This is a genomic window from Streptomyces sp. NPDC018964 (assembly GCF_044390325.1).
GTDB lineage: Bacteria > Actinomycetota > Actinomycetes > Streptomycetales > Streptomycetaceae > Streptomyces.
Genome location: NZ_JBIRYZ010000034.1, coordinates 1 through 57,104 on the forward strand (window position 1 = coordinate 1; position 57,104 = coordinate 57,104).

General features: G+C 69.6%; 47 protein-coding genes and 10 pseudogenes. 25 read left to right on the top strand and 32 right to left on the bottom strand.

The window, feature by feature from the left end; genetic code table 11:
- Nucleotides 1-379: 379 nt before the first annotated feature.
- Nucleotides 380-808, top strand: a complete 429-nt coding sequence (locus ACH5AO_RS34575; RefSeq protein ID WP_398931716.1) for a hypothetical protein — start codon at nt 380-382, stop codon at nt 806-808.
- Nucleotides 809-964: 156 nt separating this feature from the next.
- Nucleotides 965-2,161, top strand: coding sequence for a cytochrome P450 (locus ACH5AO_RS34580; RefSeq protein ID WP_398931718.1), 1,197 nt, complete (start codon nt 965-967; stop codon nt 2,159-2,161).
- Between the two features lie 99 nt (nt 2,162-2,260).
- Here the strand turns inward: ACH5AO_RS34580 and ACH5AO_RS34585 are convergent, their stop codons facing one another.
- The 3 genes from ACH5AO_RS34585 to ACH5AO_RS34595 are packed head-to-tail and all read right to left on the bottom strand — an operon-like array spanning nt 2,261 to nt 5,290.
- Nucleotides 2,261-3,136 (bottom strand): class I SAM-dependent methyltransferase, encoded by an 876-nt coding sequence (locus ACH5AO_RS34585; RefSeq protein WP_398931721.1) that lies wholly within the window; start codon nt 3,134-3,136, stop codon nt 2,261-2,263.
- A 53-nt stretch (nt 3,137-3,189) separates the two neighbouring features.
- Nucleotides 3,190-4,449: a hypothetical protein gene (locus tag ACH5AO_RS34590; RefSeq protein WP_398931723.1), complete on the bottom strand. Its 1,260-nt coding sequence runs from the start codon at nt 4,447-4,449 to the stop codon at nt 3,190-3,192.
- 1 nt (nt 4,450) lies between these two features.
- A complete protein-coding gene (locus ACH5AO_RS34595; RefSeq protein WP_398931725.1) occupies nt 4,451-5,290 on the bottom strand; it encodes an alpha/beta fold hydrolase in 840 nt (279 codons plus the stop codon).
- 303 nt (nt 5,291-5,593) lie between these two features.
- Between ACH5AO_RS34595 and ACH5AO_RS34600 the strand changes: the two genes are divergently transcribed.
- Together ACH5AO_RS34600 and ACH5AO_RS34605 are read left to right on the top strand one after the other, a co-directional pair.
- A complete protein-coding gene (locus ACH5AO_RS34600; RefSeq protein WP_398931727.1) occupies nt 5,594-6,118 on the top strand; it encodes a hypothetical protein in 525 nt (174 codons plus the stop codon).
- A 178-nt stretch (nt 6,119-6,296) separates the two neighbouring features.
- Nucleotides 6,297-8,192, top strand: a complete 1,896-nt coding sequence (locus tag ACH5AO_RS34605; protein WP_398931729.1) for an AMP-binding protein — start codon at nt 6,297-6,299, stop codon at nt 8,190-8,192.
- A 244-nt stretch (nt 8,193-8,436) separates the two neighbouring features.
- Here ACH5AO_RS34605 and ACH5AO_RS34610 read toward each other — a convergent pair whose 3' ends face one another.
- Together ACH5AO_RS34610 and ACH5AO_RS34615 are read right to left on the bottom strand one after the other, a co-directional pair.
- Nucleotides 8,437-8,628, bottom strand: a complete 192-nt coding sequence (locus tag ACH5AO_RS34610) for a DDE-type integrase/transposase/recombinase (RefSeq protein WP_398931731.1) — start codon at nt 8,626-8,628, stop codon at nt 8,437-8,439.
- Nucleotides 8,629-8,970: 342 nt separating this feature from the next.
- Nucleotides 8,971-9,576, bottom strand: coding sequence for a lytic polysaccharide monooxygenase (locus tag ACH5AO_RS34615; protein WP_398931821.1), 606 nt, complete (start codon nt 9,574-9,576; stop codon nt 8,971-8,973).
- 900 nt (nt 9,577-10,476) lie between these two features.
- Here ACH5AO_RS34615 and ACH5AO_RS34620 point away from each other — a divergent pair.
- A complete protein-coding gene (locus ACH5AO_RS34620; RefSeq protein ID WP_398931733.1) occupies nt 10,477-11,247 on the top strand; it encodes a calcium-binding protein in 771 nt (256 codons plus the stop codon).
- A 333-nt stretch (nt 11,248-11,580) separates the two neighbouring features.
- On the opposite strand, the pseudogene ACH5AO_RS34625 reads toward ACH5AO_RS34620, so the two are convergent.
- Nucleotides 11,581-11,933, bottom strand: a pseudogene (locus ACH5AO_RS34625) (transposase); the annotation flags it as partial.
- A gap of 23 nt (nt 11,934-11,956) precedes the next feature.
- Here ACH5AO_RS34625 and ACH5AO_RS34630 point away from each other — a divergent pair.
- Nucleotides 11,957-12,208: pseudogene (locus tag ACH5AO_RS34630) on the top strand (relaxase domain-containing protein); the annotation flags it as partial.
- Nucleotides 12,209-12,314: 106 nt separating this feature from the next.
- On the opposite strand, the gene ACH5AO_RS34635 reads toward ACH5AO_RS34630, so the two are convergent.
- From ACH5AO_RS34635 to ACH5AO_RS34650, 4 genes are all read right to left on the bottom strand, one after another.
- Nucleotides 12,315-13,376: an ABC transporter permease gene (locus tag ACH5AO_RS34635; RefSeq protein ID WP_398931734.1), complete on the bottom strand. Its 1,062-nt coding sequence runs from the start codon at nt 13,374-13,376 to the stop codon at nt 12,315-12,317.
- Nucleotides 13,377-13,920: 544 nt separating this feature from the next.
- Nucleotides 13,921-14,532: a dihydrofolate reductase family protein gene (locus ACH5AO_RS34640; protein ID WP_398931736.1), complete on the bottom strand. Its 612-nt coding sequence runs from the start codon at nt 14,530-14,532 to the stop codon at nt 13,921-13,923.
- 345 nt (nt 14,533-14,877) lie between these two features.
- Complete coding sequence (locus ACH5AO_RS34645; RefSeq protein WP_398931738.1) at nt 14,878-15,741, bottom strand: hypothetical protein; 864 nt, start codon at nt 15,739-15,741, stop codon at nt 14,878-14,880.
- A 456-nt stretch (nt 15,742-16,197) separates the two neighbouring features.
- Complete coding sequence (locus ACH5AO_RS34650) at nt 16,198-17,001, bottom strand: SAM-dependent methyltransferase (protein ID WP_398931739.1); 804 nt, start codon at nt 16,999-17,001, stop codon at nt 16,198-16,200.
- A gap of 408 nt (nt 17,002-17,409) precedes the next feature.
- On the opposite strand from ACH5AO_RS34650, the gene ACH5AO_RS34655 reads away from it, so the two are divergent.
- The 3 genes from ACH5AO_RS34655 to ACH5AO_RS34665 are packed head-to-tail and all read left to right on the top strand — an operon-like array spanning nt 17,410 to nt 20,823.
- A complete protein-coding gene (locus ACH5AO_RS34655) occupies nt 17,410-18,528 on the top strand; it encodes a hypothetical protein (RefSeq protein WP_398931741.1) in 1,119 nt (372 codons plus the stop codon).
- On the top strand, nt 18,525-20,087 hold the full coding sequence (locus ACH5AO_RS34660; protein WP_398931743.1) for a VWA domain-containing protein: 1,563 nt from the start codon (nt 18,525-18,527) through the stop codon (nt 20,085-20,087). Before ACH5AO_RS34655 ends, ACH5AO_RS34660 begins: the two co-directional genes overlap by 4 nt.
- A complete protein-coding gene (locus ACH5AO_RS34665) occupies nt 20,074-20,823 on the top strand; it encodes a hypothetical protein (protein ID WP_398931745.1) in 750 nt (249 codons plus the stop codon). Before ACH5AO_RS34660 ends, ACH5AO_RS34665 begins: the two co-directional genes overlap by 14 nt.
- 7 nt (nt 20,824-20,830) lie before the next feature.
- Here the strand turns inward: ACH5AO_RS34665 and ACH5AO_RS34670 are convergent.
- Nucleotides 20,831-21,000, bottom strand: a pseudogene (locus tag ACH5AO_RS34670) (LLM class F420-dependent oxidoreductase); the annotation flags it as partial.
- A gap of 813 nt (nt 21,001-21,813) precedes the next feature.
- Nucleotides 21,814-22,596, bottom strand: a pseudogene (locus ACH5AO_RS34675) (alpha/beta hydrolase family protein); the annotation flags it as partial.
- Between the two features lie 53 nt (nt 22,597-22,649).
- Between ACH5AO_RS34675 and ACH5AO_RS34680 the strand changes: the two are divergent.
- Nucleotides 22,650-23,902, top strand: a protein-coding gene (locus tag ACH5AO_RS34680; RefSeq protein ID WP_398931747.1) for an IS3 family transposase whose coding sequence is annotated in 2 segments (ribosomal slippage) — nt 22,650-22,932 and nt 22,932-23,902 — 1,254 coding nt in all. Because the reading frame shifts where the segments join, the coding sequence is not laid out codon by codon here.
- A gap of 524 nt (nt 23,903-24,426) precedes the next feature.
- On the opposite strand, the gene ACH5AO_RS34685 is transcribed toward ACH5AO_RS34680, so the two are convergent.
- Together ACH5AO_RS34685 and ACH5AO_RS34690 are read right to left on the bottom strand one after the other, a co-directional pair.
- Nucleotides 24,427-25,026 (bottom strand): NAD(P)H-dependent oxidoreductase, encoded by a 600-nt coding sequence (locus ACH5AO_RS34685; protein WP_398931749.1) that lies wholly within the window; start codon nt 25,024-25,026, stop codon nt 24,427-24,429.
- A gap of 113 nt (nt 25,027-25,139) precedes the next feature.
- On the bottom strand, nt 25,140-25,976 hold the full coding sequence (locus ACH5AO_RS34690; protein ID WP_398931751.1) for an NAD(P)H-binding protein: 837 nt from the start codon (nt 25,974-25,976) through the stop codon (nt 25,140-25,142).
- Between the two features lie 90 nt (nt 25,977-26,066).
- On the opposite strand from ACH5AO_RS34690, the gene ACH5AO_RS34695 reads away from it, so the two are divergent.
- The 6 genes and pseudogenes from ACH5AO_RS34695 to ACH5AO_RS34720 all read left to right on the top strand — a co-directional run bounded on the left by ACH5AO_RS34695 (nt 26,067) and on the right by ACH5AO_RS34720 (nt 30,216).
- On the top strand, nt 26,067-27,029 hold the full coding sequence (locus ACH5AO_RS34695; protein ID WP_398931753.1) for an AraC family transcriptional regulator: 963 nt from the start codon (nt 26,067-26,069) through the stop codon (nt 27,027-27,029).
- Nucleotides 27,030-27,600: 571 nt separating this feature from the next.
- Complete coding sequence (locus tag ACH5AO_RS34700; RefSeq protein WP_398931755.1) at nt 27,601-27,969, top strand: hypothetical protein; 369 nt, start codon at nt 27,601-27,603, stop codon at nt 27,967-27,969.
- Nucleotides 27,966-28,673 carry a restriction endonuclease gene (locus tag ACH5AO_RS34705; protein WP_398931757.1) on the top strand — a complete coding sequence of 236 codons (708 nt, stop codon included), beginning with the start codon at nt 27,966-27,968 and terminating at the stop codon, nt 28,671-28,673. The genes ACH5AO_RS34700 and ACH5AO_RS34705 overlap by 4 nt, the downstream gene beginning before the upstream one ends.
- A gap of 227 nt (nt 28,674-28,900) precedes the next feature.
- Complete coding sequence (locus tag ACH5AO_RS34710; RefSeq protein WP_398931759.1) at nt 28,901-29,116, top strand: hypothetical protein; 216 nt, start codon at nt 28,901-28,903, stop codon at nt 29,114-29,116.
- 350 nt (nt 29,117-29,466) lie between these two features.
- A complete protein-coding gene (locus ACH5AO_RS34715; RefSeq protein WP_398931761.1) occupies nt 29,467-29,742 on the top strand; it encodes a transposase in 276 nt (91 codons plus the stop codon).
- Between the two features lie 84 nt (nt 29,743-29,826).
- A pseudogene (locus ACH5AO_RS34720) lies at nt 29,827-30,216 on the top strand (transposase).
- Between the two features lie 234 nt (nt 30,217-30,450).
- Here ACH5AO_RS34720 and ACH5AO_RS34725 read toward each other — a convergent pair.
- Both ACH5AO_RS34725 and ACH5AO_RS34730 read right to left on the bottom strand, forming a co-directional pair.
- Nucleotides 30,451-31,569, bottom strand: a complete 1,119-nt coding sequence (locus tag ACH5AO_RS34725) for a fatty acid desaturase family protein (RefSeq protein WP_398931763.1) — start codon at nt 31,567-31,569, stop codon at nt 30,451-30,453.
- 7 nt (nt 31,570-31,576) lie between these two features.
- Nucleotides 31,577-32,632 (bottom strand): ferredoxin reductase, encoded by a 1,056-nt coding sequence (locus ACH5AO_RS34730; RefSeq protein WP_398931764.1) that lies wholly within the window; start codon nt 32,630-32,632, stop codon nt 31,577-31,579.
- An 87-nt stretch (nt 32,633-32,719) separates the two neighbouring features.
- Between ACH5AO_RS34730 and ACH5AO_RS34735 the strand changes: the two genes are divergently transcribed.
- On the top strand, nt 32,720-33,859 hold the full coding sequence (locus ACH5AO_RS34735; protein ID WP_398931766.1) for a PucR family transcriptional regulator: 1,140 nt from the start codon (nt 32,720-32,722) through the stop codon (nt 33,857-33,859).
- Between the two features lie 521 nt (nt 33,860-34,380).
- The gene (locus ACH5AO_RS34740) at nt 34,381-34,719 is read left to right on the top strand and encodes a thioredoxin family protein (protein WP_398931768.1); all 339 of its coding nucleotides are present in this window, start codon (nt 34,381-34,383) and stop codon (nt 34,717-34,719) included.
- Between the two features lie 95 nt (nt 34,720-34,814).
- On the opposite strand, the gene ACH5AO_RS34745 is transcribed toward ACH5AO_RS34740, so the two are convergent.
- The gene (locus ACH5AO_RS34745) at nt 34,815-34,943 is read right to left on the bottom strand and encodes a hypothetical protein (protein WP_398931770.1); all 129 of its coding nucleotides are present in this window, start codon (nt 34,941-34,943) and stop codon (nt 34,815-34,817) included.
- A 1,203-nt stretch (nt 34,944-36,146) separates the two neighbouring features.
- Here ACH5AO_RS34745 and ACH5AO_RS34750 point away from each other — a divergent pair.
- The 4 genes from ACH5AO_RS34750 to ACH5AO_RS34765 all read left to right on the top strand — a co-directional run bounded on the left by ACH5AO_RS34750 (nt 36,147) and on the right by ACH5AO_RS34765 (nt 37,697).
- Nucleotides 36,147-36,704: a hypothetical protein gene (locus ACH5AO_RS34750; protein ID WP_398931772.1), complete on the top strand. Its 558-nt coding sequence runs from the start codon at nt 36,147-36,149 to the stop codon at nt 36,702-36,704.
- 66 nt (nt 36,705-36,770) lie between these two features.
- Nucleotides 36,771-36,962: a hypothetical protein gene (locus ACH5AO_RS34755; protein WP_398931774.1), complete on the top strand. Its 192-nt coding sequence runs from the start codon at nt 36,771-36,773 to the stop codon at nt 36,960-36,962.
- 3 nt (nt 36,963-36,965) lie between these two features.
- Nucleotides 36,966-37,139 (top strand): hypothetical protein, encoded by a 174-nt coding sequence (locus ACH5AO_RS34760; protein ID WP_398931776.1) that lies wholly within the window; start codon nt 36,966-36,968, stop codon nt 37,137-37,139.
- Nucleotides 37,140-37,193: 54 nt separating this feature from the next.
- Nucleotides 37,194-37,697: a hypothetical protein gene (locus ACH5AO_RS34765; RefSeq protein ID WP_398931823.1), complete on the top strand. Its 504-nt coding sequence runs from the start codon at nt 37,194-37,196 to the stop codon at nt 37,695-37,697.
- A 105-nt stretch (nt 37,698-37,802) separates the two neighbouring features.
- Here ACH5AO_RS34765 and ACH5AO_RS34770 read toward each other — a convergent pair.
- The 5 genes and pseudogenes from ACH5AO_RS34770 to ACH5AO_RS34790 all read right to left on the bottom strand — a co-directional run.
- Nucleotides 37,803-38,720 (bottom strand): annotated as a pseudogene (locus ACH5AO_RS34770) (IS5 family transposase); the annotation flags it as partial.
- Nucleotides 38,717-39,530, bottom strand: a pseudogene (locus ACH5AO_RS34775) (methyltransferase domain-containing protein). The pseudogenes ACH5AO_RS34775 and ACH5AO_RS34770, both read right to left, overlap by 4 nt.
- Nucleotides 39,531-39,934: 404 nt before the next feature.
- The gene (locus tag ACH5AO_RS34780; RefSeq protein WP_398931778.1) at nt 39,935-41,194 is read right to left on the bottom strand and encodes an MFS transporter; all 1,260 of its coding nucleotides are present in this window, start codon (nt 41,192-41,194) and stop codon (nt 39,935-39,937) included.
- Between the two features lie 331 nt (nt 41,195-41,525).
- Nucleotides 41,526-42,215 carry an ArsR/SmtB family transcription factor gene (locus tag ACH5AO_RS34785; RefSeq protein ID WP_398931780.1) on the bottom strand — a complete coding sequence of 230 codons (690 nt, stop codon included), beginning with the start codon at nt 42,213-42,215 and terminating at the stop codon, nt 41,526-41,528.
- A 131-nt stretch (nt 42,216-42,346) separates the two neighbouring features.
- Complete coding sequence (locus ACH5AO_RS34790; RefSeq protein ID WP_398931782.1) at nt 42,347-42,865, bottom strand: MarR family winged helix-turn-helix transcriptional regulator; 519 nt, start codon at nt 42,863-42,865, stop codon at nt 42,347-42,349.
- Between the two features lie 52 nt (nt 42,866-42,917).
- On the opposite strand from ACH5AO_RS34790, the gene ACH5AO_RS34795 reads away from it, so the two are divergent.
- Nucleotides 42,918-43,832 carry an EamA family transporter gene (locus ACH5AO_RS34795; RefSeq protein WP_398931825.1) on the top strand — a complete coding sequence of 305 codons (915 nt, stop codon included), beginning with the start codon at nt 42,918-42,920 and terminating at the stop codon, nt 43,830-43,832.
- 439 nt (nt 43,833-44,271) lie between these two features.
- On the opposite strand, the pseudogene ACH5AO_RS34800 reads toward ACH5AO_RS34795, so the two are convergent.
- The 8 genes and pseudogenes from ACH5AO_RS34800 to ACH5AO_RS34835 all read right to left on the bottom strand — a co-directional run.
- Nucleotides 44,272-44,508: pseudogene (locus tag ACH5AO_RS34800) on the bottom strand (AraC family transcriptional regulator); the annotation flags it as partial.
- A 956-nt stretch (nt 44,509-45,464) separates the two neighbouring features.
- Nucleotides 45,465-46,250, bottom strand: coding sequence for a DeoR/GlpR family DNA-binding transcription regulator (locus tag ACH5AO_RS34805; protein ID WP_398931784.1), 786 nt, complete (start codon nt 46,248-46,250; stop codon nt 45,465-45,467).
- 292 nt (nt 46,251-46,542) lie between these two features.
- A complete protein-coding gene (locus ACH5AO_RS34810) occupies nt 46,543-47,211 on the bottom strand; it encodes a hypothetical protein (RefSeq protein WP_398931786.1) in 669 nt (222 codons plus the stop codon).
- A gap of 294 nt (nt 47,212-47,505) precedes the next feature.
- Nucleotides 47,506-47,910 (bottom strand): hypothetical protein, encoded by a 405-nt coding sequence (locus tag ACH5AO_RS34815; protein WP_398931788.1) that lies wholly within the window; start codon nt 47,908-47,910, stop codon nt 47,506-47,508.
- 253 nt (nt 47,911-48,163) lie between these two features.
- Nucleotides 48,164-48,853 (bottom strand): NUDIX domain-containing protein, encoded by a 690-nt coding sequence (locus ACH5AO_RS34820; RefSeq protein WP_398931790.1) that lies wholly within the window; start codon nt 48,851-48,853, stop codon nt 48,164-48,166.
- The gene (locus ACH5AO_RS34825) at nt 48,850-49,227 is read right to left on the bottom strand and encodes a DUF4406 domain-containing protein (RefSeq protein WP_398931792.1); all 378 of its coding nucleotides are present in this window, start codon (nt 49,225-49,227) and stop codon (nt 48,850-48,852) included. Before ACH5AO_RS34825 ends, ACH5AO_RS34820 begins: the two co-directional genes overlap by 4 nt.
- 407 nt (nt 49,228-49,634) lie before the next feature.
- Nucleotides 49,635-50,879, bottom strand: coding sequence for a pyridoxal phosphate-dependent decarboxylase family protein (locus ACH5AO_RS34830; RefSeq protein WP_398931794.1), 1,245 nt, complete (start codon nt 50,877-50,879; stop codon nt 49,635-49,637).
- Nucleotides 50,880-51,001: 122 nt separating this feature from the next.
- A complete protein-coding gene (locus ACH5AO_RS34835) occupies nt 51,002-51,850 on the bottom strand; it encodes a hydrolase (RefSeq protein ID WP_398931796.1) in 849 nt (282 codons plus the stop codon).
- 1,505 nt (nt 51,851-53,355) lie between these two features.
- Between ACH5AO_RS34835 and ACH5AO_RS34840 the strand changes: the two genes are divergently transcribed.
- On the top strand, nt 53,356-53,829 hold the full coding sequence (locus ACH5AO_RS34840) for a hypothetical protein (protein WP_398931797.1): 474 nt from the start codon (nt 53,356-53,358) through the stop codon (nt 53,827-53,829).
- A gap of 74 nt (nt 53,830-53,903) precedes the next feature.
- Here ACH5AO_RS34840 and ACH5AO_RS34845 read toward each other — a convergent pair.
- A pseudogene (locus ACH5AO_RS34845) lies at nt 53,904-54,112 on the bottom strand (hypothetical protein); the annotation flags it as partial.
- Between the two features lie 41 nt (nt 54,113-54,153).
- Here ACH5AO_RS34845 and ACH5AO_RS34850 point away from each other — a divergent pair.
- A pseudogene (locus ACH5AO_RS34850) lies at nt 54,154-54,975 on the top strand (transposase).
- 470 nt (nt 54,976-55,445) lie between these two features.
- Here ACH5AO_RS34850 and ACH5AO_RS34855 read toward each other — a convergent pair.
- Nucleotides 55,446-56,951 carry a protein kinase gene (locus ACH5AO_RS34855; protein ID WP_398931799.1) on the bottom strand — a complete coding sequence of 502 codons (1,506 nt, stop codon included), beginning with the start codon at nt 56,949-56,951 and terminating at the stop codon, nt 55,446-55,448.
- Between the last annotated feature and the right edge of the window lie 153 nt (nt 56,952-57,104).

The window sequence follows — 57,104 nt, forward strand, 5'->3', positions numbered from 1 at the left end:
GGCGGGGGGGTGGGGGGGGGGCGGGGGCCCGCGGGTCTCCGTTTGTTTGCGTTGGGGGGCCCCCGGGGGGGGGGGGGGGGCGCGGGGGGGGGTCCCCCCCCCCCCGCGCCTCGGGCGGGCGGCACGCGGATGGTGAGGCCGCCTTCCAAGCGGCCGGGGAAACGTTCCGCTTCAACCACTGCCATGCCCACCACCCGCAGGTGGGTCGACCGACATCGTCCGGCGTCATGGCCGGTGACGCCGGTCGGCGCCGTCGGCCGTGCTGTCCTGGCGAACCCGGTCCCGGAGCAACGGAGGCGGCGGGGGAAACCACGGATGCTGAAGATATACAGCACGTACCCCTCCAAGTTCCCCTACAATCCGACTTATAGGGGGAGCCATGATCTATCACATCCGTCCGGCCGCGGCCGGTGCCCTGACCGCGGCACTGCTCGCGGCCACACCCGCCGCGGCGTCCACGCCCGACACCCCGGGGCCGTACACCCGGACCGTGGAAAAGGGGCACGTACTCGCCTGCGCCGGAGCGGAGGGCGGACTGCGCGTGGACGTCGAACCGGAGGAAGAGGCGGCCGGACCCTCCCGGACGGTCGCCATCAACGGCTCCTACGCCCCCGCCGGCCCACGCGAGCGGGTTCACGAGGTGTACGACGAGCCGTTCGGCCAGGTCACGGCGAAGGGGTGGAGGACGCCTCTGTCGGCTGCCGTCACCGTGAGCGCTCTGGGACAGCGGGTCGACCTGGCGTGCGACCCCGCCTTCGCCTTCGACCTGAGGGTCCGCCGCCCCGCCGACAGCGCGAACCGCTCCTGAAGCGGAACCTCGCCGTTCCCGGCACCGGCCGCCACGGCCGGCTGCGGTCCCGAGCCGGACCCCACGGGCCACAACGCGTCAAGCCCCACAGGCCCGGGCGAACGTGATGTGCCCTCCCCGACCGGAATCCCGTCCTCGTACAGAGGTGACAACACCATGGACATCATCGACCTCGCCGCGCTCGGCGAGTCGTTCACCCGCGACCCGTACCCCGTGTACGCCGGATTACGGGCCCAGGGGCCCGTGCACCGCATCCGGATGCCGGAAGGAGGGGCCCGAGCCTGGCTCGTCGTCGGATACGAGGCCGGGCGTGCCGCCCTCATGGACCCCAGGCTCTCCAAGGACTGGAGCAAGGCCTCCCCCGACCTGCCGCTGGGTTTCATCTCCTCCGGCCCGCACATGCTGAGGGCCGACCCGCCGGACCACACACGGCTGCGCAAACTGGTCGCCCGGGAGTTCACCGCGCGCCGGGTCGCGGAACTCGCCCCGCGCATCCAGAAGACGACCGACGCGCTGCTGGACCGGATGCTCGCCGCTCCCGACGGGCGTGCCGACCTCGTCGAGGCGCTGTCCTTCCCGCTGCCGATCTCCGTGATCTGTGAACTGCTCGGCGTGCCGGACCTGGACCGGGAGTCCTTCAGGACCTGGTCGAACGATGCCATCAGCGCCCCCGACCCCGAAGTCCGCAAGGCCGCGGCGGCTTCGATGGCGCGATACATGGCGGAGCTGGTGGAGGGCAAACGGCAGCGGCCCGGCGACGACCTCATGAGCGCGCTGATCCACGGCTCGGACCAGGACGGCGACAAGCTGTCCCACGAAGAACTCCTGGGCATGGCCTGGCTGTTGCTCGTAGCCGGCCACGAGACCACCGTGAACCTCATCTCCAACGGCGCCCTTGCCCTGCTGACCCACCCGGAACAACTGGCCGCCCTGCGCGCGAACCCCTCCCTCATGGACAACGCGATCGAGGAGATGCTGCGCTACGAGGGCCCCCTGGAGACTCCTACGTTCCGCTTCACCACCGAGCCCGTGAGGATCGGTGACACGGTCATCCCCGGGGGAGGCGAACTCGTGCTCGTCGCCCTGGCCGACGCCAACCGCGATCCCGCGCGTTTCCCCGTACCCGACCGCTTCGACATCTCCCGCGACGCCCGCGGTCACGTGGCGTTCGGCCACGGAATCCACCACTGCCTGGGCGCGCCGCTGGCCCGCCTGGAGGCGAGCATCGCCTTCACGGCCCTGCTGGAACGCTGCCCCGACCTGACCCTGGACATCCATCCGGCGGCGATCACCTGGCGGCAGGGGATGATGATCCACGGCCCGCTCAGCCTGCCCGTGCGTTTCACCCGGTAGGCCGACCGGCGGCGGACCCGACTCCTCGACGGCCCGCCGCACCGCGCCCTGCCCGGAGAACCCCTGTTCCACCCGGTCGTGCGGAAGGGGGGCGAACGGTCAGCGATGCTCGCCGTCGCCCGCCTCCGCGGCCTGTGCCCGCGGCCGCCGGGCGTTCGGACCGTTGTCCTCCATGACCCGCACGGCTCGGGCCGCGCTCTCGCCGAGGCGGTAGAAGTGGAAGCGTGAGCCGGTGCGATGGGGCGGAAACGGCTTGGGGACGAGTGTGCGCAGGTGGACCGCGTTCCCGCACCAGGTGTCGAGGGAGCCGCGGACGACGCGGTCACTGGTCTCGACCACCACCAGGCACGGCACGTGGTCGCGGGACCGCTGGATGTGCCCGATGATCTCGGGGACCGGGGGAGAGGTACGTGTCAGGTCGAGACCTTCCGGGGTGAAGGCCCGGCCCCAGGAGGGCTCCACCACGTAGATGTCGCGCTCGCTGCGGGCGGGAAGCGCGCCGAGCAAGTCACGGTAGTCCGCATGACAAAGACGGACGGTGGAGCCGACACGGTCCAGATTGCGCCGGCCGGCCTCATAGACGACCGGGTCGAGTTCGGAGGCGTGTACGGGGCGGCCCAGGCAGCGGCCGAGGTGGTGACCGATGTTTCCGGAACCGCAGAACAGATCGACGACCATCGCCTCCCCGTCGGCCCCGGGGGCGGTGGCCTCTATGTCGGCGATGACACCGGCGATGGCTACGGGGTGAGGGTCCTTGGTGCACTCGACGGCGGTGCGGCCCAGGATGCGGATCCCCCGGGCGCCCATCTCGGGGGCGGGGATGCCGTAGAGGGACAGGGACTCGGGGCGGCCGCACATGAGGCGGCCTGCCTCGTACAACTGGTCCGCGGTCAGGAACCGGTTGCGCAGGGGGCCGAGCAGTCGGTTCCTGAGAGCGAAGTAGTCGGCGGGGCCGGGTTCTTCCGAGGCATGCAATCCGTCTCCAGATGCCGGGAAGGCCGACTGCCGGGCCGGGCGCCGTCGGCCGGTCACTCGCTGCCCCGAGGGGGGAGGATCCTGGCCAGCACCGCGTGGACCGGCTCGCCGCCGAGCAGGCGGCGCAGTTCCTCGACACCGTGCCGCCGCCGCGCCGGAGTGAACGAGACATGGTGCTCGATCCGCTCGTTGAGCGTTCTGCGAAACACGGTGTAGAGCTCCTCGTCCTCCCGCACGCGGCCGGCGATCTCCACGAGGGCCGCTGTCCCGGCGAAGTCGTCCTCGGGCAACCGGTGGTGCGGCAGGACGTCCGTGAACCGGCCGGCGTTCCGGCCGAAGAGCGTGCCGTCGAGACGGCGCAGGGTGTAGACGTGCGCGTAGTGCTGCTCGTGGATCCCCAGCGGCAACCGGCCGAGCACCATCGACTCGTGGAGTGCCGTGAGCCCTGGGGCGAGCAGGTAGCCCGGCGTGCTCGCCACCGCCCGCAGCAGGTCGCGCTGCGGCAGGAGACGGCAGTCGGCCCGCCGACCGGCGACCGAGACACTCCGCTCGCGGTGCCTGCCGAAAGGGCCGCCGCAGACCAGGACGCGTGAAAACCGGGGCCAGTCCCGCAGCAGGTCGGGGATCCAGCGGTGAAGCAGCCGCAGGTAGTCGTTGTTGACGTCGAAGTCCAGGAGGAAGTTCTTGAACCCGCCGACGTTGACCAGCAAGTCGTACTCCGGTTCGGCGTCGAGCGGGGTGTTCCTCAGCCCTTCGAGGTCGATGATCGGGCCGGTCAGGTGGATCGCGGATCCGGCGCCGAGAGCGGCGAACTCGGCCGCGCGCTCGGGGACGCCCGGGAAGTTCTGCACCACGCTGTGCGTGGCGAGCAGATGGGCCGCGACGACGCGCTCGTGCGGGGAGAGCGCGGCCAGGTGCCGGTCTGCCGCGACGTAGGAGGAGCGTGGCAGGGTCGCGCACAGGTCGCGGATCTGGGCCAACGGCCGTCCGAGCCGCCAGAATCCGAACAGGCTGTCCACCATGACCACCGGAAGCCGCGCGATGACGGACCGCAGGGCGAGGTCGGCGTCCATGACCGAGACCACCTGGTCGCAGGTCTCCAGCAGGTCGTCGAGCAACTCCGCCCCGCCCCTCCCGGGCGTCGCGTCGATCTCGCGGACGGCGTCGAAGGCGTCCGGGTTGCGGCGCGTGAACGTCGCCGCCACGCCGCTGCCGACGAACACCCGCTCGTGGCCGGAGAGCAGCCGGGAGACCGCGACGAGTTCGGAGGCCGGACCGAAACCACAGTTCTGCGCCCCCATTACGATGCGCATGTCAGCCTCCCGCACCGGCGTCGGACGGAGCCACCGCGCCGGACGGCGCCGCGAACAGCCCGACGAGTCGCCTGGCGAACTCGGCCGGGTACCTCGCGTAGCCGACGTGGCCGCCGGGGAACAGCATCCGTTCACGGCCGAGCCGCTCCGCGAGGACGACCGCGGGCCGGTGGACGGCGTGGGTGCGCGAGTCGCGACCGCCTGCGACGACGACACGGTCCGCCAACGTCGCCAGCTTGCCGAGGTCGGGTACGAAGCGCGTGACCGGCCTGACGGTGTGGGCCAGGAAGAACGCGGTGTTGTCGTGGGCCTCGGGCAGCGTCGGCGCGGGCCCGTCGCCGAACACGAGCTGGAGCCTGCGCAGGGCCGCCGCCACGCCCTCGCGGAGGAACGTCTCGTGGACGTCGTCGAAGAACGCCAGGTACTCCTCGGCATCCGGCAGCAGTCCCATCGCGGGCGGTTCGTGGGCGATCGTCGAACGGACCCGGTCCTGGTCGCGGACGGCGAGTTCGAGTGCGACGAGGCCGCCCGAGCAGCTTCCGAAGACGTACGCGGATTCACCGGGCCCGGTGAGGTGATCGAGCAGGCGGGACGCGTCATCGGCGTGCTCCTCGATCCGCTGGTCCGTCGGCGGGCCGTCGAGGAGGCTGCGCGAATTGCCGCGCGGGTCGTACGTGATGACGCGGTGCTCCGCGGCCAGGACGCCGGCCAGGCGTTTGAAGACGGCCGCGTCGGAGTTGCCGCCCGCGATGAGCAGCACCGGCGATCCCTCCCCGCGCACTTCGAAATGAAGCCTGGCGCCCGGTACCACCAGTGTGCCGCTCTCCTGTGGACGCATCATCCTCCAGATCCGAAGCCGACGCGGCGCTCCAGGAAGTCGCGAAGACCACCCGCGGGGAAGAAAAGCACGGACTCCGGCCTCCCGCTCGCCGCGCGCACGGTCCACTGACTCACACCCGCGTCCCGGGCGGCAAGGGGCGAACCGAACGCGCGGGGGCGTCACCCGGCGCGCGGTTCTCACGGGGCAGCGCGCAGGGCTTCGCGTACCCCCTCACTGCTCCTGCGCGCTCGTCTCACGAACGGGTGTGCCGGGCATCACCCCTATCACACCGTTCACCCCGAAGGAGGCCGTCCCATGTCCGCCATGAGATCACGGACACGCTCGGCAGTCCTGGCAACCGTCGTCACCGTTGTCTGCACCGGCGCACTGGCCGCCGGGCCCGCCCGCGCGGAACCACTCGCGCTGCTGCAGTGCCAGGGAACCGAGTCCGTCGCCTACAGTCCGGGGATCACCTTCCAACCGCGGGACGTCGACGTCACCACCGACGGACGTCTCGGATCGTGCGTCGACGGCGAGGTCAAGGTGGCGAGCGGGGCGTACGGGGAGCAGTTCACCCTCCACGCGGGCTGCAACGACCTCCTCGGCGGATTCCAAGGCCCCCGGACCTTCACGTGGAGCACCGGCGACAGCAGCGTCATCGAGGCCGAAGGCAGCAGCACCGCGGTCGCCGGACAGGTCGTCACCACGCTCACCGGGACCGTCGTCCAGGGCCGCTTCCAGGGCCGCTCGGCGACCCAGGTCATCGTCCTTCCGCAGCCGGGACTGCTGCAGTGTCTGTCCACCGGTGTCACGGGCGCGACCGGAACGACGACGCTCACCATCGTCTGAGACCGCCGCGGCCGGTCACCGGACGCGGGCCGAGGGGGAGGGGCGGACCGACTCCGCGGTTCCGGCCGCGGCGCGCCCGCCGCAGGGCTTCGGGACGCGAGCGGCCCGCCGCCGGTGACACCCTCCGTCCGAGCCGTCCCACCACCAGAAGGTTTTCTCGACCCCTGAGGAGAGCCGGTTGCCGGACATCGACGACGTGCGAAGAGTCCTCTCCGAGCTGGGCATCGAACGGGAACTCCTGCGCGAGGACGCGCTCTTGCGCGCCGATCTCGGGCTCGACTCGGTCGACATCACGCAACTGGAGATCGAGTTCTCCGAACGACTCGGCACCCGCGTCGACCTCTGGAGCGAGCACGACCGTACGCTGCGGCAGCTCGCCGACGCCTTGGGCGGGAACGGGCCGGACCCCCGGGTGCCGGCGGACTACCGGAGCCACGGCTGGTGGTCCCCGGAGCTGCTGGACGAACTGGTGCTGGACACCCACGGGCATCGGGGCCGCCGTGAGGCACTCGTCGGCGACGGCCGGGTTCTCACCGGGTCCGAACTGGACGCCGCGGTGTCAGGCTGCGCCGCCCGCTTGGCGCGCTGCGGAACGCACCCCGGCGAGAACGTACTCGTACAACTCCCCAACCAGCCCCAACTCGTCATCCTCGTGCTCGCCCTGATACGACTCGGCGCCCGCCCGGTCCTCGCGCCGCCAACGCTGCGCGAACACGAACTCGCTCCCGTGCTGTCCTCGCTCCGGCCGGCAGCGATGGCCGTGCCCGTTCGGCAAGCCCGTTTCGACCACCTCCGATTCGCCGAAGAACTCCGCGAACGCCATCCGTTCGTGCGGAGCCTGCTGGTCTCCGGCGGCGTCGACCCGGCGTGCGGCCATCTGGACCTCGACGAGTTCGCCACGGCCGAGGAGGCGGCTCCCGCGACGGGCGGGCACCGGCGCCCCTCGGACATCGCCCTGTTCCTGCTGTCGAGCGGCACCACTGGCGCGCCCAAGCCCATCCCTCGTACGCACGAGGCGTTCGGCCATGTCATCCGTGCCTCGGCGACTGCGTCGGCGCTGACACCGGACTCGGTCTACCTCGCGGTCCTGCCCGTGACGCACAGCTTCGCCTTCGGCCACCCCGGAATCCTCGGCGCACTTGCCCACGGAGGGAAGGCCGTGCTCGGCGCACCCGGCGATCCCGCCGGCGCGATGGCGCTGATCGAGCGGGAACGCGTCACGCACTGCGCGCTGACCCCTGCGGTCGCCCGCCAGTGGCTCACCGTACATGCCGCCTCTCACGGGCCCGACCTGTCGAGCCTGGAGGTACTGCAGATCGGCGGAGCCCGCCTGGACGAGCAGACGGCCAGGCAGCTCGGCGACGCCTTCGGCTGCCGGATCCAGCAGGTGTACGGAATGAGCGAGGGACTGCTGAACTTCTCCCGGCTCGACGACCCCCCGGAGGTGGTGTTCTCCACCCAAGGGCGACCCGTCTCACCGGGTGACGAGACTCTCGTGGTGGACGGCCGGGGCCGCCCCGTCTCCGACGGGGAGACGGGCGAGCTGCTGGCCCGGGGGCCTGGCGTCATCACGGCCTACCACGGCGACACGGACACCGCTTCGTTCACCTCCGACGGCCTCTACCGCACCGGTGACCTGGTCCACCGTCATCCCTCGGGCAACTTCGTGGTCGTCGGACGCGTCAAGGACGTGATCAACCGTGGCGGCGAGAAGATCCCGGCGGGCGAACTGGAAGCTCTGGTCCAGAGGCATCCCGGCGTGCGCGCCGCCGCCGCCGTCCCGATGCCCCACCGCGTCCTGGGCGAAACGGTGTGCCTGTACGTCGTCGACGGAGAGGAGGGCTCTGCGACGCTGCGGGAGATCCGCCGCTTCCTCGAGGACTGCGGGCTGGCTCCGTTCAAACTGCCCGAGCGCGTCGTCAGGGTGCCGGCACTGCCTCTGACCGGAACGGGCAAGATCGACAAGACGCGGTTGCGCGAGGACATCGCGCACCGGGTGGAAGCCGAGCACGACGGCGGGCGCCCCCGCGGTGGAGGTCCGGGAGCCGGACGGAGCAGCGGCCGGGCATGGTGACGGCGGTGTCCTACGGAGGACGAGAGGCGGGCCACGTCCCCGTCGCGGACGTGGAAGCCGTCCGCCCGCGGCGGGGCCGGCGCGCCTCGTACCGGCGCGGCGTGTCCTCCTCGAGGATCAGCTGTCCGGGCCCGGGCCCGGCCGTACCGCGGTGTCGATCCCGGCACGCGCCGCCTCCGACCGGGCCGCGAATGCGATGCTGACGGTGTGTCAGGGTGCGGTGGGGCCGGGCGGTGGTTTCAGGTCAGGCCGCGGCGGCGTCCCGCCGGGACCGCGCCAAGATGTCGAGCACCATCTCGTCTTGGTCGACAGCCCGCCACAGGTGCTCCGACTCGCCGTCGGTCTTGATGAAGACCTCGTCCAGGTGCCGCTTGTCCCCGGTCGGTGCCGTCGGCGGCGCGGGCCGTTGGCGTAGCCCTGCCCGAACATCGCGCACCGCCGCCGGACGGTCCCGTGGGAGACGAGCGCACCGCGCTCGAGCATCGGCTCCTCGGCCTCCTGGAACGACAGGGGGAAGCGGAAGTGCGGCCAGAGCGCGTGCGCGATCGCCTCCGCCGGGTACCGATGCCCCTTGTGCGACAGCGGCGCGGACGACACGAGCGAATCCCTCCCCGTCACGATCAACTCCAGGACCGTCCCAGGCCGGTCGGCCAACGTGACAACGCCCCGTCGGGGCAGGGTGACCACATGGGTCCCCTGCCCCGACGGAGTTCGGTCGGCCGGGCGGCGGGTCACCGGCGCCCGGCCGGGACCGGTGCCGTGTGCGGCGCTCTCCGGCTCAGCCGAAGTTCACGTCGCTGCACCACATGTAGGCCTGGTCGAGGTGCGAGGCCTGCCAGATCACGAACAGGATGTGGTGTCCGGTGTAGCCGGAGGTGTTGACGTTGAACCTGATGTCCTGTGCCGGGGCGTAGCGACCGGTCTGCGTGATGAAGTCGAGGTTGCCCCAGCCCAGGGTCTGGGTCTTGGGGTTGAAGCCCTGCTTGCTCACGTAGACCTTGAAGTAGTCGGCACCGTGGGACGCCTGGTCGTACAGCTGGACCGTGAAGTTGTTGCTGATGTTGGTCGTCTTCCACTGCCCGGGCTTGTTCAGGCTGGCGTTCCTCGAGAGGTTGTTGCTGCAGAGCGTCCCGTCAGGGGTCCGAGCCTGGAACTGGCCACCGAGGCCGTCGCGGAGCGCGCTCATCCAGTTCCACATGGTGTCGGGGTTGGCCTGGAAGGCCTGATAACACATGGGGTCTTCGGTCTGCATGGCCGGGCTCGTGTGGTTGCTGCCCCACGTCTTCCAGCACTGGTACGCGCGGGAGGCGGGGTTGACGATGGTGCCGTGAGCCTGGGCGGGGGTCGACCAGGCCAGTGCGCCGACAACCACGGCGAACACCATGACGAGCGCCTGGAGAGGCCGACGGAGGAACGACCGCGAACGCCCTGTTAATGAACTCTGGTTACGCATGTGGGGGGAACTCCTTCCAGTTGCAAGGCTGTCATGGGAGCGCTCCCAACGGTACGTATCCCGAATGAAATGTCAATGAAGCAAACGAAGTTGATTACAGGGATGGAGGGCGAGCAGGGAAGCTGCCGTGAGCCGGGAGTCGGAACCGCTCCCGGGACCGGAAAGCGAGGACGTGGCCTGGAGTGCGGCTCAGCCGTCGCCGGTTCCCCGCTGATGGTTCCCCGTCGGGCACTCCGCCCTCACTCACGGAGCGGCCACCAGCTCGACGATCCGTCGGCAGTCCGCCGCGAGCACCTCTACGGTCGCCGTCTCGTGCCGGTGCGACACGACAGTCCCCGTGTCAAGGGCCTCTCCGACCACCGCCGATACCGCCCCGCGCACCCGCGGCGGGCACTCCCGCCACGTCCGGAGCGGTCAGGGTTCCGGCGAACTCCTCCCGGTCGATCACCCGACGCTCCGACACCGCTTCCGCCTCGGCGAATCCGACCACGATCCGTACCGCCCGAGGGTGAAGCTCCTCCGCCCGCACCCGGACATCGGCCTTCCGCTGCTCCGGCAAACCCAACCCTCGACTGCATCGGCCAACTCGCTTTCTCCGATCCGGAATTGAGCTGGCGAACCCTGCCATGGCGACACCGGGAACATGCCTGACCAAAGAAGCCCAACCATCACATTCGGAGGGAAAACGGCATACCGTGACGCCGCGTCGACTCGCGGTCTTGCAGATCCGGACCAGCAGGGGAGACTGCCTTTACGACCGGGTCCGCCCGGTCCCCGGCAGCACCACGCCAAGCAGGTCGGTCCACCGTCATCCCACCGAGATGAGATCTCATGAGCCGAAACCGAGCCACCGTCAGCGCGGTCGCCGTGACCCTGTTCACCGCCGGCCTCGCCGTCGGCCCGGCAGCCGCCGCCACCGCCGCCGAAGCGAAGGCCCGCGTCGGAGCCGACTGGGCGACTCAGTCGATCGTCTTCACCGCCGCCGCAGGACAGACCAACGACCTCAACATATTCTCCATGTACACCAGCGACGGGATCCGGCGGATCGGCGTCAGCGACGTGGTCCCGCTCGAGCCGGGCGACCACTGCGCGTACTCCAGACCCGAGGACACCACCTCCGTCGTCTGCGAGTTGCCCGCCGACAGCCCCCGGCCCGACAGGATCGACGTCTTCCTCGGCGATGGCGACGACACGATCGCCGCCTTCGCCCCCGGGATCGGCACCGTCAGCGGCGGCCCCGGCGACGACGAACTGCACGCCCACACCGCACGCAAGGTGCTGGGCGACGCGGGGAACGACATGGTCATGGGGCCCGCAGCCCTGCACGGCGGCGACGGCATGGACCACCTGATGGGTGACGGCAGCAACCAGCAGATGTGGGGCGGCCGGGGCGACGACATGATCGAGGGCTACGGCGGTGACGACACCGTGCACGCCGGCCCCGGCGACGACCACGCCATGGGCGGGGACGGCCGCGACATCGTCCTCGGCGGCCCCGGCAACGACACACTGGACGGCGAAGGCGGCGACGACCTCGTCTGCGGTGGCACCGGAAAGGACGCCCTCGAAGGCGGACCCGGCCGCGACATCGTCCTCCCGTAAGTGCGCCTCCATGCCCGAAGGACCTGGCCCGCGGCGCGAACAGCGTCGCGGGCGCCGAGCCACCGCCGTCGGCGACCCGCCACCCGAGCCGCGTCAACCGCGAACGCCGCAGACGTCAGGGCCCCGCGCGACACGAGGTGACCCGGCTGCGACACAGGTCATGCCAGGGCGCTGTCACGTTGTCGGGTGTGTGTCGGTCCGATGGTGCGGCACGGCATGTGGGCCCGCGATGTGAGGCTGTGGTCAGGTTGTGCCGGGCTGGCCGGCGACGCCGGTGATCTGGTCCCGGACCGTGAAGAGGTCGGTCATCTCGGCTCGGTAGCGGTGCACGCTCATCAGGCGGCGGAAGAAGCGCCGGGCTGCGGTCTCGTCCCGCCGGTTGTGGATGAAAATGTCGAGTACGTTCCCGTCCTGGGCGGCGGCTCGCCACAGGTGCTTCAGCTCCCCGTTGATCCTGGCGAACACCTCATCCAGATGCCATTTGCCTCCGGGCCGGGGCCTGCGGCGGCATAGGCCGGTCCGAACTCCGGACACCATCGGCGGACCGTCTCGTAGGAGACGATCACGCCGCGCTGGAGCATCAACTCCTCCACCTCACGGAAGCTGAGCGGGAAGCGGAAGTACAGCCGCACGCAGTGGGAGATCACCTCGACCGGATACCGGTGCCCCCCTGTACGACGGCGCACTGCCCACCGAGCTACTCCTGTGGGTGCTGGGGGATGAGGAGACGCGACAGGTGATCGAGGCCGCGCACGAGCGGGCGATCGAACGGGTACTGGAGTGGATCGAGGACGGGGTGGCGGTGATCCGGTACGGCGAGGACGGCATCTACCGGGTTCGGCCGCCCGGAGGTCCGGTCGCCGCACGTTTCCGCCACTACGAGGCGCGCTTCGGCCTGCCGCTGCTCCATGACCATCTGCTGCTGTCCGTGAAGGGACAGCGCCTGTACGGGAAGTGGGGCTCGATCCACCCCGGCCCTGCACGAGAACGCCGTGGACGCCTCCGCGCTCCACAATCTCCGGACTGCCTGCCACGCGGCGCAGCCGACGGCAAGGTGACCGGGGCCGTTACGACTCGGCGTGCGCCGGATGGCGCTCACGACCGCCGGGATGCCGGTGCCGCCAGATCCAGAAGACCGCACACGACAACAGGGCCCATCCGCCCAGCACCAGGAACGGGAACGCGTGCTGGTGCCCCTGGAAGTACACCGCCGTGTGCTGCGAGTTGACCGAGGCACCGGGCGGCAGCCACTTGCCGAGCTCGCCCAGCGGGGAGGGCAGCAGCGGCCAGGACACCGCGCCGCCGGACGAGGGGTTGCCCAGCAGGATCATCAGCCCCCATGTCGGCAGCATCGCCCAGCGTCCGAACAAGGTGTTGAACATGGTGAAAACCATGCCGCTGGCGAACAGGGTGAGCGCCAGGATCAGCCACGACTCCACGAACGGCAGGTCGAGCGCGCCGAGCAGCCAGTCCACGGTCGCGGCGATGGCGAATCCGCCGAGCAGCGCGTAGGCGAGGGTGAACAGGATGCGTTCGAAGGGCGTCAGGGACCGTGCGTGCACGCTGAGCTGGATCGCCCCGACGAAGCCGATGATGACGGCGGCCAGCGAGATGTAGAAGATCGCCAGTCCGCGTGGGTCCCCCTCCTGCAGCGGATTGAGGTCCTGGACGGTGACCTCGACGCCGGTTTCCTCCCCCACGGCCGGCGCCGTGTCGGCCAGCACCTCCGCGACCGAGGCTCCGGAGGCACCCGACAGGTCAAGGACCGCGGTTCTCCCGTCGTCGCGGATGTCGAAGATCGCAAAGACCTCCTGGTCGTCCATGGCCTGACGGGCCTTGGCGGCGCTGCCGTACACGTGTACCTTCACGGACGCGTTCAGTGCCTTCTCCAGGCCGTCCAGAAAGGCCTGCCCGCGAGCCTGTTCGTATGATCCGACCACGGCCGTGGGGATCGAGTGCGGCGTCGGATTGGCCATGGAATAGGTGTACGAACCGGCGAAGAGACCGGCCGCAGCCGCCAGGATGAGCACCAGCACGATGGCCGGCCACAACGGTGACTGCCGGAACTCGGACCACCGCTGTCCGCGCGTCGGAGGCTGGGCGTGGGCACCATGGGACATGTCGGCCATGGTCAGGACGTTTCCATAAGCAAGGTGAAAGGGCACCAATAGCGCCGTCACCCGTGGGAGCACCCAGAGGGAGCACGTGCCGCCCTCGCAGGCGTCCTGGTGCGGAGGGACGTCAGGCACCGCCGTGCGGTGAGCCTGGACGGCTGGACCCTTCAGGACGAGGACGGCCGCACCTGCGTCTTCCACCGTCTGCCGCCCGGACAGCCCGGGCCACCGTCCGCAGCCGCGCCGGTGTCAGCCGCGACACTCGCACCGACCTCTACCAGGAACGCCGCCACGACGTGCGGGACAACCGCTCCGACACCGCCACCCCGCGCAACGACCGCGACCGCTTCATGACGAGGTCTCCTGGGGCCACGACAGCCACCGCGGCCGCGACTGTCCCGACCCACCACCATGGCGCGCCACCTCGCCGGACGGGGCCGATGCTGTGCTGACTGTGCCCTGGCGCTTCCGGAGACCGGATGATCAATTCCAAGAGGTCGGTGGATGCTCGGGAAGACGTCGCGTCCGGCGACCCGTTTCGATCGATCCGGTCCGGCGGCTACGCGTCGGCCCCGTACGTCCCGTACTCCGGAAGGCCCCTCGGCTCGTAGACGTGCACCGCGATTCCGCTCGGCGTCGTCTCATGGCGCAGCAGGCGCAGGCCGGCCGGGGTGCCGCCGTCCGGGAACAGGCGTCGTCCGCTGCCCACGACCACCGGGGCGATCGCGAGCCGCAGCTCGTCGATCAGGCCGGCGGCCAGCAGGGACCGGCCGAGCCGGGCGCTGCCGTGGATCTGGAGCTCGCGGCCGGGCTGCCGCTTGAGTTCGGCGACCTGGGCGGGGATGTCGCCGGACAGGATCGTGGTCGGCTCCCACCCCGCCTTGGCCAGGCTCCGGGAGGCGACGTACTTCGGTGAGCCGTTCAGGATGCGGGCGTTCGGGTGGTCGGTCATCTTCGGCCAGTCCCGGGCGAAGTTCTCGTACGTACGGCGGCCGAACAGGAACGCGTCCGCCTTGCCGAGCCAGAGGGCGGCCATCCGGTCGAACGCCTCGTCCAGGTGCGGCACGAACCAGCCGCCCCGGGTGAACCCGTCGCTGGTGTCCTCGTCCGGGGAACCGGGCCCCTGGGAGACACCGTCCAGAGACAGGAACTCCTGCAGTACCAACCTCATCGCGCACCACTTCCTCTCGAGCGAGGAGACATCCGTCCCCGCCCTTTCAGACTTCGGGCCGTGCGGAAACTCATCGGCCGTCCCGCGACGCGTCCTCGGACGATCAAGGGGAGGCTGCGAAGACGTGGACCAGAGCGGCCAGGACCGTTCTGTGGACGAACACCTGGACACCCTCGCGACTGCGCTCCACGCGACGACCGACGACCTGTTGAAGGGCCGTCCGGACCTGGTACCTCGGCGCCCGCCGGTCGGCATCGCACCCCACCCGAGGGCGTTGTCACGTTGTCGGGCGTGTGGCGGTTTCATGGTGCGTGGCGGCACGCGGGCCGCGACCTGGGGCTGTGGTCAGGTCGTGGTGGGTCGGCCGACAGTACCGGTGATCTGGTCCCGGATCACGAAGCGGATGCTCGTCTCGGCTCGGTAGTCGTGTGCGGTCGTCAGGCGGCGGCGGGATCGGAAACGGTACCCGCTCGCCGGGGCGAAGGCCTCGCGCCGGAAACTGCGTATCCCGGATGGTCGACGAACGCGCACTTGGCCGGTGGGGCCGCCCATAACGCCCAGCCACGGGAGAGACGCCGCAGGCGGAGGCCTCGACGGAGCACGGCGTTCCTGCGCGGGTGAGCAGGACGAGCGGCCACTCGGGGCCCGCGCCGGCCGGCTCTCCGTCGAAGGCGGTCCAGTTCCAGGGGCTGTCGGACCGCCATGCCGGCCGGCTGCGTCGGCGACCTCGTCGCTCGGGCAGAGAGACGCGTACGGACGCATCAACAAGTCGAAGACGAAGGGGATCCCGCCGCCGGGGCGGAGGGTGTACCCCGTGCCGTCGAGATGGCTGCCGTCCGGGAACTCGCGACAGGACAGGCCGCGGCGCAGCACGCGCACGGTCAGATGCGGGCGCGGTAGCCGGCCCGTTTCGAGCGAGGGCTCGTGGTGGTCGACGGCTGTCATGTGCACCACGGTCGGCGGCACTCCGACCCGGCAGATGTCGCCCGCCTTCAGCTGCTCGGGCGGCGGGTCGGTCCGGAACAGCTCCACCTCCACCTCGGGGGAGGCGGGCCCGCCGCTGTTTACGCCCAGGGCGACGATTCCGTTCCAGTGCAGGAAATCGCTACCGGTATCGATCGCCCACCAGGACCACCGCACCGACACGCAGTCCCACGCCAGACCCCGCTCGACCCGGGCCGGCGTGAAGGGGCAGGCGACCGACAGCACGTCCCCGACCCGGATGTCCCCGCATCCATCATCCGGTCATCGCAGAGGGATCCTCCCCGGCGGTCCGCGCGGGACCTGCCGGACGGGCGCCGCTTTCGCCCATGTCCCCTGGCCGGAGTGGAGGAGCAAGGGACGGGCGGGACGGGCGAAATGGCCGCAGCCGGGGAGCTGGGTGTGCTCAGCCGGTTGCGCGTCGGCCGGGGAGGGCGCCAAACACGCGAACCAGGAGGACCATGCGACAGATGCACGGCGGAGCCGGGTTCGCCGTGCTCCGCCACCGCGTTCTCCTCCGGTGACCACTCGGCGCCGCCACCGAACAGCGGCTGCTGCGGAGCACCGTACCGCCGGTCGCCCGGGCGGCCGAGGCATCCGGCTGCGCCGCCCCTTTCCGCTTCAGCAGTGCCTTCCGCCGGCGCTGCGGGGTGCTTCCGAGGGACTACCGAGCGGCAGGCCGGGTCACTTCTTGACCGCGACACCGCAGACGGAGACGTCGGCCGTGTCCTCCTCGGCCCGGTCGGCGTCCGGGCGCCAGGTGGCCGTGGACACGACCCCTGGCTCCACCAGCTCCAGCCCGGCGAAGAAGGAGGCGATCTCCCGCGGTGACCGCAGGTGGTAGGTGTTGGCCGACTGCCCGTTGTAGACCCCGACCGCGGTGTTGAGTGCCTCGTTGGTGTTCGTGCCGTCGCTCAGGGCCAGGTAGCTGCCCGGGGGCAGGGCCGACAGCAGCGTGCTCACCAGGTCGGCGGGGCGCTCGGCGTCGGAGATCTGCCCCATGATGCCCAACATGGTCAGGGCGACCGGGCGGCTGAGGTCCAGGGTCTTCGCTGCTTCGGCGAGAATGCGTTCCGGGTCCCTGACGTCGGCGTCGACGTAGGCGCAGGCGCCCTCGATGCTGCTGGTGAGCAGGGCCTGCGCGTGCACCAGGACGAGGGGGTCGTTGTCGACGTACACGATGCGGCTCTCCGGCGTGATGCGCTGGGCCAGTTCGTGTGTGTTGTCGGCGGTGGGCAGTCCGGTGCCGATGTCGAGGAACTGGCGGACGCCGGCCTCGCCCGCGAGGAAGCGCACGGCGCGCGCGAGGAACCTCCGCTGCAGCAGCGCGACGGCGGCGAACTCCGGGAAGGTCTTCAGGATGACCTCACCGGCCTCGCTGTCGACGGGGTAGTTGTCCTTGCCTCCCAACAGGTAGTTCCAGACACGGGCGGAGTGCGGGCGATCGGTCTGCAGCCTGGCCCTGACTTCTTCACGCGGGTGAGTCATGGGGGAAGCTTCACACAGAGCTGTGGCCCCGTAGACCAACCACCGCGGTACCGACTGGATTTCGCCGGGCTGAGGAACGCCGCCGGGGGGGATCACCGGGGTTTTCCGGTTTCTTGTGGTGGGGGGCCACCGGCTCTCGAGGGCTCCGCCGCCCCGCCTCGGGCGGGGTGTTCGTGTTCTGTGTTTTCAACTGGTGTTCTCTGTTAGGTCGTTCGGGGTGCATCTTCGTCGCCGACGATCCTGGCCCGGTCCTACGGGGGGATGCGGGTGTCAGGGGGGATGCAGGTGTCCGAGAGCAGACCTGCTGCTGTGGAACCGCGGTTGACTGTTACCGGAGCGCCGCGCAGCCGCCTGCGCAGAGTGCTGGCGGCGGTGCTGCCTGTCCCGGTCGTCGGGCTGGTTTTGCTCGTGGCTTCCGGGAATCTGCTGCTGCCGATGCGGCCGGTGGTCACCATCGAGGCCAAGATGGCCTCCAAGAGGGACTTCTTCCAGGACCCCGAAGTCGAACGGCTGCTCATGAAACACGGCTTCCGCATGCACATCACGAGCATGGGCTCGCGTGAGATAGCCAAGCAGGACTACGACGGGTATGACATCGTTTTTCCTTCCGGTCAGCCGGCCGCTGATCTGATCAGCCGGGAGCGTGCCCGGGTGAACCGTCCGGCGCTGCTGTACCGCCCTTTCGTCAGCCCCATCGTGCTGGCCACCTACCGGGACTACGCCGAGGTGCTCGCGGCGGAAGGCGTCGCAGAGCGCCTGCCGGGCGCGGGCAGCCCGCCGATGTACTACACCCTCGACATGCGCAAGTTCCTCGACCTCGGGCTCGGCAAGAGGAAGGGCGTCCAGCGTGATCCGGAGGACGGCTACCGCTGGGACGAGATCGACGACAAGAACCACGTCCGCAACGGCAACAAGATCCTCGCCCAGACCTCGGACATCTGCGAGTCCAACTCCGCCGGCACCTACCTCGGACTCGTGGCCTTCGTCGAGAACAGGAACGACGCACCGGACACCGAGGCCCAGGCCGAGTGGCTCGCCCGGAAGATCAAGCCGCTCCTCATCGAACAGGGCCTGCCGTCCTCCGAACGGGCCGAAACGTATCTGTCCCCCGACGGGCAGGGCATCGCCCCCATCTCGGTGATCTACGAACACCAGTTCTTCGCCCACCAGTTACGGCACAAGACACAGAAGGGCGAGACCGACGACGAGCGCGTCCTGCTCTACCCGTCCACGCGCTTCGTCACCGAACCCCAACTCGTCGCGCTGACCGGCGACGGCGCGCGGCTCGGCGAACTGATCAGCAAGGACTCCGAACTCCAGCACCGCGCCATGGAACTGGGCTTCCGGGCCCGCAGCGCCCCCGACGGCGCGAGCAGCGACGACCTCACCCGGTTCCTCATCGAGCGGCAGATCCCGGTGCCCACCACCTCCTCCGACGACACCCGCGCGGTCCTGCCCAGCCTGCCCCTGCTGGAGAGGATGATCGAGATCGTCGGCGACTGCCCGGACAGGACCGGCAACCCGTGAGGCGCGGCATGGGCCTGCTGGCGCTCTGCCTGACGCTCGTCGCCACCTCCCTCACCGCCTGCTCGGGCGACGACGACGGCACGGTCCGGCTGCGCGTCCTCGCCGGCCCCGATCTCGCCGTAGCAGAACCGCTGCTGGGCGAGTTGAAGGACGAGACCGGCGTCGACCTGCGCCTGTACCACCGGGCCGACGCCGAGACGAAGACCCCCGACCGCGACCGGTACGACCTCGCGTGGCTGTCCTCCGACCACTATCTGCGCCTCACCGACAAAGACGCGGTCCGAGGACTGCAGCGCACGGCCACCATGACGTCCCCCGTCGTCATCGGTCTGAAGCCGGACGTGGCACGCGAACTTCGCGCCTGGGTGCCCGGCTCCCGGCTCACCTGGGAGGACATCGCGGACGCCGCCGCCATCGGTATCGTCCGCTTCGGCATGGCCGACCCCCGGCACGCCGGCAGCGGGCTCGCCGCCCTCGTCGGTGTCGCCACCGCCGCGGCCGGCACCGGAGCAGCGCTGCGCCCCGAGGACGTCTCCTGCGACCGGCTGCGCGGCTTCCGCTCCGGCCAGGCCCTCACCGCCGACACCGGACCCGCCCTCGTCGACACCTACGTCGACCACCAGGACGAGGCCAACGCCCTCATCACGTACGAGTCCGATCTGCTCACCCTCAACGCCTCCGGCCGCCTCGACGACCGCCTGGAGGTCATCCGCCCCGAGGACGGCATGGTCCTGGCGGACTTCCCGCTGATCCTGCTGAACCCGACCCACCGCGCCGCGTACGACAAGGTCACGAGGTGGCTGCGGCGCGACTCGGTGCAGCGGCAGATCATGCGGCAGACGGTGCGCCGCCCCGTGAGCACGACGGTCACCCGGGACGCGCGGCTGCGCGAACCGGTCGGCAACGCGCTCTTCTACCCCGACCGGCCGGCCGTCGTCGAAACGCTGCTGGCGGACTACGGCGACCCCGACCGCCGCACCACGAGCCAGGTGGTCTTCCTGCTCGACTTCTCCGGCTCGATGCGCGGCGCCCGGATGGCCGCCCTGCGCGAGGCCTTCGCCGGACTCAGCGGCGCGGACCCCTCCGCCTCCGGCAAGTTCACCCGCTTCTACCGGGGCGAGCGACTGACCGTCGTCCGCTTCGGCGGCCGGGTGCTGGAGCAGACGACCGTCACCGTCACCGGCCCGAAGGACCTGACCGCCCTCGCCGACACCGTCGCCCGGAGCGGCTACGGCGACGCCACCGCCGTGTGGTCCGCCCTCGACCACGGCTACCGCACCGCCGCCCGTGAACTGGCCGCCGACCCCGACCGCTCCGTCTCGCTCGTCCTGATGACGGACGGCGAGAACAACGCGGGCCTGTCCTACGCCGAGTTCGTACGCCGCCACAAGGCGCTGCCCGCCGCCGTGCGCGCCGCGGTCCCCACCTACCCCGTCCACTTCGGGGAGGCCGACGCGGGCGAACTGCGGCGCGCGGCGGCGAGGACGGGCGGACGGATGGTGGAAGCCGCAGACTCGTCCCTTTCCGAGGCTTTCAAGGAGATCCGTGGCTGTCACTGACGCACTGTGGTGGAGCCTTTGGTGGCCGTGGATGACGGTCTGGCTGGTGACGGCGGCCGGCGCGGTGGTGCTCGCGGTGATCCTGGTGCGCCATGCCCGCCAGCGGCGCAGACACCTGCGACGCTGGCAGTCGGCGTACAGCATCTGCCTGTACCTCGACGAGCAGGCCGTGATGGACCTGTACGAACTCGGCAACTACCGGTCCGCGCTGGAGGAGGCCGTCGAGCTGCGGACGAAGGTCGACACGAGCGTCGGCTTCTGGAGCCGGGTGCTGACGTGGCTGTTCCGGTTCCGGCTGAAGCGGGACGTCAGCCAGGAGACGTTCCGCAAGTTCGTGCGCAAGGACAAACCGATCAACGTGATCGGCGTGGTCATGGAGGCCTTCGACCGGGCCGACGCCATCGTCCACGCCGACCTGACCACCCTGACCGTCGTCCCGAACCGGAACCTCGCCGACAGCCTGGCCGACGGCCGTGCGGTGACCCTGAGCCGCATCGGCGAATTCGTCTCGGTCAAAGGCGTGTTCTCGCGCGTGCCGGACGTGACGGAGGGATTCGTCCTGCGGGCCGAGTACGGCCACGAGCAGCCCCCCGTCCACATGCGTGTCGTAGCCCCCGGGAACGCGCGCCGCTCCATCCCGGACGGCACGTTCACGGCCCGCTGCCTCGGCAAGATGACCGGCTGGCGGGAGGACACCCGCGAGGTGACGCTGGAGGCGATCGCGATCTTCTGGTGACCGCCGCTCACCGGCAGTTCAGTTCGGCGAGGACGCGCAGGGCGTGCGGGCCGGGCGCGAGGGCCAGGAGGTCGGTCACCGGCCCCTTCCGCCACAACTCCGGCCGCCCGGCGGTCCGTCCGCGCGGCCCACCGGGGAGATCCCGCCGGCGAACGCGTCCGGGACCGCCCACCGCGCCGGCCGGTCCCGCAGCGCGCTGCATGCGTTCGTGCAGCGCCTCGCTCCGGCGCACCTGGCCCGCTCCCTCGCCCTCGGCGCAAGGCCCGAGCGCACCGCCCAGGGACTGCTGCAGGACGGCTGGGACAGCCAGGTGCACGGCGACGAGGACCTCGAAGTCCGCTTGCGGGCCGCGCCGTCCGCGCCGCCACATCGGCGGGTACCGAGCTGTGGGAGCGAACCCGCCAGGGCGTGCTCGTGCTGGACGAGGCCGACCTCTGACGGGCGGCGTGACGACACAGGAGGAGTCGCCGTGCCGAGAGGAAGCGGACGGGGTCCTGGCCGGATTGTCCCCGGACGAGCGCAAGGTCGCCGACTGCTACGCGACGACCGGGCTGACCTGGAAGCAGGCGGCGCTGAAGGTCGGACAGCCGCCGTCGAGGGGAGAGCGCCGAGCACCCGGCGGCGGGCGGCTCACAGGCCCGGCACCTCACGGGTGTCGGTCCCGACCCCTACATGTCGTGGGCGAGACGGACCCGCTGGTACGGCTGCCGCGCGTGGCGAAGAAGGTCAACATGGGCACGATGTCCGCGGTACGCAGGGAGCGAAAAGCCGCGAGGAGTATGTCCGCCAGGCCGTGTGAATGGTGATCACGGGCTTCACGGCGTGCGCGATGGCCGTGACGGGCCTCGTCCTCGTCCCCTGACCCGGCTCCTCCTCCAGGGTTCGCGCCGGTGACCCCTCCACCGTCTTCGGCCGGCCGGCGACCGCCCGGCAGAACTTCGTCCTCGACAGGGGAACGGCCGTGCCCGTCGGCTGCCGCGGCACAGCTGATCAGCGGCTGTCGCCCGGGCGGTGGACGCTGAGGTCGCCGTAGGCCGACAGAACGGCGGCCAGGTCACCGGGTTTGTGCCGCAGGGTGGTGTCCAGGAAGGCGAGAGTGGTCGCGGCGACGACGCGGGGACTCTCGGTGCGGCCGAGGGACCCGACGATCGCGGGCACCGGCGGCAGGTACAGGGGGCCGTCCATGAAAGTGAGGTGTGCGGTGCCGGGGAGGGTGAGCCGGTAGCTCGTCGCGGTGCTGAGCTTGAGGACCTTGGTGAGGCGAGGTATGTAGCGCGCGTCGGTTTCCGGGCTGATGGCCTGGGTGAGCGCGAGCGCGGGCTGGTGGAAGGGGCGCAGGTCGGGGTCGCGGGGGTAGCCGTCCAGATTGATGACGGCGTCGAACCGGCGGTCCTGGCGGGCTGCCTGCAGGGCGGCACCGCCGCCCAGGGAGTGGCCGGCCACCGCGACTCGGCCGGTGTCCAGACGTCCGGTCAGCGGGCCCGCGCTCTCGCCTCGGTCCAGACGGCCCAGCTGAGTGAGGACGAAGCGGAGGTCGGCGGCCCGGACCCTCGTTGTTTCGACGGCCCGCTCGTCGTCCTCCTCGTCGTCTCCGGTGGAGGCGATCCTGGTGTTGATCGTTCGGCCGTCTGCGAGGACGACGGCGGCGGAGTCGTACGGGTGGTCGAGGGCGGCGACCACATAGCCGTGGCTGGCCAGTTCCTCCGCCCAAGCGGTGTTCTGGGTGCGCACTCCGCCCAGCCCTGGGGAGAACAGTACGACCGGGAATCGTCCGACTGAACCGTTCCGGGTTCGGTAGGGACTCGATCATTTGAGAGGATCGAGTCATGGCACGTCCTTCCCCTTACCCGCTTGAGCTGCGCCGTCGTGCGGTCCGCATGGTCGCCGAGGTGCAGCCGGAGTACGACACCGAGTGGGCCGCTATGAAAGCGGTCGCCCAGAAGCTGGGCATCGGCACAACCGAAACCCTGCGGAAGTGGGTACGGCAGGACCAGATCGACGCCGGCACCCGGCCGGGGACGACGACGGAGGAGTCCGCCGAGCTGAAGCGGCTGAAGAAGGAGAACGCCGAGCTCAAGCGGGCGAACGAGATCCTCAAGGCCGCGGCGTCTTTCTTCGCGGCCGAGCTCGACCGGCCACACACACGCTCGTAGCGTTCATCGACGAGCACAAGGGCCGCTTCGGCGGCGTCGAGCCGATCTGCCGCGTGCTGACGATGCACGACTGCAAGATCGCCCCTGCCACCTACTACGCCCATCACAAACGCCGGACCGCGCCGTCTGCCAGGACCGTGCGGGACGGCGAGCTGAAGGAACTGATCCAGCACGTCTACGACTCCAACTACCGCGTCTATGGGGCGAGGAAGATCTGGCGGGAGCTGAACCGGCAGGGCCAGGCCGTGGCCCGCTGCACCGTTGAACGCCTGATGCGCGAGCTCGGCATCACCGGCGCGGTCCGCGGCAAACGCGTGATTACCACGCTTCCCGGCGGGCAGACCGGGCGGGCCCCGGACCTCGTCGACCGCGACTTCGTCGCCGGCGCCCCGAACCGGTGCCGGGTCGCGGACTTCACCCACGTGAAGACCTGGGCAGGTGTCGTCTACGTCGCCTTCGTCGTGGACACCTTCTCCCGCCGGATCGTCGGCTGGTCCGCGGCCACCGTGAAGGAGACGGTCTTCGTGCTGGACGCCCTGGAGATGGCGATCTGGCAGCGCGACCGTGATCAACATCCCGTTCAGCCAGGCGAGTTGATTCATCACTCGGATGCCGGGTCGCAATATACGAGTTTCCGGCTCGCCGAGCACCTGGACGTCGCCGGTATTGCCGCCTCGATCGGCTCGGTCGGCGACGCCTACGACAACGCCCTGATGGAGAGCACGATCGGGCTGTTCAAGACCGAGCTGATCAAGCCCCGGCGGCCGTGGAAGACGCTGTCCGACGTCGAGCTCGCCACCGCCGAATACGTCGACTGGTACAACCACCGACGACTCCACGGTGAGATAGGCCACGTCCCGCCGGTCGAATACGAGAACAACCACTACCTCGCAACCACGAAACCCCAGGTCACACCCAACATCTGAGATCTCTACCGAACCCGGAACGGTTCAGTCGTGTCCGTGCCGGACAGCCGCAGCAGATGGAATGCGACGAAGGGAGCCGGCCACTCCTCCACCGCCCGGGCCGCCCCGGCACCACGCCGGGCGAGCCGGTTCTGCAACCGCTCGAACGCGAGAGGCCCGCGGCATCCCAGACGATCAGCTCGCCGTCGATCCCGGTGTCCTCCGGCAGCTGCGCCAGGGCCGCCGCCTGGATCTCGGGGAACGAGGCCGCCATGTCCGTACCGCGCCGTGAGCGCAGCAGCACCCGCCCGCGTAGACGGCGAGCTGAGCGCGGTAGCCGTCCGTCTCCAGATTGCGACATGCCTCAGAGGCACCGAGCGGGAGGCCGGCTTCGGCACGGGCACAACGGCGGCGGAGTGTCGCGCGGTGGCAGGTGACACCCTTACGGCGAGACGGTCATCGTGCCTGGAGCCGGGGCCGGCTCGGCGTTCCGACGTCCCTTTCGCCCGCAGCGTCTCACCGGTCAGAAGGGTGTCTGACCTGCCTCATTCCGCCAGGCGGGCATGGATGGCTTCACTGATGGTCCGCACCGCACGGTCAACACCTCGCACCCTGGCCTCGGGGGAGAGCTGTTCGGATTCGTAGATGAACGCTGTGGAGCCGCGCCGGCTGCCGCAGTAGTCGACGATGCCGTGCTCGATCTGCGTCCGCAGTGCACTCTCGTATCCGTGGCGCTCGTACGCACCGGAGTCGTCGCCGGCGATGGGGAGAAGATGGGTGGTGAGGTTCTGCAGTTTCGGCCGCAGGCCCGAAGCGGGGGAGTGCTCGAAGGCCCAGCCGTTGACGAAGACACGGTCGATCCACCCCTTCAACAGGGCAGGCATCGACCACCAGTACACGGGGAAGACCAACACGAGATCGGTGGCACGCTCAAGACGACGGTGTTCAGCCATGACGTCAGCCGGATAGTTGCCGCCCTCGTGGTACGCCTGACGATCCGCCGGAGTGAACCGGGGGTCGAACCGCTCCTCGGACAGGTCGGCGATCTCGACCGAACCGGGTTGAAGAGCTGCCTCAAGTCTTCCCAGCACGTAATGCGTCAGGGACCGGGGGTCCGGGTTGGCGGCGACCAGCAGGGTATGCATTGATGGCTCCAGTCACGTGAAGAGCGGACGCTGACAAGTGGTGTGGATGTGCAGGATGGCGCGCGGTGCTCCACCTCCCGGAGCGCAGTACGCCAGGCCGGGGCCCGCGGGACTCAGCACCGCCAGGCTTTTGCTGCCGTGGCCCGCAGGACGAAGTCCTCGAAGGTCCGCGGCGCGCGTCCCAGCACGGTGGCGACGTCGTCCGTCGTCCAGGCGGTGGCCCCGCGCTCAAGCAGCACGAACATCTCGGCGAGGTGCTGGGCCTCGTCCTCGCTCCAGCCCTCCTGAACCAACGTCGCGGTGTACTCGGCCGGGGAAATGCGCCGGTAGACGATGGGCAGCCCGGACGCCCGGGAGATCAGGTCGACTGCCTCCGCCCAGGTCAGCCCGCGCGGCCCGGTCAACTCATAGACCCGACCGGCGTGCCGGCCGGGCTCGGTCAGTACCGCGGCCGCCACGTCGGCGACGTCCTCGACGTCGATGAACGGCTCGGGGACCTCACCCGCCGGAAGCGCCAGCTCGCCGGCGGCCAGCGGGACGCGGAAGGGGTGCCCGTCGAAGTTCTGGGCGAAGTTCGAGGCGCGCAGGACGGTCCATTCCAGCGCCGAGCCGCGCACGGCGTCCTCGGCCGAGCGCATGTCCAGCCCGAACGGGGAGTCGCCCCAATCGTCGGCGCCGTGACCGGAGAGCAGGACCAGGCGCCGCACACCGGAGGCCTCGGCCCGCGTCACGAAGTCGTGCACCGGACCGGGCACGGGCGGGGGCACCACGTAGGCGGCGGTGACGCCCCGCAGGACCTGATCCCAGCCGGCGGGGTGGAACCAGTCGAACGGGGTCTGACTGGAACGGGAGGCGGCGCGCACGGGTGTGTCGCGCAGCCGCAACCGGGCGGCCACCCGCCGGCCGGTGTTGCCCGTCGCGCCGAGGACGAGAGTGATGTCGTTGCTCATGACAGCGAGTCAACGGCACACACCCGGACGATTCCATAGGTGATCAGCCAGATCACCTGGGTGATCGTCTGAATCGTCTAGCCTTGGCGTGTGGACGCTTTCGGTGACCTCCTGCGTGGAGTACGAGCCCAGGGCTCGTTGTTCGGCAGCTCGACCCTGACTCCGCCCTGGTCGCTGCACTTCGTGGACGGCGCGCCGCTGACCTTGTGCACCGTCCTGTCCGGAGGCGGCTGGATCGTGCCGGAGCGCCGCCCGCCCGAGCGCCTGGGCAGCGGCGAGACAGTGATCGTGCGCGGCCCCGCGCCGTTCCTCTTCGTCGACGAGGTGGGCACCAGGGCCGAACCCGTCGCGTGCGGCGCGTTCTGCTCGACGCCCGAGCAGGGCGGGACCCGGTACCGGCTCGGCTGGCACGACGCCGGTACCGGCGGAGAGGACACGACGACCCTGGTCGTCGGTGCCTATCCGGTGCACGGCGAGATCAGTCGCAGGCTGCTGGACGCGCTGCCCGTCGTACTGCGCGTGGGGTCCGGCGGTGGGCCCGACCCCGTGTGGGACCATCTCGCCGCCGAGGTCGCCGCCGACACGCCGGGCCAGCAGGTCGTCCTCGACCGGCTGCTGGACTGGATGCTGGTGTGCGCGCTGCGCGAGTACTTCGACCGGCCCGGCGGCACTCCGCCGGGCTGGTACTCCGCCGGGCGCGACCCGGTGGTGGGCGCCGCGCTGCGCCTGCTGCACGGGGAACCGGCAGCGCCGTGGACGGTTGCCTCGCTGGCTGGCCGGACCGGGGTGTCGCGGGCCACGCTGGCGAAGCGGTTCACCGACCTGGTCGGCGAACCGCCGCTGACCTACCTCACCCACTGGCGCATGACGCTCGCGGCGGACCTGCTGACCGAGCGCGAGACGGTGACTGTCGCGGAGGTCGCTCGCGCCGTGGGCTACTCCGACGCGTTCGCGTTCAGCGCGGCGTTCAAACGGGTCCGCGGCATCAGCCCCAGCGCGTACCGGCGCACCGCAACGACCCCACCCCCGCAGTCGGTCGGCACATTCCCATGACAAGTCCCCAGGCGTCCGCCCCCGCCTTCAGGACCTCCCGCTGGTCAGCAGAATAGAGGCGCAACCGGCCTCCGCGTGTTCACCCCCACCCAGATGAACAGCAGTTGCATCGACTACCGGTAGGTGTCCACTCCAAGGGAACAGCCTCAATCTGAAGCTTCCCGTTCATCCGTACAGCTGCTCCGTAGGCATGTGGAGTTCGGCCACGTCTTGGTTGTCCATTTGCAGTCCGTCGGTGGCTGAGCATGGCGACGTCCGTCCGGGCGAGCGGAACCGCGCCCGGTCGGCATGAACGGATCCGGCAACTCGTCTTGAGGATCGGAAAGTGGGCCCGCCGTCTCTTGCGGACGGGCCCGGCCTATGGGGCAACCGGTCACCACTGGTTGTGTCCGCAGGCAGGCTTGAGCGGGCATGGAACTGTCGTTCGAGCGAAGTCGGACAGGGAGCGGCGGAGGAGAGAGGGAGCTGGTGTCCTGAACAGGCACTCTGTACCGCTCTGGCCTAGATCGTTTGTCAGTGGTCGCCCTGAGCATGGTCCTCGCTTGGATGCGCTGACTTGAGGGAGGGCCAGATGCCGTTCGTGCGGCCATATGTGCGTTCTGATGGAACACCGGTGCGCGGGCATTCTCGGTGGGCGCCGGGTGCCCGGCGGGAACTCACCGTCTTCGTGCTGATCGCTGTGGCTGTCGTGGGCTTCGGCAACAGCAATGGGGGAGCGGGTGAAACCGCCGGTTCGCGTTCGAAGCCGGGGGAGAGGTCCGCGGTGACCTATCCGGTTCGCTTCGACCAGGGCACCAGCCAGGGGGCGCCGCGCGTGAGCGTGCCGCGGCCCACGGTGTCGTACCCCGTCAAGTTCGATGTCTCCGCAAGGAAGCCGGCACCGCCCACGCCGGCGGTCTCGTACCCGATCGGCTTCTCCGCCCTGGGCGGTGGGCGATGAGCCGGCGCCCGCCCCGGCGCCGCAGTGCCGCCCGGCGTCCCCGGCGCAGCCGCCGGCAGCAGCAGGACGACATGCAGCTGCTGGCCGTGGGAGTCGCCGCGGTGGCGGCCATCAGCCTCATGGTCATGGTGGTCAACTGGCTGATCACCCACTGGTGGGTCCTCGTCGTCGCCGTCCTCGTCCTGTTGCTGGGTGGCCTGGGCTGGTGGCAGCACCGTACCCGGCGCGCGCAGTGGCAGCGGGTCCAGGCGCGTGCACTGCGCTACGGGCTCACACAGTTGGACGCGCTCACCCACCGCCAGTTCGAGCACGCGATCAGGGACCTGATGCACCGCGACGGCTGCACGGACGCCGTCCAGGTCGGCGGCCGGGGCGACCTCGGCGCGGACGTAAAAGCCACCGACCCCTACGGTCGGCGCTGGGTCATCCAGTGCAAGCACCGCAGAAACGGCGACCAGGGCGCGGCCGTCGGCACCCCCGACCTACAGGTCCTCAACGGCACCGGCCGCCCCGTCCACCAAGCAGACGTCGTCGTCATGGTCACCAACGGACGCATCACCCAGCCAGGCCGCACCTTCGCCCGGCAACAACGCCTCCACCTCGTCGACCGCCAGGTCCTCGCGCAGTGGGCGACCGGCTCACGCCCCTTGTGGGAACTGCTGGGTGCGGTACCTCCACCGCGACGGCCGACGGCACGCTCGTGACAGCTGCCCCACCCGCTGCGTCTCGCCTGATGGCGTGGGCTCTGCTGTCTGCTCGATTCAGTACGTCACTTCCTATGAGGTTGCCGGTGCCCGCAGGAGTGCGCTCGATGCCATACGGCGGTTCCGGCCGATCCCCGTGTGTTTCGCCGCCAACAGTGGTCGTCAGGGCTGCCCCGGGAGCCGCTGCTGACCACACCAGGACCAAGGATGTACATGCTGGATGGAGGATGCCCGTGCTGACGGTCAATGTGGCGGTACTGCTCGCGATCATCATCGCCTTGCGGCTACGTCGGCGAACCCAGGCGCGCAGCCGCAATGACGAGAAGCTGACGGTGCTGATCGTCCTGGTCTTCGGCATCCTCATCGCGCCGACCGCGTTCGGGCAGGGAGTGCTGGACATCGTGGGGCAGCCGGCCGCCGGCATCAGCGACTCCAGCCGTTGAACAAGCCGTGTTTTCTGCGGTAGTCGTACTGCTTCCGCTCGCGGGCGTGCTGTGAAGCTGTTGTTCCACCGATTTTGGTGGTCGCGAGTTCGAGATCGTTGACTCGGTCGGGTGATCTTCTGGCCGGCCGGGCATGAAAGCGGGGCCTCCCGCACAGCTCGTGGGTGTCGAATCCAACCCGGCAACAGGAGGCCCCTGGTGCTGCGGTCTTCGGTGTCGGTGTCGTCCAACTCGGCTTCTCCGTCGTGTGATTGTCTCGCTCACCGGTTTGGGAACGCCGGAGACCGGCCGTACAGGCGACCGAAGTATCCGTCCGACATGAGCGAGCGGAGTGAGCCGTCGTATGTGACGTGCTGCCGGCGCCTGGCTGGCCGGAGGGCCGCGGCGGGCAGACGGAGAGCTGTCGCCACCGGCAGATGGTCGACGCGGTGCGCTACCTGGTCGCGGGCGGCATCACCTGGAGGGCGATGCCGACGGACTTCCCCGCGTGGGACCGCGTCTACACCTTCTTCCGGTGTCGGCGGGACAAGGGCCTGACCGCCGAGTTCCACGACCGGCTCCGCGAGAGGGTCCGCCAGGCAGCGGGGCGGGAGGCGGAGCCGACCGCAGCCGTCATCGACGCGTAGTCGGTGAAGGCAGCCGCATCGGTGTCTGCCGCGACCAAGGGATTCGACGGCGGGAAGAAGGTCAACGACCGCAAGCGGCACATCGTGGTGGACACCCTCGGACTGCTGCTGACCGTGATGGTGACCGCGGCCCCGGTCACCGACCGGGACGAGGGACAGACCCTGCCGGCCCGGCTGCGTGAACGGCACTGACGCGTCACACGCGTATGGGCCGACGGAGGCCACACCGGTCGCCTGGTCGACCTCGCCCGCGATGCCTGGCGGATCGCGCTGACGGTGGTCGAACGCAGCGACGACACCAGCGGTTTCACCGTGCTGCCGAAGAGATGGCTGGTGGAGCGCACCTTCGCCTGGCTGATGCACTCACGCCGCCTGGCCCGCCACTACGAAACGCGCACCGACACCTCGGAAGCGGTGATCCGGTGGGCGATGGGCATGGTCATGAGCCGCCGACTCGTGCGACGGGCACGCTGAACAGCCCCGGACGTTCCTTTGCCGGCCAGTCCCGTGCGGCCGGACGCTTCGCCTTCGACCGCACCCCTTCCACCTTCGCCGGGACCGGCTCCAGCCCGACTGCCGCCGCGAGTTGCCGACAGTCCATCGCCTCCTCATGCGTCCCGTTCCCACCGGCCAGGACGTCCATGATCCGCTGGTAGTCCGGCGCGAGAACCGCCGGTACGGCCGAAAGAGCCGAACCTGTACCGGGAATCAGGCCGCGACGAGCTCCTGCTCGCGGTCCGGCGTCTTGACCTTGGGCTTCTTGTTCGGCAGCGAGAGCCGGAAGACCTTGCGCCACGCGGAGAACACCTGCTTGGGCAGCGGCCCGGCGACGTACTCCAGCTCGTACTTCTCGAACAGCGCGCGCACCTTCACCGCGACCTCGGCGTACCGGTTGCTCGGCAGGTCCGGGAACAGGTGGTGCTCGATCTGGTGCGACAGGTTGCCGGTCATGAAGTGCATGGCCTTGCTGCCGCTGATGTTCGCCGAGCCCATCATCTGGCGCAGGTACCACTGGCCGCGCGTCTCGCCCTCGATCGACCGGCGCTCGAAGACCTGCACGCCCTCGGGGAAGTGCCCGCACATGATCACCGAGTGGGACCAGAGGTTGCGGACCAGGTTCGCGGTGAACGTGGCGGCGAGCGTGGTGAGGAACGACGGGCCCGACAGCAGCGGGTGGATCACGTAGTCCTTGAGCACCTGCTTGCGGATCTTGCCGCCCACGGCCCTGGCCCGCGCGCGGAACTCCGGGTTCTTGCGGCGCCGCTTGCGCAGGTTCTTGCCGAGCTCCAGGTCGTACGCCGCGATGCCGTACTCGAAGAAGCAGGCGTTGATGAAGTTCCACAGCGGCTGGCCGAGGTGGAACGGGTGCCACTTCTGGTCCTCGTCGACGCGCATGATGCCGTAGCCGAGGTCGTTGTCCTTGCCGATCACGTTGGTGTACGTGTGGTGCAGCTCGTTGTGCGAGTGCTTCCACTGGTCGGCCGGCGAGACGTGATCCCACTCCCAGGTGGTGGAGTGGATCTTCGGGTCCCGCATCCAGTCCCACTGGCCGTGCAGGATGTTGTGGCCGATCTCCATGTTGTCCATGATCTTCGCCACGGACAGACCGGCGGTGCCGATGATCCACGCGGGCGGGAAGATCGAGAACAGCAGCACGCCCCTGCTGACCAGCTCGAGCTTGCGCTGCGCCGAGATGACCTTGCGGATGTAGTCGGCGTCCTTCTCGCCACGGCTGGCGATCACCTCGTCGCGGATCGCGTCCAGCTCGCGGCCGAGCTCCTCGATCTGCTCCGCGGTCAGGTGGGCGGTGGGGTCGATGGCGGTCAAGATGCTCCTACCGTTCGATGTCGCAGGGGCCCGCCGCGGCGGACACGCAGGTCTGGATGAGGACACCCGGCTCGGCCTCGGTGATCTCGCCGGTGCGCAGGTCACGGACGGCGCCCGCCTTGAGCGGAGTGATGCAGCCGAAGCAGATGCCCATGCGGCACCCGGAGGGCATGAGCACGCCGGCCTCCTCGCCGATGTCCAGCAACGGCGTGGCGCCGTCCGCGTCGACGGTCTTGCCGGTGGCGCTGAACGTGACCTCGCCGCCGTCGCCGGCGACGACGATACTGGGGCGGAAGCGTTCAGTGTGCAGGCGCTCCTGGACGCTGTGCTCGCTCCAGTGCTCCTCGGCTGCGTCGAGCAGGCCCGCGGGCCCGCAGGCCCAGGTCTCGCGCTCGGCCCAGTCGGGCACGAGTTCGTCGAGACGGGCGATATCGAGCATGCCGTCCGTGGCGGTGTGCACCTCGGTGAGCCGCAGCTTCTTGTCCGCGACCAGGTCGTGCAGCTCGGCGCGGAAGATCACGTCCTGCGGCTGCGGCGCGCAGTGGACCATGACGACATCCTCGAACTCGTTGTCGCGCAGCATGCCCATCACCGGCGTGATACCGCTGCCGGCCGTCAGGTAGAGCACCTTGGCGGGCTTGGCCTGCGGCAGCACGAAGTCGCCGGTCGCCTGGTCGAGCTGGATCAGAGTGCCCGGTTTCGCCTTGCGGACCAGGTGGTTGCTGACCTTGCCGTCCGGGATCGCCTTCACGGTGATCGTGACGCGGCCGTCCTGGCGGTCCGTCGGCGAAGTGATGGAGTAGGCACGCCACAGGCGCACCCCGTCGACGTCGACCCCGATTCGCACGTACTGACCGGCTGTGTGGCCGCGCCAGCCCCGTCCCGGTCTGATCACGATGGTCGCGGCGTCGCCCGTCTCGGGGTGCACGGCCTCGATGCGCCCACGCAGATCAGCGCCCGCCCGCAGCGGGCTGACCAGATCCAGGTAGTCCGACGGCAGCAGCGGTGTCGTGACCATCTCCAGCAGTTTCCACGCCCTGCTGCGCAGGGCTGTACTCGTCATGACTCCAGCTTGCTGCGCCTCAGGGCGTAAAGTCCTGACCGCAGGACGTAAATCTGGTCGGCCAAATTGTTCGCAGGGAACAAAAACGTGAGCCATGCAATCCGGAGGGCCAGCGAACTGACCCTGGACGAGACGACGGTCACCGTACTTCGGGCCACGCTGAAGACCACCGCCGACGAGGTGGTCCAGGCGATCATCGACGAGGTCCCTCCCTATGCCAACGCCCTTTCGGGCCGCATGGGCGCCACCATCCGCCGAGCCGTCCGCACCGCCCTGGGGCACTACCTGGACCTCGCGAGCGGGAACGCCACCGGCGGCGACGCCGGTGACGCAGCCTACGAGCTGGGCCGCGGCGAGGTGCGCGACGGCCGTTCGATGGACGCCCTGCTCAGCGCCTACCGCGTCGGCGCCCGCGTGGCCTGGCGGTGCCTGGCAGCGGGTGCCGTCCCCGCAGGTCTGCCCGCCGCCGAGGTCGCCAAGTTCGCCGAGCTGACCTTCGCCTACATCGACGAGCTCTCCGCCGCGAGCGCCGCGGGCCATGCCGACGAACTGGCCGCCCAGGGCAGAGCCCACGAGCGCCACCTGGAACACCTGGCCCGTGACCTCCTCGCCGGCGCGAGCCCGGACGTGCTGCTGGCCTCTGCTCAACGGGCCGGATGGCAGCTTCCGGTTTCGCTGACCGCGGTCCTGCTGCCCGCCGCCCAGGCCCGGCCTGCCTACCGCGCGCTCGACCCGAGCACCCTCGTCCTCGACGATCTGCCGGACGCCACCGGCGTGCTGCTCGTCCCCGATGCGGACCGAGCACACCTCCTGAGGCAGCTGACCGACCGCACCGCCGTGGTCGGCCCGGCCCGGCCATGGACTCGTGCGTCCGCCTCGTACGCACGAGCCGTCCGCGCGCGCTCCCTCTCCTCTGACATTCGCGACACCGAGGAGCACCTGCCCGAGCTGGTGCTGAGCGCCGACATGGAGGCGTTCGCGGACCTGCGTGCCCGAGCCCTCGCACCGTTGCGGGCCTTGCCTGTCGCGACCGCATGGCGGCTGGAGGAGACGTTGCGGGCGTGGCTGCTGCACCAGGGCAGGCGGGAGGAGGTGGCGGCGGAGTTGTTCGTCCACCCCCAGACGGTCCGGTACCGGATGTCGCAGCTGCGGGAGCTGTTTCCGGATCTCGCATCGCCACACCGAGTCCTTGAACTGACGCTGGCGGTCGGTCTTCGGGCCGGCTGACGAGCACTACTTCGTTCCCGGTGCCGTCAGCCGGCTCATGCGGCCCGGGGAAGAGCGGTATGAGCCAGCTGTGACCGGGGGTTGATGTGAGGACCGGACAAGGCCTCGGGAAGCCCGTCGGGGGCGCTCTCCATGAGAAGCGTGGTGGCGGATACGGCTCGACTGGATCCGGTGGACGATGCGCACCGGCCCGCTCGTCGACGCGCTCATCGAGCATCCGGTCGGTGATCTGGGCCGCTATGCCCTGGAAAAGGCTTTCATGTCGTCGTGGAGGGCGCTGTTCTGGCACGAGCTGGCTCCCGGGCGCGCGGCGGGCTGCAACTGGGTGACCGGCGGGGCGGCCAGGCCGGGTCACCAGGGGGGCCGGGGGGGCCGGGCCGCTCGCGCCGGGGACCACCGTGGTTCTGCGACGGCCCCGTGCCCCCTTCCGACAGGCCAACCGGACGACCGACCGGGTCGGCCTGGCACACCGCGCGAGGGATGATGGGGAGGGAACAACGGACGTGAGGTCAGGAGCTTGCATGGCGAAGCGGGTTCACCGACCTCGTGAGGACGCTGAGTTCGATTTCATCCTCGGGATGAGCGGAGTTCCGGTCCTCGCATACTTCACCGGGACATGGCCCAAGGCGATCGAGCCCTGCCGGGTGATGGACCTCGTCGTGGGCGGCATCGCCGACGACTGCACGGGCCGCCTGACGGCCGTCCGCGCCGACATCACGCGCTGTCCGGCCGCAACCGAGCGATACGGGATCACCGGAGCCCCGTCCTGCGTCCTGCTGAAGGAGGGAGAGGCGGTGGCGCACGGCACGGGGCCTATGACCATCGCCGAGGTACGGAAGTTCCTGGACGGCCACCTCTGAGCGGCCGCTGCGACACGCGGCCGCGACGCCCGTCACGTCTCGCTCATGGGAGCTGCGCCGTCTGAGACACCTGAGGGCTGAGACACCCCCACAGGTCACATGACGCCATCGATCCCGGTGTCCGCCGGCAGTTGCGCCAGTACCGGCGCCCGGATCTCGGGGAACGCGGTCGTCATGTCCGTGCCGTGCCGTGAGCGCGGCAGCACCCGCCCGCCCGCGTACATGGCGAGCTGAGCACGGTATCCGTCCTTCTCCGGACTGCGACGTGTCTCAGAGGCACCTCTGTGGTGGGCGGAGTGGATTGTCGGGCCGGTACGGGTGAGCAAGGACCACGGGAGTTGTTCGTTGGAGCTGACTCGGTGGATGCCGCGTTCGGCCGCGTCGGCGACATCGGCGAGGTGGTCGCCGGTTCAGCCTCGCCGAGAACAGGCGCCTGCTCACGCGCCTCACCAACCGCCGTCCCACCCCGGTCGGTCACATCCTCCACCGGCCGACATGGCACCGTGGACGACGTTCTTGGGTCCTGCCCCCTGAGCAGTCCCCGATGCGACCCGGAAGTATCCCTGACAGGGACACCGAACGGTCGACAGCGCGCCTAACGTGACGACGGTGCCCCGACCGGGTCCGCATGACTGACACAACCACTCTCGTCACAAGGAGGGCTCATGCCGTTAAGGGACGGATTCACACCGCGGTGCATCGCCGCGCGGGGCACGGCCATGGCTGTGGGAGCCGTCATGGCCGTCACCACCACCGGTCTCACCGTCGCTCCCGCGGTCCACGCGTCTCCATCTGAACCGTTCCGGGTTCGGTAGGGACTCTGGTCTGCCGCCGGTTGTCTCTGCGGGCGTGCGCATCGCATGCGGAGGCATCGGGTCCAGCGAATGATCAGGGCGGCGCCGCTGGGGCATCGGGCGCCCCAGGGCGTGGCGGTCCGGTCACCGCCGACTCGGCCCTCGCCACGAACGCGATCCCCGCATGAGGGAGCGACGGGTGGAATTCATACGCGTCTCTCCCTAGAGGGCGCCATGCTCGCCCTTCCGGAGATCGAGCACGACGCGGGACGGTGCCTGGGTGAGGCGTACCCGATCCGGGAGCCACGGCCCCGACTCACAGGCGCGGGCGGCGTTGTCCTGCGCACGTCGGCTCGGCGGCGTACGGCGCACGGTGCCCTGTCACTCACGAACTGCCCGCCGAGAAGGCGGACTCGCAGTTCACTTCGGAGAAATGAACACTCTACTTGTCCACATGAACATGCTTGTGTTAGAAAGTGCACGGGCTGCGGAACGACACCGTTCCTCCGCGGCCCTTCATCCGAGGGCTCGGGGCGGACACGCTGCGGCTGCGACCTGGAGGGCCAGGCAGGCAGACGATCCATCGCGAGGCCGTCTTCCCAGTCCACAACTCACAGTTCTCGAGGAGACGAAATGACCTGTCGCACGCTCGTGGCCGCGGTGCTCGGAGCGGCCACGGCCGCCGTAGTGGCACTTCCCGCGGTCGCGACCGCTTCCCCCCACGACTCGGAGACCCCCGTCACCGTCACCCGGGAGAAGGGGCACGTGCTCGCGTGCACGGGCACGGCGTCCGGTGTCGAAGTCACGGTCGACCTCTACGACAACGACGTGTTCGGAACGCATGCCGCCGTGAGCGTGCGGACGCCGGACGACGCATACGTGCGGGGAGGGGAGACCGAGGCGGGCCTCTTCCGCGAGGGCCGCATAGAGCGGGAGTTCGTCCTCGACTCCGAGACCTCGGGTGCCGCGCAGACGGTCGTGGTCAGTGGCGCCTATGTACGGTCCGGGCCGCCGAAGCGCGTCCACGAGGTGTACGACGAGCCGTTCGGCCAGGTGGTGACCAAGGGATGGAACTATCCGCTGCGGGCCGGCGTGACGGTGCGGACGATGGGGCGGCAGGTGAAGCTCACGTGCGGAGAGGCCTTCGCCTACAAGCTCACTACGTGGCGTCCGGCCGACACCGACGAGTGACCGACCGGGCCCGTCGAGCGCGGCTGCGCCGACGACGTCCGACCCGCCGTCCGAGAGGGAACACCGGTGACACGCGTCCTGACCCGCAGCGGTCTCCTGTCCGTCCTGGACGTCGGACCGTGCGTCGAAGCACTGCGTAACGGGTTCCGCAACGACGACCGCATCGCCTCACCGGGGACGAGGGCGCGCGGCGGCCTCCCCTTCCCGGGGGCGGCCACCGTGCTGGTACCGGGGCTGCTTCCGGGAGTGGAAGCGTAGTCGGTGGAGGTCAACGCCGAGTTCCCGGGCGCCCGGCTCGCCCTGCGAGGCGTCATCCGCCTGCACCGCGGAGCCGACGGGGCGTTGCTCGCCCTGCTGGATTCGGCCACCGTCACCGCGTGGTGGACGGGCCTCGCGGCCGCGCTGGGGCCCATGTCCTCACTCACCACCGCGTAGGGGACCGGCGGTCCCGTCGTGGGCGTCGTGGGAACGGGAGCCCAGCCCGAACTCATGGTGAGCGGCTCGCGCTCCTTCCGTGACCTGCAGGACCTCCTCGTCCACGACACGGTCGCCGGCCGGGCCGCGGATCTCGCGGGGCGGCACGGTGGCCGAGTGGTCGGGTCGGCGTCCGAAGTCGCCGCGGCGTCCGACACGGTTCTCCTGGCGACCTGGTCACGCCGGCCGTTGCTGGGGCTCGCGGAGACGCGACCCGGCCAGCACTGCACCACACTGGGCGTCGACGAGCCGGGTGAGCAGGAACTGGCAGCCGACCTGCTCGAAGCGTCGTTCCTGGTGGTCGACGATCGCGGCCTGGCAGCCGCGGCGGGCGTTCCGGCCGGAGGCCGACGGAAGCACGCGGATCACCGCGGACGCCGCGCTCGGCGAGTTCCTGCGGAGCGGGCGCTCCGGCCGGGCGACGCGATCGGGGATCACGGTCTACGCCCCGGCCGGTCTTCCGTGGCAGGACCACCGTGGGCCCCGGTGTCGACACGGAGAACACCAGTGGGGCCCTGAAGCTGTCCGAAGGGCTGGGTATGGTGTCGCACCAGGCGATCGACACGTGGCAGCTCCGGTCGAGCAGCGGCGTGGAACCGACACACCGTCAGGCCGTGTCTCTCGAGTCCGTAACCAGACAATGATGGCCGCCGGCACGGCTGCGGAGCGGTAGACGATCGCGGGGTTGTCGTAAGGGTGGCCGGGCCCCGCCCCCACTTGAGCAGGCTGAACGACCGTTCCACGATGTGTTCCTGCGCTTGTGGGTTTCGGTGTCCGGAGTCCGGGGTCGCCCGCCACTGCGGCCCTTTCTCCTGCGGTTGGCCTGTTGAGCGGCACGCTCGGGGATCACCGTGCGGATGCCACGGACCGCGAGGTCCTCGCGGACCTGCTTGGAGGAACACGCCTTGTCGGCGAGCGGCGCGTCCGATGTGGTGCGCGGCCTGCCGAGGCCGAGTCGCGGGACTCGGATGTCACCCAGCAAGAGGGGAGGGCCTGCGCGTCGTGGACCTGGCCAGGGGTGACCACGACGAACCGTGGGCGGCCGTTGCCGTCCACGGCGTGATGGATGTTGGTCGTCAGTCCGCCACGGGATCCGCCTATGGAATGGCCGGTCGGCTCACCTGCCGCAGCAGGAGTTTCGCTCCTGCTGCGGCAGGTGACACCGCTGGTGTCCTTCTCCGGCCGGGCCGTGCCATGTTCGTGCCGTGCTGGTGAGCCCGGTTGATCGTCGAGCCGGTCGGGACCGTCCAGCCGATCTTGTCGATCGAGTCCGCCTGGGCGGTCAGCTGGGCCAGAACCGTATCCCGGGTGCCGTCAACCACCCACCTGCGACGGCGCTTCCCCATCGTCTGCCCGGGAGCGAATGCTTCCTGGGGCAGATCTCTCCAGGGGGTACCCGTGCGGTACCGATAGGTGATCCCTTCGACGATGCGACAGTGGTCGGTGAACGGGCGCCCTGCCTTCCCCGTGCCGGGGAAGGCAGGGCGCCAGGCGTGCCCATTGCTCGTCGGTCAGCAGGCGGATGCGCCCGCTCGCGGTCACCGAGGCTGGTAGGCGGTGGCCGGCACGGAGACGGTGACCTGATCGGGCAGGAGGCCGTCATCGTTCAGGCCCGCGCGGTTCACGCGACGCGCGCTCGGCGTCATCGCCACCAGGTCCAGGGCATCCAACCTGGTCAGCGGCACGGAGTACTCCACCTGTTCGGTGACGACGGCCGCGAAGAAGGGGTTCGGTGCCCGGTGCAGGTGCTGTTCCTTGGCCGGGCCGGCCGTGACCATGGCCGATACCTGACCGCGTAGTTCGGCCAGATGCCACATCGTGGGTCGGACCACGATCAGCCGGCCGGCCGGTCGGGCGCAGTACGCGGGGGAACTCGGCCGGGTTGCGTGGGGCGAACACGTTCAGCACGACGTCGACAGCCCCGTCGGTCAGGGGGAAGGGACGGAAGACGTCCCAGGCCGCCACGGCGGCTCGGTCGTGGGCACGGGCTGCCGAGCACAGTGCGCGCACCGATGTGTCCAGTCCCAGACCACGGGCGTCGGGCAGTTGGTCGAGTACGCCGACCAGGTAGTAGCCCGTGCCGCATCCCACGTCCACGACCGTGGTCTGCTCCGACGCGGTGTCGGCCGCCAGGCGGGCCCCGACTTTGCGGATGGGCGCGTAGGCGCCGGTGGACAGGAACCGGTCCCGGGCCTGGACCATGGCTGCGTCGTCGCCGCTGGTGGCGCGGGCGCCCGCCAACAGGCTGGCACAGCCGTGGCGGGCGAGGTCGAAGGTGTGGCCCACCGGGCAACGTAGGGCGCCGTGGCCAGGGTGCAGGCGGCGCGTACGGCACACCGGGCAACGCAGCAGGTCGGGGGAGAGAACAAGGGCAGGGGGGAAGCGACACGGGCACGAGGCACTCCAGGCATGGGGTGAAGGGAAGAGACCGTGCCTGCACGCACGCTCGGAGCGTCACTGCCCCAGGAGGGAACGGACAGCGCCGGGAAGGTGGTTCGCGCAGCAGGCACACCCGAGGAGGGCGATGCCGTCCGGCATCGCCCTCAGCGCCGTCCGATCACAGGAAGCAGCAGTGCGGGGTGCTCACGAACGCCACGTGGTGAGTCTGCGAGCACGGTGAAGCCCTTCACACCTCCATGCCCGGGAGTCGGGAGACACTGGCGGAGTGTGGCGGCGGCCGCCCGGACGAGGGCCTCGCACACGGCCGTCGAGGCTCGTCGGGCCGGCCGGCGACGGCCGACGTGCGCGTGGCGGACTCATCGGCTGTTCGCGGTGGCGGCGACGGCGACGGCGGGGAGGATGGCGAGGGCGAGGATGCCGGAGGCGAAGGCGAGGACGGGGAAACCACCGACGGAGACGACGACTCCGGAGGCGAGTCCGCCGGTGGCTCCCGCGACAGCGATGGAGACGTCGACCATGCCCTGTGCCTTGGCACGGGTGGCCGGCGGCAGGGCGTCGGTGACCATGGCCGTCCCGGAGACGAGGCCGAAGTTCCAGCCGAGGCCGAGGAGGGCGAGCGCCAGGGCGAGCAGGACGACGGAGTGCGCCGGGGCCGCGGCCGCGGTGAGGCCGGCGGCCAGCAGGGTGAGGCCGGCGGCCGCAGCGACGGTCCTGCGGCCGTACCGGTCGACGAGCCAGCCCGTCAAAGGCGACGGCAGGTACATCGCACCGACGTGGATGCCGATCACGAGGCCTGAAGCGGCGGTGCCGTGGCCGTGGTCGTGCATGTGCACGGGGGTCATCGTCATCACGGCGACCATGACGAGTTGGGCCAGGATCATCGTGAGGGCGCCGAGGACGAGGTCCGGTCCGCGGCTGGAGCCCGGCGCCGGGGCGGTGGTGGCGGCGCCGGCCGCGTGCCGCTCCGCTTCGAGACGACGGGAGAGGAGCAGGGGGTCCGGACGGAGCCAGACGAGCAGGACGAGGGCGGCCAGGCCGTAGGCGGCGCCGGCGAGGAGGAACGGCCCGGCGAGCGTGGGTATGCCCAGGGCGTCGGCGAGGACACCGGCGGGAGCGGCCAGCGTGGGGCCGACGACGCCGCCGAGCGTGGTGGCCACCAGGACCGTCGAGACGGCCCGGGCGCGATGAGCGGGAGCGGCCAGGTCCGCGCCGGCGTAGCGGGCTTGGAGGTTGGTGGCCGTGCCGGCCCCGTAGACGAACAGGGCGATGAACAGGAGCACGGCACTGCCGGCGGTTGCTGCCGCGACGACGCCGGCCGAGCCGACGGCGCCGGTGAGGTACCCGGCTGCCAGGCCCGGTCGTCGGCCTCGGGAGTGGGACAGGCGGCCGACGCCTACGGCGGCGAGAGCGGATCCCGCGGTGAACAAGGCGCTCGGCAGACCGGCGAGGTCGGTCGAGCCGAGCATGTCCTGCGCGAGCAGGGCGCCGACGGCGATGCCGGCGGCGAGTCCGGCGCCGCTGAGGATCTGGGAGGCGACCAGGACGGTCAGGACGCGGTGCTGCGTGGCGGAGTGCGGCGGTGCGTCGGTCGGAGAGTCGTGTGCGGTGGTTGTCATAGGGGTTTCCTTACGGGACGGCCGCAGCCGTGAGGGCGGAGCGCCGGTCCGGTGCCGCGTCATGGAGGTGGGAGCGGACCGCGCGGAGGTGGTCGGAAACAGGTGAGGCTCGTCGTCGGCCTACCGGCGGTTCCGGAGCCGGACGCCGCGTCCCCGGCGGATCCGTGTGGAGAGGAGCGATGTTTCCGGTCGGGCCTCGGGGCGGCGCGCACGGTACGGGGATCCCACGGTGCGGGATCCGGGAGCCACCGTTTTGTACGCCGCCCCGGCGCGCGGACGCGTCCGGCGGGCCCCGCCGCCGGGGGCGCGTCGGTGTCATCGGTCGCCTGGGTCAGGTCGGTTCTTCCGCCGCGACGGGCATGTCGGCCAGGCGCCATTCGAGCATGCCGTCGCTGAGGCGGATGGCGCGCCTTCCGCGGGAGGCCAGCAGACGGACGGCGTCATGGGCGAGGACGCAGTATTCACCGCGGCAGTACACGACGATGTCGACGTCCCGGGGCAACTCGCCCACTCGCTCGGCCAGTTCGCCGAGAGGGACGGACAGGGCACCCGGGATGTGGCCGGCGTGGTACTCCTCCTGCGGCCGGACGTCGAGCACCACGACCTTCCCCGCGGCCACGCGTGTCAAGAGTTCCTCGCGGCTGACCTCGGCGGCGCTGTCGTGCCCCAGATAGGCGTCGCGCGCCGCCGGCACGGCACTGTGGTGCCTCTCGGCCACCTTGCGCAGGAGCGCGAAGAGCTGGGCGACGTCGTCACCGGCGAGCCTGTAGTGGATGCGCACGCCCTCTCGGCGCGTCGCGACGAAACCTGCCTGTTTGAGGGTCTGCAACTGCGCCGACGCAGTCGTCAGGTTGAGGCCGGCCGCCTTGGCGAGCGAGTCGACGGTCCGCTCGCCCTGGGCGAGGAGGTCGAGCAGTTGCAGCCGTTTGCCGCTGGCCAGTGCCTTGCCGCTGGCCGCGAAGGCCTCGTAGAGCTGTTCCGGAGAGGCCGACAGGGGCACATCCATAATCCATTCCTCCATAGATCCATGGAACATTGTAGCCCACGGGGGAGGAGTGATTGTCCGGCCCGGCGGCCGCGCGGTCGACCGGCCGCGGCCGGTGCGGGATCCGCGGCGCCGTTCCCCGGGGCGCCCGACGGCCCAGGGGCGTCTCACGCGTCGCCGGAAGGGTTGTCCATGCGGGACAGCCAGGACGCGAGCAGTGTTTCGAGGGCCTCGGCCTCGGTGGGTGTCAGCAGATCGAGCAGGCGGCGTTCGTTGCGCATGTGGTCGGTGAACGCACGGTCGATCAGGTCCCGGCCGGACTCGGTGAGTCCGACGATCCGGCTGCGCTGGTCGGCGTCGGAACGCCGGCGGGTGACGAGCCCCGCCCGTTCCAGGCGGTCGATCCTCTTGGTCATCGCGCCGGTGGTGACCATGGTGTGCGCGGCGAGCTCCCCGGACGCCCGTTCGTAGGGTTCGCCGGCGCGCCGTAGGGCGCACAGGACGTCGAACTCCCCTTCGCCGAGGCCGTGGCGGTCGTACACGACGTGCAGTTCCTCCGTCAGGCGGGCGGCCAGGCGGTGCAGCCGCCCGATGACACCCTGTGGAGAGACGTCGACGTCGGGTCGCTCGCGGCGCCAGTCGGCCTGGAGGCGTGCCACGTGGTCCATGGGGTGCGGGATCTCCATGAGGGCCAATATATCTTCCAGGGAAGCTATATTGGTTTCCGTGGAAGCTTATGTGCGCTGGGTGGCGCTGACCGCGATCGCGCCGGTGGCGTGGGGAGCCAACTACTTCGTCACACACGAGTTCCTCCCCGCCGACCGTCCGCTCTACGGAGCCGCGCTGCGCGCGCTGCCCGCCGGCCTGGTCCTGCTGGCCGTGTGCAGGCAGCGACCGCGCGGCGCGTGGTGGTGGCGGTCCGGCGTGCTCGGACTGCTCAACGTGAGCGTGTTCTTCGTCCTCGTGTACGCCGCCTCCCAGCTCCTCGCGACCAGCGTCGCCTCGGCCGTCATGGCGCTGTCTCCGCTGACGATGATGCTCATGGCCTGGGCGGTGGTGTCCGAGCGGCCCCGCACCGCCCACCTGGCCGGGGCCTCGATCGGCCTCGCCGGGGTGTGCCTCATGCTGCTCACGGGAGGGGGAGTCGGTGTGGCGGGAGTGTGCGCCTCGGCCGCCGCCATGCTGGTGTCGTCCTTCGGCTACGTCCTGGCCAAGCGGTGGGACTCCGGTGCGGGCGTGCTCGCCTCGACCACCTGGCAGCTCATCGCCGGGGGGCTCCTCCTGCTCCCGGTCGCCGCGGTCGTCGAGGGCGCTCCCCCCGCGCTCGACGCGTCGGCCGTTCTCGCATTCGGGTACGTCGCTCTCGTGGCGACCGCGCTGGCCTTCGTCGTCTGGTTCATCGGGCTGCGGCGCCTGCCCGCGGGGACCGTGGGTCTCATAGGGCTCCTCAATCCCGCCACAGGCGTGCTGCTCGGCGTCGCGTTCGGGGGCGAGACGCTGACCGTCCGACAACTGTGCGGGCTGGTACTGGTCCTGGCCGGAGTCGTTCTCGGACGGCCCGCGCGCGAACGCGCGCATGAGCAGTCGGTCCCCGCTCCTTCGGGAACGCACGGGGACCCCGTGCGAGAGTCCTCCTCCGGGGATTCCCGATGACCTCGTCGCGGTCGGCACCGCCGACCTCCTGCGCGTGACCGGCTCCGGCGACCGCGCGACGCCGGCGCTCACATGCAAGCCCGGCGCGGTCTGTGCGCCACCCTGGCCCGCCGGTGGGTCGCGCCCGGCCGGACAGGCCGCCCGGAAGCCGTGACACGAAGCCGCGCACGTCTCCTCCAGGCCTGCCACACGCACCTCGGGCCCGCTTCCGGAAGGGCCGGTGGGTCACCGGCCCCGTCTCATTGCCCGTTCGGGCCGACGCGGGTGAAGCGCTTGAGGACCGGTGGACGGTGTGCGGAACGTGCGGCGGTGGTCCTGGGGCGTGACGCCCGGCCGCCGGGCGAAGTGGCGGCGCAGGTGGTCGACAGTGCCGAATCCCGCGCGCCGCGATGGCGGTGACGGAATCGTCGGTGCTCTCCAGGCAGTGCCGGGCGAGCCGGCCTCGCTGTGCCGTCAGCCACGTGAGCGGGGCGGTTCCGGTCTCCTGCTGGAAACGATGGGTGAACGTGCGCGGGGACGGACGGGCGCGGCGGGCCATCGTCTCGACCGTCACGCCCTGATCGAGGCTGGCCTCGATCCGGGCGAGGACGGGGGAGGGGGAGCCGGTCCCCTCCCGGGGCCGGGACCGCTCGTGGTACCGGCGCTGATCACCGTCCCGGTACGGGAGCGCGACCATGCGGCGGGCCACGGCGTTGGCGACGGAACTGCCGTGCTCCTTGCGGACCGGGTGCAGACAGGTGTCGACGCCGGCCGCGGTGCCGGCTCCCGTGATCACCGGATCCCCGTCGACGTACAGCACGTCCGACACGACTTCGGCACTCGGGTGGTGGCGTGCGGGTTCGCCGGTGCAGCGCCAGTGGGCGGTGCACCGGCGCCCGTCCAGGAGACCCGCCTCGCCCAGCAGGAGGCCCCGGTGCAGATGCTCAGGATACGGGCGCTCCGGTCGACCGCGGCGCGCAGCGCCTCGCGCAGGCACTCCGGCTGCCGCACCTCGTGGCCGCAGGCCGGGACGCGGATGAGGTCCGCGGCCACACCGGCGTGGTGGAAGACTTCCGCCGAGCAGAGCGGTTGGTCACGGTAGTGCCCGATGAGGTACTGGGCAGGACATTCGGGTCGGAGGGCCCAGCGGGCCGCGTCGTGGTGGAAGGCCCGCACCGTGGCGGCCGACGGGTCCCGATTTTCACCCGTGAGATCATCCGTGCGAAAAGTTACGACTTTTGCACCATGGTTGAGGGGTGCACAACATCTCACGAAGGTCCAGTTCCAGCCCTCAAGAAATAGTCGTCGCTCCTGGAGGGCGCCATATTCCAGGAGGATCCTCCGTCGTCCTGAGCGGATACGGGCACCCGGCCCACCGGGACAACGCCGGAAACGACGCACGGTACCGCCAGTCCTGACCGTGCGCTGATGGTCACAGCCCACCCATGCGCAGGGGGCATGCGACCGGCCTACCCCCCCGCGTGGCAGCCTTACCCGTGACCACATGCCGCGCACCCCTCGCCCACGGTCCGGCGCGCCACCAGCAGCGGCACGTCAACAGCGGGCTCCGAGGGTGCCTGGCCTTCACAGCGGTGACAACCAGCTGGCCGGGCACCGCGCAGAGGTACCGGCCATGGCCGGCGCCTGTGCTTCTCAGACCAGCTTGACCTCGACTCCGGCTTCTCTCATGGCCTGAAGCGTCGAAGGTCCCTTCGGGTGCGTCAACGGATCGTCCGCGGCAGCGTCTGTCACAAAGCTCTCGACCGCACCCAGCGGCGCAACCCGGCTGAAAGCACGGACGCCCAGCTTCGTGGCGTCCCCCACGCATATCGTACGAGTCGACTGAGCAGAGCCTGTTTGTTTGACCGCGGCGTCATCCAGCGAGAATTCCGACCAACCCTGCTCCGCGTGAATTCCTCCGATGGACATGATGAAACAGTCGAAGCTCAGCGACTCCAAAGTTCGTATGGTCAGGGGTCCTACAAACGAGCATTCCCCTGGCTGGGATCGGCCGCCTACGACAAGCAGTTCGATACCGGGACTGTCTGCCAGTGCTGAGGCTGTGTGCAAGCTGAGGACAGCGATCGTCAGGGGTGCCCGCTCAACAAGATTCTTCGCAACGTGCAGAGTCGTGGTCCCGGCATCCAGAAGAACTTTCGAGCCCGGTTTCACCATGAGAGCCGCCTCGGCGCCCAAACGGCTCTTGGTGGCAACCTGCCAGTCACGTCTGGCTGTGAAGCCCCCTCCTTCTTCTCTGGAGCGTACGGCGACCGCACCGCCATGGACTCGCCGCACGAGACCCTGTCGCTCCAATGTGTTCAAGTCCCGGCGGACGGTCATCTCTGAGACGCCCAGGCGTTCCGAGAGTTCGGATACCGACGACGTGCCCGACCCCTGCACCAGCCGCAGGGTCAGGTCGAGACGAGTAGCTGCACCCATAAGCTCATTCCTGACGGAGGACTGTTCATTTGAACGCCTGAACGAACGGAAGTGGTCGCCCTGGACGACCGGTTCTCACGGCGCACCGCCAGGGGCCGGAAGCCTGTCCCGCCGCCCGCCCCGGGTGTGCGGGCACTGGCCGCGCGTGGGACCTGGTGTGAAAGCAGGTCCTGGTCGTCAATGATCAGGACCTGCGGAGCACGGTGATCTGGCGAACGGTCAGGGGACCCGGCTGAAGCCGCCGTCGATGAGCGGCCCGAATCGTTCTCTCGGTCCACTGTGTGCCCGGATGCTATCCAGCGGACTTCTGCATGCTCCGGCCGAAAATTTCAGCTTCCAGATCTTCGGGGTCCTTCAAAAGGGAACGCTTGTGGACATCCGCAGCAGTGTGGGCCGTCACGGTGAAACCCAAATTCCTGAACCATTGTGCAAAGAAGGAGAATTTATCACCGCCCTGCGCTCCGTCCGAACGTCTGCACAGCAGCGACTCCACAATATTACGCCCCTTCGGCTGTGAAAAGCTTCCTTCGTCGTCGACGCAGATGACGGGCGGAGGCCAACTCTCTCCTGGATGAAGCCAGTATCCGTAGACAAGGACGCTGTCGTCTGTTTCTGCTACGGGCAGGAAGTGGCTCAGGACCTCGGCAAAATGCGGCGCCTCGGCGTTCTTCTCGTCATCGAGTACGGAACGGGCCAGAAAGGCGGCCTGTCGCGGGCCGACGATTCTTACCCCAAGGAATTCCAAAAGCTCTGTGCGGTCTTCCCGGTGGCCCATGCATGCGTCCACTTCGCCCTTGTCTTCGCCCGGGCGGCCCGGCCTTGCTGCTTCGATCGCGGAAAGCTCCTCCCCTCCACTCAGTCCGGCGTTCTGCAGGGCGGTAAGCTGCAGAAACTCTTCGGGGATCTCGCGATTCCCCAGCCATTTGTCGGCCCAGCTTCGCAGTTCTTGTTCGGTGGTCACCTTCACTCACTTCTCCGATCCAAGTCAAAGTGCTTTCGCTTGCACGTCATTCTCGTAATGCTTCGCTTCGATCTCCATGACGGAGACCTGCCGGCTCCGCGGCGACGATGTCCACCATGCCGTCATCGGCGTGGCGCGACCGTACACCCCAGTCCTCGCCGGGTAATTCCCACCCCTGCCCGAGTCCTTCTTGGCGACAACCCGAAACCCGATCACGGGACGTTGTCCAAGGCTTGTCCCGTAAAGGTCTCCGAGTCAGTGTGACCGTGATCGGTTGCCGGCCGGTCTGCTTGCTCATAGCCCGAGGACGAGGTCGCGCAGGAGGGTGGTTCGCTCATCGCGTGATGGGTGCCGCCTCTCCCCTCGAGCGACAGTCGCGGAGGGCGGGTGCAGGCGTGTTCGGCGATCGGCTGTGGTTCGCCGTACCGATGAGCTGTCGAGGACCCGCACGTCGACGGGCGCCTCCGTGCCGTCCACCGCCCAGCCGGTGCGCTCGACCTTCCTGCTCCACTCCGGGCGGTGTTCGACATCCTCCAGTTCGCCGAACGCGACCGGAGCGGACTTGGTGGCGCGAGTGTCGCCGCCGGCCGGCCTCTTCGGAACCCCGGCAGGTCGTTCGAGGCCCTCGGGGGCGTCTGGTGAGACCCGGAGATCGGCGATCACCGCAAGGCCCTTCTCGTCCTTCTGCCCGGTCTCCACCCCTGGACCGCCGCCGATGCGGGGCGGGCTTCGCTCGGCCTCGTCCTGGACAACGGTCGGGGGCACCGTCGGCGGTGCCTGTGGTGGAAACGGTGGCAGTGAGCAGATGACCAGCGACGCGGCCGTTGTCGTGTCGCTGGTGGAGGCATGCGTGAGGCGCCCCACCCGTCCCCGCAGACCTGGTGCGGTGATGCTGCGGTTCGGGAACCTTGCCGGCCTGATCTCGCGAGCACGGTTCCCGAGGCACCGGGAGTCAGCTGTCGAAGGCCTCGCGGCGGGTGAGGGGCGGACGTGAGAACGGGCCGTCGAGTGCGGCCCATTGCAGGAGCATGATGGTCTTGGCGTCCGCGATGTCACCGCTGTACACCATGTTCAGGGCCTCGGAGAAGGGGAGCTCCAGAACAGTGATGTCCTCCCCTTCCTCAGCGACGCCGTGCTGGGCACGGCCGGACGCCGCACCCTCGTAGGGCGCGGCGAAGAAGTGCAGTCGCTCGGTGACTGAGCCCGGGCTCATGAACACGGCGAAGACGTGCTCGGCGGCACCGACAGTGTGACCGGTTTCCTCAGCCGCCTCCCTGCGGATCGCCTCCTCCGGGCTGTCGCCGTCCAGCAGTCCGGCTGCCGTCTCGACGAGCATCCCGTCGGGATGGCCGTTCACGTAGGCAGGCAGACGGAACTGCCGGGTCAACAGGACTGTCTCGCGCGCCTGGTCGTACAGGAGGATGGTGGCGCCGTCGCCGCGGTCGTAGGTTTCGCGCTGCTCGCGGCTCCAGTGCCCGTCACTGTGCTGGTAGTCGAAGGTCGTCTTGCGAAGGACGTACCAGTCGCAGGAGAGGACCTCCACGTCGCGGATCCGGACCCGGGGATTGCCGGTCAGGTCGCGGCCGTGTCGGTGCAGGTCGACGCGCCCGCGCCGGTCAGGCGTGTCCATGCCGACTGTCATCGGGCCGGAGGCACATCGGCAAGGCTGGTGTAGACGGCCTTTCCCGTGGCACGAGCCCGGGAGACCATCAGCTCGGCGCCCTCGGAGGGGCCGCCGATCCGGAGCACCGCATCGCACCGTGCCAGCAGCTGCTCGGCGACGGGATGGAAGATTTCTTCGTAGGCCGCGTCGCCGGGACCGGTGCTGCCGGCAGCCTCCAGGAGCGGGAGTGCGAGGGCCTCGCCGGTGACACCGAGGTGACCTGCGCGGAAGAGCTCCAGAGCGGTTTCGGTCATGGCGCGCACATTGGCTTCGAGTTTGGCCGGATCGTCGCCGGTGCCGGAACGGTAGGGACCCGCGACCAGGATCATGAGCGAATGCCTGTCGATCGTCATGGAGACGTTTCCTTCCTGTGGTGGATGAGCCGAAGTCGTGTCTTCGGGCCGGGACGCCGCACGTCGTCCGACCGTCGACGATGTCGGAGCTCGGACCGTAGGGCTGGTCCGGCGTTGCTCGTCGCGGATCGGTGGCAACCGTCCGCGACTCGGCTCCGACGTCGCCGTAACGATCCGGAGGACCCGACACCTCGAGGCGAGTCGGCGCTCCTGTCTGCGGGCCTTGGCGTGCGCCTGGGTGAGCCGCCCCACTCCGTCAGGTCCCGGAGGCGGACGGTTGTGACAGCCGCAGGATATTTCTAACACATCTACGTTGATTTGAACATTGAAATGTTTGGCCGGGTGGGGAAGCCGCTCCCCGCGTGTCGCAGGGCCGGCTCCGTCCTGCCGGCCGACGTGCCCGACCGTCACTGGTGGGATGTCATGGCGTCGCGCACTGCCCGCACCACTGTCGCCGGATCGGCACAGGGATTGGCGGCCACCGACCGGAACCACCGCTGCCCGCCGATATCGGCCGTACTGACCCAGGCATCCTCCAGGCGGCTTCGCACCGCCATGGCATCGTGTTCGGCCGGCCGCCAGTTCACCACTCCCGTGAGGGGGCGGCGCCAGAGGACGAGAGCGGGATCAGCCGCGATGAGATCGGCAAGAGAGGCGGCCGCCGTCATGCAGGAGTCGATGCGTGCGCCGATGCCCTTCGTACCCCATGCCAGAAGGGAGGTGGCAAGCGGCAGTACGGATGCGCCCCTCGAGCCGAGGATGCCCACGTTCGGGGCAGCCAGGTAGCTGCCTCCGAAGGTCAGCGCACGGTGTGCCCGGTCGGCTTCTGCGAACATGACCACAGCGCTGCCCTTGGGCTGGAAGAGCCACTTGTGCAGGGACACCCCGACGGAGTCGGCGAGCTCCAGTCCGTCGAGGACCTCGCTGTGAGAAGACAGCATGAGCGCTCCCGCCCATGCCGCGTCGATGTGGCGCCAGGCTGCTCCAGCACCTGTCGTGAGGTCGTCGACGGATCCGGTACCCACAGTTCCTGCAGTCAGGACCAGGATGCTGCGCCGCAAGTCGTCGGGAAGCAGGTCGGCACGGATCCTCTGCTCTCCGTCCACCGGGAGTTCGAGGTAGCTCATGCCGAGAAGCCGTGCGGCCTTTTCCACGCTGAGGTGAGCCGCGGAAGAGGCGACGACCTGATCCGCTCCCGTGAGTTCCCGTGCTGCCCACAACGCGGTGATGTTGGCGACCGTGGCTCCGGGAACGAAGTGCCCACCGTCCATGCCGAACTTCGGTGCCAGCCAGCCGAGCAGCCGTGACTCCAGCGCTCGCGCCGCGGGGGCCGTGTCCGGGTGAAGGAGGTTCTGGTTGGTTGCGGCCGCCCAGAGGGCCGCCGCCCACGCGTGCCACGGCGTCGGTGGGTCCATGTGGGCGAAGAAACCGGGGTGGTCGAGGCGACTGACATCCGCGAAGGCCACAGGTGACAGCGCCCGGAGGGCGGCCTCTCCCCCGAGACCCTCTTCGGGCGGTTCGTCGGGCAGGCCGGCCGCAGCGGTCGCCGGATCGACGTGGGGCCGGCCGGGTTCGTGCAATTCCCGCAGCAGTGTGCGTACGGCCATCATGAGGCCTCGCTCGCTGGGCCGGAAGTCGTCGCTGTAGGTCATCGCTGTCCTTCCTCTCACTCGTGTGCGGCGCACCCACCGCTGGTGCGTGGCGAAAGGCCCGTGAGGCGACGGGCCCACAAGCCACTGGGCGTCTCCCGGCCGTACCGCCATGGCATGGGTACTCATGCGGGATGCCGCGTAGGCTGTTCAGTTTTCTGAAGCCGGATCGCCCGGTCGCGGGGACTCACGTCGGTCCTGCGGTGAACCTGCGCAGCCGTCCGTGCTTCCACCGCGTGCCGCGGCCCCCGCCTTCGCGGCTGTCGCGTGACGGACGCAAGCGGAGCGGGGGACGACGGTCGGCGAGTCGTGACCGCGTCGTCGGCAGGACCTTCAGGCAGCCGGCCGGCCAGTCCGGCCGGGTCGCCGGTGGAGTGAAGCACCTTCAAGCCGAAGTGGGCCGCCGCGTCGAGGTTCCTGCGACTCCGGTCCACGTACAAGGTGTGCTCGGGGCGTGCCCGTACGGCGACGCAGGCGGCGTCGAACGCGCGCGCCGCGGGGCTGGTGACCCCGGTCCGGGAGGAGAACACGGTCCGGGTGATGAGGGTGGCACGCCATTCAGTGCCCTCTATGGCATCGGCTACCGGCCACGGGACGTCGGCGAGCAGGGCCACCGGTGTCCCCGCGGTGTGCGTCGAGCGCAGAACCGCAGTCACACCCGGGCCGGTGGAGGTCCACATGTCCGTATCCGCGTTCCGCAGCGCGGCCAGCAGTTCGCTGTCGAGGCCGGCCTCCTGCTCCGGATGCATGAGCACAGTCCAGAACTCCTTCGTCCCGATGAGGTTCTCCTGGTACCGGGGAAGCCACTGACGGTACTGCCGCTTGAACGCTCCGATCTCACTCCTCCGCCATCCTGCGAGGCCGGCCAGTCGTGCCCACTGGCCGGGTGTCGGAGCGAGACCGATCACGCCGGTATAAGCGAATATCACCGCGTCGAAGTCGCGGGACGGCGGCACGGAGAAAGAGGCAGGCATCGCGGCTCCGGGCGGCGGGCGGGGGAACCGGCAGCGGATGCCGGACGGTGTACGGACGTGGTCGGTGTGGTGCGCGCGAGACGGCGGGCGGTCACGCGCGCGCCGGCCCGCGCCGTACCGGTGCACCTGGACCTCGACACCTCCGCCGCATTCACGTGTGGTCCAACGGTTCTCGTGTGCGACAGGGCCGGAAGGAACGCCGGTGGGGCACCGGGCTGCGCACGGGCGCCACTCCCTGACGCTCATCCCTCCGGCCGAGTCACATCCTCACGGCCGCGGAATGTCCGGCCGGTCCGCCGGAGAAGCGGAACTTCGCGCGTTCGATCTCGTACTCCCGCGACAGTTCGGACACGAGGACGTCATGCCCCAGACCGACCGCAGTGTTGATTTTCGCGATGTACGCGTCGTGAAGCGCCGCGGCCGCAGCCGCGGAGTCTCCGGTCGACCGCCTGGGTCTTTCCCGAGGCAAGTGGCTCATCAGGCTTCGCATCCAATCGCTCGCAGGGCTGCCCGCTCCGCGCGTCACCGCCGGCTTGCGGTGCTCGTGGGGTGCTTGACGGTTGTGGGCTTCCAAAGGACGGGTGAACCGTCGGGCCTGGCGGGCCCGGGCTCAGGAGGCGCGCTCATCCACCGGAGAGCGCGGGGGCGCACCAGGGCCGACCACTCGTCTGCCACACCCGACTCTTTTCTAACATGCCTTAGTTAGATCTAACGATTTTATGTTCGAATCGCTGGCGTGCCGTCTTCTCGAGCCTGAGGTCAGGGAGGCGCCGTCATCCCGGGTGACACCCCGTGGACGTGTCCGGCACGCGACGGCTGCCGGACGCGCCCCCGCAAGTGGTGTCATGCGGCAGTCGGTGGTGATGTGACGCTCCCGGTCCGCGGCGATGACAGCCGGGGCCGACCACGTCGTCGTACCGGCGGACGGCCCTGCGCCGCCGCAGGAGGGCGTGGAGGCGGCGTGCTGCTGTCGTGCCGTGGACGGTTGGCCGCGTGGACAGCGGGGGGTCGCGGGTGCCGCCGTCATGAGCGCGGCCTCGGTACGGGCTGCGAGAAGCGCGACCTCGGCCGTCGCGGCAGGGGCGCTCGCCGAGGCGGCTCAACGGGCAGTGGTGTCCGTGGGGCAGGGCGCGCGACCCTTGCCGGGCGAGCCGGATCACCAGCGCCGCGGGCGTTCACACCTGCGTGCGATGTCGGGGCCCGTGCTGGTTCGAGGCGGGCGCATCCGCCCCGCGACTCGTCGATCGGCTCCGTCAACGGGACCTGGTACTGGCGCACATGGATTGTGTTCGTTCGGACACCTTCACCATGTCGGACTCCCCGCTGAGCGTCGGCGCGCGACCGGCGTGCGGATTCGGCAACGTTTTCGCAGGTGAACTGGTGAGTCGTTCCGGCACTGGGCGACCGTCATTGTGTTCATATGAACATTCCCTGTGCGATTCCTGTTACAGTGTGGCCGCGCTCGATGACAGCGCACCTGCCATACCGCTTCAGGGGGAGTGAAAGTGAAGCCGCGTAACCTTCGCGCCGTTGCCGTCTTCGGTGTCGTCCTGGTCGCTCTGACCGGCGCCGGCAGCTCTGACGGTGGAGGATGCAGATCGCACAGCAGTTCCGGCAAGAAGACCGACAGCAAGCCCACGGGGCACGGGAAGGGCGGCCGGTCGAAGCCGAGTGCTACGAACGCCACGAGCGACGTCCGGATCACGAACTGCGCGTATGACGATGCCACCGAGCGCCTGGCCGCGCGGGTCACGGTGCGCAACGGCGACACTCTGCCCTACGCCTACGACTTCACCGTGCAGTTCACGACCGGCGCAGGCGACGCCGCTGTCTCGGCCACGTCGTCGCGTACCGATGTCGTGGTCGACGGAGGCGCATCGACCACGACCGAGCTGACGACTCCGTACACCGGTTCCGAGAACGGTCCTCAGCCTGTCAGGTGCAAGCTCCAGTCGGCCGGCAGAGTGGTGCAGCCCTGAACTCCGTGCTGCGTCAGTTCTGATGCGTAACACGCGCTTCCTGGTCGCTTGTTCCTTGTCCGTGATTACAGCACTCACCGGCTGCCGGGAGGGAAGTCACCCGCCTGGGCGTCGTCCCTTGAACGACTTACGACCTGCTGATCGACCGGTGTCGTCGCCTCCCTTCCGGCCAGTGTGAGGTTGCGGAGGCGGGCGATGCCGAGCACGGCGTGGTGGACGCCGTCGCCTCCCAGGCGGCAGTCGCGGCGACGCGGGCACGGACCTGCTTGTGGGGCTGGGAGTGTCCCATCGACGGCGGATCTGATGATCAAGGAGACGCCGGAGATGACCGGGACCGTCGTTGAGCCTGAGCCCGCTGAGGAGTCGGTGCAGGCGCCGTCGAGTAAGGCGACGGACGAGCAGTTGATCGCGATGCTGGTGGACCGTGCCCGTACGGAGGTGCCGCGGCTGACTGGCGAGGGCGGACTGCTGCAGATGCTGACGAAGCGGGTGCTGCAGTCCGCCCTGAAGGGCGAGATCACCGATCACCTCGGCTACGAGAAGCACGATCCGGCCGGACCGAACTGGAGAACCGCGGCCTGGACGACATCCTGACGCTCGTCTGCGACGGTCTGAAGGGCCTGCCCGAGGTGGCCGAGACCGTCTGGCCCCGCACAATTGTTCAAGCCTGCATGGTGTACCTCCTGCGCGACAGTTTCCGCCACGCGGCCCGTCAGGACGGGGACAAGGTGGCCAAGGCCCTCAAGCCCGTCTGCACCGCCCCAGCGAGGACGCGGCCACGGAGCGGTTCCTGGAGTTCCAGGAGAGGTGGGGAAGGGGTACCCGGCGAGCGTGAAGCTGTGGTCGGACGCCTGGGCCGAGTTCGTGCCCTTCCTCTCCTTCGACGTTGGGATCCGCAAGGTGATCTGCTCGACGAACGCGGTCGAAAGTGTCAACGCCGCATCCGTAAGGCCGTCCGGGTCCGCGGCCACTTCCCCGACGGGGCCGCCGCCCTCAAGTGCGCCCTCATGGCGCTGATGGGCCTGGATCCGACGGGAAAGGGCCGCAAGCGGTGGACCAATGCGCTGGAAGGCGCCCCTGAACGCCTTCCGGATCACCTTCGAGGGCCGACTGACCCAGAGCAGCAACCGACCACTCAACGATTGAGGTCAGCCGTTGAATCGACACACCCCGGTGAAGACGCAAGACCAGTGCCGGCACGGCGTGCACCACGGAGTTGGTCACCGAATCCGATACCGCCGACTCCGGTTGTTCCTGCTCCCTTCGAAGATTCGCATACGGAAGTGGAAGGAAATGCGCCGTGAGTTTCCGGCCATGCCGGTGCCGACTGAGGTTTTGTACCGGGTGGTCCGGCGGGACGTCCCGAGGGGTATGGACGGTGGGCACGCCGCGCACCCGTTCCCGTCGGCGGATCGAGGGGGCATGACGAACGGAGGCTCCAGGGTCGCAGCCACGGGCGGGTGTGGTCACGGACGTCGGCCGGTCGGCGACGATGGACTCCCCGGTTGTGCCGCCAGAACCTGATGAGGGCGACAGCCGCGCCGGGCCATGGCCAAGCTGCGGCATGGCCGCCGCTTCATGCGGAACTCAACGTGCGGTCAACTGTCGCCGGGCCCTCACTTGTGTCCCGTAGAGACCCAGACGGTTACTTCGCGTGCGGTGTCGTCGACGAAGCCACCATACGGGTCTTGGTTCACCACGATTCCTTCGCCCCAAAGATTCTCATTTTTTTCTTTCTCGATCAGCTTCCATCCGCCGGCGGCCGCGCATTCTCGGGCCGAGTCTATGTGGTGCAATTTGAAGAAGGGTATCGGTACCGAACCGTCCAGCATCACTTCCTGCTGGCAGTCGGAGATGTTCATGGTGAGGTTGGGATCTCCGGTCCGGGTCTCGTCCGGAGCTGCGGAGGAGGGTGAGGAAGAAACACCAGGAGGAGTGGGCTCGGCGGTCGCGCTCACCTCGAGGTCTTTCGCTTCGTCAGACGTCCTCTCCATCGAGGCGAAGACCAGAGCCGCTGCGCCGACCACTATCGCGGCGGCAGTGGCGGCGAGGAGTGGAGCGCTCCAGGACCGGCTCGGCCGAGCCGGTGCCTGGTAGGAAGAGCCCGGGCTGTACCAGCCGGGGGCGCCATGAGGTACAGGTGTGCCATGAGGCGGCGGAGGGGAGGACGAGTACGCGCCGCTGTCGGGCGCAAGGGGGTTCTGCGGCAGGAGGGGAACGCCCGGCTGAGCGACAGTGGCCGGCGCGGGTGCCCCGAAGGAGAGGGACGTCTTGGTCCCCCGCACAGCCCTCAGCATTTCGGCTGCGCCCGAATATCTGGCGGCCGGTTCCTTTTCCATGGCCCGATGGACCAGTGCGTCGACTGCGGGAGGCAGTGTGGGGTTGAGCGACGACGGGGACCGGGGTGTGTCACGAACATGGGCGTACGCGATGGCGAGTGCGGAGTCACCGTCGAACGGGACCACTCCCGTCAGCAGTTCGAACAACAGGCAGCCCACGGAATAGAGATCGGACCGCGGATCGACCGCTTTGCCAAGTGCTTGTTCGGGCGACAAGTACTGAGGTGTGCCGACGATGGCGCCGGTCTGGGTCATAGCGGCCGACGGAGACTGCAGTGCTCGTGCAATTCCGAAGTCCATCACCTTCACGGTGCCACGGCGGGTCACCATGACATTGGCCGGCTTTACATCGCGATGCACCAGTCCGATTTCATGACTCGCCTGGAGGGCCTGAAGGATCTCGGACGTGAGGTCCAGCGTCGAGTGAAGCTCCATGGGCCTTCCGGCCTGGCCGCCACGGAGCAGGTCGCGGAGGGACTGCCCCTCGACGTACTCCATGACCATGTAGTTGAAATGACGGCCGTCAACCATGTCGTCACCGGAGTCGAAGACGGAAACGACGTTCGGGTGGTTGAGCTTTGCGACCATTTGCGCTTCGCGACGGAATCGCTCGCGGAAGGACGGGTCATGGCTGAGTTCCGGATGCAGCAGCTTGATCGCCACCTGGCGGTCGAGGACGGAGTCGTGCGCCAGGTGAACCGCCGCCATACCGCCGCGCCCGAGCTCGTGGCGGAGCGCGTATCTGCCCTTGCCGATCAACTGGTCACCGGAAATGGCGTCCATCTGTCCTGTTTCTCCCTGAAACGGTGAGAGGGGCATCTGCCTGAGTGCCCCATGAGGCGTTGGTAGGTCGGGGAGTCTTCACGCGGTGTCCCGAATCGACCGTGGCCGGGGAACCGTGGGACAGCGGTTCCGGCGGTCGGACTCGGCGACGCG

Coding starts and splice junctions, on each gene's coding strand:
- ACH5AO_RS34575 (WP_398931716.1), top strand. CDS start 380: ATGATCTATCACATCCGTCCGGCCGCGGCCGGTGCCCTGACCGCGGCA.
- ACH5AO_RS34580 (WP_398931718.1), top strand. CDS start 965: ATGGACATCATCGACCTCGCCGCGCTCGGCGAGTCGTTCACCCGCGAC.
- ACH5AO_RS34590 (WP_398931723.1), bottom strand. CDS start 4,449: ATGCGCATCGTAATGGGGGCGCAGAACTGTGGTTTCGGTCCGGCCTCC.
- ACH5AO_RS34595 (WP_398931725.1), bottom strand. CDS start 5,290: ATGATGCGTCCACAGGAGAGCGGCACACTGGTGGTACCGGGCGCCAGG.
- ACH5AO_RS34600 (WP_398931727.1), top strand. CDS start 5,594: ATGAGATCACGGACACGCTCGGCAGTCCTGGCAACCGTCGTCACCGTT.
- ACH5AO_RS34615 (WP_398931821.1), bottom strand. CDS start 9,576: ATGGTGTTCGCCGTGGTTGTCGGCGCACTGGCCTGGTCGACCCCCGCC.
- ACH5AO_RS34620 (WP_398931733.1), top strand. CDS start 10,477: ATGAGCCGAAACCGAGCCACCGTCAGCGCGGTCGCCGTGACCCTGTTC.
- ACH5AO_RS34635 (WP_398931734.1), bottom strand. CDS start 13,376: ATGGCCGACATGTCCCATGGTGCCCACGCCCAGCCTCCGACGCGCGGA.
- ACH5AO_RS34640 (WP_398931736.1), bottom strand. CDS start 14,532: ATGAGGTTGGTACTGCAGGAGTTCCTGTCTCTGGACGGTGTCTCCCAG.
- ACH5AO_RS34650 (WP_398931739.1), bottom strand. CDS start 17,001: ATGACTCACCCGCGTGAAGAAGTCAGGGCCAGGCTGCAGACCGATCGC.
- ACH5AO_RS34685 (WP_398931749.1), bottom strand. CDS start 25,026: ATGCATACCCTGCTGGTCGCCGCCAACCCGGACCCCCGGTCCCTGACG.
- ACH5AO_RS34690 (WP_398931751.1), bottom strand. CDS start 25,976: ATGAGCAACGACATCACTCTCGTCCTCGGCGCGACGGGCAACACCGGC.
- ACH5AO_RS34700 (WP_398931755.1), top strand. CDS start 27,601: ATGCCGTTCGTGCGGCCATATGTGCGTTCTGATGGAACACCGGTGCGC.
- ACH5AO_RS34705 (WP_398931757.1), top strand. CDS start 27,966: ATGAGCCGGCGCCCGCCCCGGCGCCGCAGTGCCGCCCGGCGTCCCCGG.
- ACH5AO_RS34710 (WP_398931759.1), top strand. CDS start 28,901: ATGCCCGTGCTGACGGTCAATGTGGCGGTACTGCTCGCGATCATCATC.
- ACH5AO_RS34730 (WP_398931764.1), bottom strand. CDS start 32,632: ATGACGAGTACAGCCCTGCGCAGCAGGGCGTGGAAACTGCTGGAGATG.
- ACH5AO_RS34740 (WP_398931768.1), top strand. CDS start 34,381: ATGGCGAAGCGGGTTCACCGACCTCGTGAGGACGCTGAGTTCGATTTC.
- ACH5AO_RS34745 (WP_398931770.1), bottom strand. CDS start 34,943: ATGTACGCGGGCGGGCGGGTGCTGCCGCGCTCACGGCACGGCACGGAC.
- ACH5AO_RS34750 (WP_398931772.1), top strand. CDS start 36,147: ATGACCTGTCGCACGCTCGTGGCCGCGGTGCTCGGAGCGGCCACGGCC.
- ACH5AO_RS34765 (WP_398931823.1), top strand. CDS start 37,194: ATGGTGAGCGGCTCGCGCTCCTTCCGTGACCTGCAGGACCTCCTCGTC.
- ACH5AO_RS34780 (WP_398931778.1), bottom strand. CDS start 41,194: ATGACAACCACCGCACACGACTCTCCGACCGACGCACCGCCGCACTCC.
- ACH5AO_RS34785 (WP_398931780.1), bottom strand. CDS start 42,215: ATGGAGGAATGGATTATGGATGTGCCCCTGTCGGCCTCTCCGGAACAG.
- ACH5AO_RS34790 (WP_398931782.1), bottom strand. CDS start 42,865: ATGGAGATCCCGCACCCCATGGACCACGTGGCACGCCTCCAGGCCGAC.
- ACH5AO_RS34805 (WP_398931784.1), bottom strand. CDS start 46,250: ATGGGTGCAGCTACTCGTCTCGACCTGACCCTGCGGCTGGTGCAGGGG.
- ACH5AO_RS34820 (WP_398931790.1), bottom strand. CDS start 48,853: ATGACAGTCGGCATGGACACGCCTGACCGGCGCGGGCGCGTCGACCTG.
- ACH5AO_RS34825 (WP_398931792.1), bottom strand. CDS start 49,227: ATGACGATCGACAGGCATTCGCTCATGATCCTGGTCGCGGGTCCCTAC.
- ACH5AO_RS34830 (WP_398931794.1), bottom strand. CDS start 50,879: ATGACCTACAGCGACGACTTCCGGCCCAGCGAGCGAGGCCTCATGATG.
- ACH5AO_RS34835 (WP_398931796.1), bottom strand. CDS start 51,850: ATGCCTGCCTCTTTCTCCGTGCCGCCGTCCCGCGACTTCGACGCGGTG.
- ACH5AO_RS34855 (WP_398931799.1), bottom strand. CDS start 56,951: ATGGACGCCATTTCCGGTGACCAGTTGATCGGCAAGGGCAGATACGCG.